The following is a 56,508-nucleotide window of genomic DNA, read 5'->3' on the forward strand; positions in this document are numbered from 1 at the left end:
CGCGCTCTCAAACGGGCTGGACGCGGCCGAGGTGATGAAGGCGTTCATGCCGATCAGCAGCAGCGGCGCTGTTTCACCCAACGCCTGCGCAAGGCCGATGATGGTGCCGGTCAGGATGCCGGGCGCGGCCAGCGGCAGGACGTGGTGAAAGATCATCTGCTGTTTCGACGCGCCGATGCCCAGGGCGGCTTCGCGGATCGACGGCGGCACGGCCTTGAGGGCCGCGCGCGTGGCGATGATGATGGTCGGCATGGTCATCAGGGCCAGGGTCAGGCCGCCGACGAAGGGTGCCGACCGGGGCAGGCCGAACCAGCCGATGAACACGGCCAGCGCCAGCAGACCGAACACCACCGAGGGCACCGCCGCCAGGTTGTTGATGTTCACCTCGATGAAGTCGCTCAGCTTGTTCTTGGGGGCAAACTCCTCGAGATAGATCGCCGCGCCGATCCCCAGCGGGAAGGACACCAGGAAACAGGTCAGCAGCGCCCAGAAGGACCCGACCAAAGCGCCCTTGAGGCCTGCAAGTTCGGGGAAGCGCGAGTCTGCGTTGGTGAACAGCGCCCAGTTGAACGGCTTGGAAATCGCGCCCTGCTCCTTGAGCGCGTCGAACCAGGCGATCTCGCGATCCTTCACGCGCCGGTTCTCTTCCGGGGTGTCGCGCTTGATGAGCCCCTTGTTCAGCTGGTCATAGGGGTCCGAGACCGGCACGGTCATGGTGATGGTCTGCCCGATCAGAGAGGGGTCGGCCTCGACCAGATCCCGCAGCTCGAACTGGGCGCCGTTCGACAGGATGCCTTCCACGGCTTTCCGTGTTTTCCGGTCCTCCATGTCCGCATCCGGCAGAATCGCACCCAGCGAGGCCCCGAGGGCGTCGTCGAACCCGCCGCGCGGCAGCTTCTCTTCGCGGATCTCCTCGGGGTCGACATAGACATCCAGGGTCAGATGCGTCTGCGTGAAGGCATGCCAGCCGGTCGAAAGCAGCGACGCGACAAGGATGAAGAGCATCACGAAGGCAATCGAGATCGCCCCAAGGCCGATCCATTGCAGGCGGGCCTGCTTGCGGCGGCGGCGCTTGAGCGAGGCCGCAACGATGTCCGCCGTGTTTTTCTTGCCCGAAGGGCCGGAAGGATGGGCTGTATCGGTCATGTCGGTCGCCTCAATCATAGGCTTCGCGATACTTGCGCACGATGCGCAGCGCGAAAATGTTGATCATCAGGGTGACGAGGAACAGCATCATGCCCAGGGCAAAGGCTGCCAGCGTCTTGGGGTTGTCGAAAGACGTGTCGCCGATCAGAAGCGTGACGATCTGAACGGTCACCGTGGTGACGCTGTCCAGCGGATTGATCGTCATCTTGGCGATCAGGCCCGCGGCCATCACCACGATCATGGTCTCCCCGATCGCGCGGCTCACGGCCAGCAACACGCCACCGACGATCCCGGGCAGCGCGGCCGGAAACAGAACGGTGGTCATCATTTCACCGCGCGTCGCGCCAAGCCCCAGGGCGCCATCGCGCAGCGCGCGCGGAACGGCCGACAGGGCGTCATCGGCAAAGGAGGAAATGAAGGGGATCAGCATGATCCCCATGACGCTGCCTGCCGCAAGCGCCGTGTTGGGGGCCACGTCCAGCCCGATCGACTGGCCAAAGCTGCGGATCGCGGGGGCGACGACCAGAATGGCGAAAAAGCCGTAGACCACCGTCGGAACCCCGGCGAGGATCTCGAGCAACGGCTTGACCACCGCGCGCAGCTTGCGGGGGGCGAATTCGTTGAGGTAGATGGCCGAGAACAGGCCAACGGGCACGGCCACGACCAGCGCGATCACCGTGATGACGATGGTGCCCAGGATCACCGGGATCCAGCCAAAGGCCCCTTCGGCCGCGACCTGATCCTCGCGCAGGGGGATCTGCGGCTCCCAGTTCAGGCCGAACAGGAATTCGTACAGGGGCACCCGGTCGAGGAAACGCAGGGTTTCATAGGACAGCGAGACGATGATGCCGATCGTGGTAAAGATCGCCACGGTCGAGCAAAAGATCATCAGCCCCGAGACGATACCCTCGACACCCTGCCGCGCACGGAACTCGGCGGCCACGCGCGAGCGGGCAAAACCCAGCAGCAGCAGTGAGATCACCGCCACCGAGGCGACCAGCAGCCAGCCCGCCTTGGTTTGCAGGGCGGCATGGTGCTCGGCCGCTTCGAGCTTCCAGCTTTCCGGCGTTCCGAAAACCTGCCCCCTAGAAATCGACTTGATCTCGGACAGCACCAGCTGCACACCGCCGGAATCGAGTCCCTCCAGAGCTCCGTCAGGCAGCGCCCCCATGACAAGCCTGTCGATGACGGTTCCCTGCAGCAAAAGCCACAGCAGGATGAACGTCAGAACCGGCACCAGGATGACCAGCGCCGAGAACATCCCGTGATAAGAGGCCATGGAATGAAGCCGCGAGCCACCATCACGAATGGACTTCGCCGCCATCCGGTTGATCGTGTAACCGGCGATGACGGCGACCGCGAGCAGAACGAAGGGAAGAGCTGTCATGAGCCTGCACTTTCCAAATGAAATCCCGGGCCGCCAATACGCGCCCCGGGCCTTGAGGTCCAGAAAAGACCCTTAGTTCAGGGCGTCCATCGGCTGGGCGTCCAGAACCGCGTCCTGCAGTTCGGCGCGCGCATCGTCGGACAGGGCGACGAGGCCGCGCTCGGCCAGGTAGCCATCGGGCTCCAGGGCGTCGTCCGACATGTATTCTTCGATGAACTCTTCGAGGTTCGGAATGACGCCGCGGTGCGCATTCTTGACGTAGAAATACAGCGGGCGCGAAATCGGATAGGACTTGTCTGCAATGGTTTCGGTCGACGGCTCGACGCCCTCGATCATCACGCCTTTCAGCTTGTCCAGGTTCTCGTACAGGAACGAGTAACCGAAGATGCCCATGGCGTTCGGGTCCGCCTCGAGACGCTGAACGATCAGGTTGTCGTTCTCACCGGCCTCGACGAAGGGCCCGTCGGTGCGCATGCGCGAGCAGTTTTCCTTGACCCAGGTCTTGAAGGCCTTCTTGTCCAGCTCTTCTTTCCTGGCCTTCACGAAGTCCAGTTCCTCGCAGCCTTCGTGCATGGCCAGCTCGACGAAAGCGTCGCGGGTGCCCGAGGTCGGCGGCGGGCCATAGGCCAGGATCTCGACGGCCGGCAGGTCCGGGTTGATTTCGTTCCAGGTCTTGAAGGGGTTGTCCACCCACTCGCCGTTCACTTCCACCTGGGCGCCCAGCGCCTGGTAGATTTCGCTCAGCGACAGGTCCCACTCGATGTCGTTGGCGCGCGATACCGCGATCGACAGGCCGTCATAGCCGATCAGGGCTTCGGTGATGTCGGTCACGCCGTTTTCCTGGCACAGATTGTATTCCGATGCCTTCATGGCACGCGATGCGCCGGTGATGTCGGCGAACTGTTCACCGATCCCGCCGCAGAAGATCTTCATGCCGCCGCCGGTGCCGGTGGATTCGACGATCGGCGAGGGGGCGCCGGTGTTGTTGGCGAACTGCTCGGCTACGGCCTGGGTGTAGGGGAACACGGTTGACGAACCGACGATGCGAATTTCGTCACGAGCGGCTGCGGCGGTGGCGGACACGGCCACGAAGGCCAGCGCCGACACGGAAAGCTTTGTGAAAGACATTGTCACTCCTGTTGTCGTTTCGGGCCGGAGCATGCGGCCACATGGCGGTCGCTAAACAGATTCGGTGACGCTTATGCAAAAAGTATGTGACAGTTCTGTAACGTTGTTTGTGACGATGGCTGAATTCGCGAATTGACGCGAAAAAATCCGCTCCGCAGGGCGGTGCGGATGGCGCGGGCCTGCCAGAGCGCGGCTTCACTCCCGGTCTGGTTTGAACGCCCGATCCTTGCCATCAGGCAAAGCGCGCCCGTGTCCGGTTGGCGAAAGCCACAAGTGACAGCATGACAGGAACCTCGACCAGCACTCCCACCACCGTGGCCAGGGCTGCTCCGGAATTCAAACCGAACAGGCTGATGGCCACCGCAACCGCCAGTTCGAAGAAGTTCGACGTGCCGATCAGGGCGCAGGGCGCCGCGATCCGGTGCGGGACCCGCAGCGCATAGGCTGCGCCGTAACCCATCGCAAAGATCCCGTAGCTCTGGATCAGGATCGGTACCGCGATCAGAACGATCACCGAAGGCTGCGCCACGATGGTCTGCCCCTGCAGCCCGAACAGGATCACCACCGTCACGATCAGGCCGATCACCGAATAGGGTTTGACCTGCGCCTTGAAGGCCTCGATCGCCGCCACGTTGCCCAGTCGGCGCCGCGTTGCCAGCCCCGCCGCCAGCGGCAGAACGATGAACAGGACGACGGAAAGCAGCAGCGTCTCCCATGGCACGGTGATATCGGTCACGCCCAGCAGGAAGGCCACGATGGGCGCGAAGGCCAGCACCATGATCAGGTCGTTCACGGTCACCTGCACCAGGGTGTAGTTTGCGTCGCCCCTCGTAAGGTGCGACCAGACGAACACCATCGCGGTGCAGGGTGCCGCCCCCAACAGGATCAGCCCGGCAACATATTGCTGCGCGTCATCGGCGGGGATGGTGTCGGCAAAAATGTATTGCAGGAACAGCACGCCCAACGCGGCCATTGTGAAGGGTTTGATCAGCCAGTTGACCGTCAGCGTGATAAGTAGCCCCCGGGGTTGACGCGCCACGTCCTTCAAAGAAGCCGGATCGACGCCCACCATCATCGGGTAGACCATCGCCCAGATCAGCACGGCCACCACGAGATTCACATGCGCGACCTCGGCCGCTGCGATGGCCTGGAACAGACCCGGAATCAGATTGCCGAGGATCACCCCCAGCACGATGGCCAGAAAGATCCAGATGGTGAGGTACCGCTCGAATATGCTCATGTTGTGTTTTCTCCCGTCAGCCTGCCGGCGCCGAAGCGGCTGAGCAGGACCATGATTGTTGCCGTTGCCAGGCACAGCGGCAGCCCGCCCAGTTGGTAGGAAAGCCCTGACAACACCGTGCCCAGAAGGCGCCCGGCCGCGTTGGCCATGTAGTAAAAGCCGACATCCATCGTCACCCGGTCTTCGTGGGTGAAGGCGAGGATCAGAAAGGAATGCAGCGAGGAGTTCACCGCGAAGAGGAACCCGAACAGCAGCAGCCCAGCAACCAGCACCACCGTCAGCCACGGCGCGGGGGCGCCTGCGGTCCACGCCATCGCGGTCAGGGCCGCCGGGACCACCGCCAGCAGGCCGGCCCAGCGCCGCGCCTCGTCGACAAGTTCGTCCAGCGGCCGCTCCCTTGCGCGCAGCAGCCTTGGCGCGAATGCCTGTACCGCGCCGTAGAGGATGATCCATACTGCCATGAACGTGCCGATCACAAAGAACGCCGCCCGGTCGCCGGCCGCGCTGCCGTCCGAAAGCACCGCGTAGAAGTAGACCGGAATGCCCACCACGAACCACACATCGCGGGCGCCGAACAGGAACACGCGGGCAAGGCTCAGCCAATTGACGTTGCGGTTCTTCGATAAGACCTCGTGGAACTTCGCGTCCTTGCGACCCTGTGGAAGGCCGGCGGGCATCCACAGGACCACCGCCGCAAGGATCGCGGCCAGAGCCACGGCCATGCCGGTGACCGACGGCACGAAGCCCACGGTTCCGAGCAGCGCCGCGCCAAGCAGGAAACCCACGCCCTTGACCGCATTCTTCGATCCGGTCAGCGCGGCGACCCAACGGAACAGGCCGTCGCCGGTCTTGGGGGCCAGCAGCTTGACGGCGGATTTGCTGCTCATCTTGGCAAGATCCTTGGCCACGCCTGAAACACCCTGCACCGCCATCACGTAAACGACGGAAAATCCGACCGCCCACCCGGGGTCGAGCCGCGCCAGCGCCACCAGCGCCGCCACCTGCAGCGCCAGCCCGGCATAGAGCGTGCGGGTCAGCCCGAACCGTGCCGCGATCCAGCCAGCCGACAGGTTGGTGACGACTCCGGCGGTCTCGTAGAGAACGAACAGATAGGCAAGCTGCACCGGCGTGAAGCCGAGCGTGTGGAAATGCAGCAGCACCAACATGCGCTGCGCGCCGTCGGTCAGCATGAACGCCCAATAGGCCGCCGTGACGGCGGCATAGGCACGCAGGCTGCTCATGTCGCTCACAACGACCCGCCGACCATCAACGCCACGTCCACCAGCCGGTGGGCATAGCCCATCTCGTTGTCATACCAGGCATAGATTTTTACCTGGGTGCCGTTCACCACCATCGTCGAAGGCGCATCTATGATCGAGGATCGCGTGTCGTTGACATAGTCCGCGCTGACCAGCGGCCGCTCTTCGTAGCCTAGGATGCCCTTGAGCGGGCCTTCGGCCGCGGCCTTGAACAGGGCGTTGACCTCCTCGGCCGTGGTGGCCCGCTCCACTTCGAACACGCAGTCGGTGAGCGAGGCGTTCAGCAGCGGCACCCGCACCGCATGGCCGTTCAGCTTGCCCTTGAGTTCCGGGTAGATCAGGGTGATCGCCGTGGCGCTGCCGGTGGTGGTCGGGATCAGCGAATTGAGCGCCGAACGGGCCCGCCGCATATCCTTGGCGGGACGGTCCACGATGGTCTGGGTGTTGGTGACATCATGGATCGTGGTCATCGACCCGTGCCGGATGCCCAGCCCCTCGTGGATGACCTTGACCACCGGCGCCAGGCAGTTGGTGGTGCAACTGGCCGCGGTGACGATGCGGTGACGGGCCGGATCAAAGATGTCGTGATTGATGCCATAGACGATATTGGCCGCGTCGCCGTCCTTGACCGGCGCCGAGACGACCACCTTTTTCACCCCGGCGGCGAAATAGGGGGCAAGCTTTGCCTCGGTCTTGAACGCACCGGTGCAGTCGATCACCACGTCAACGCCGTCCAGCGGCAGGTCCTCCAGCCGGTTTGTCCGGGTGACGGGGATGCGGGTGCCGTCGATGGTGATGCTGTCCGCGTCATGCGAAAACTCGGCCGGCCAGCGTCCGTGCGCCGTATCGAATTCCAGCAGGTGCGCATGCATCGCCGCATCGCCCACCGCATCGTTCAGGAAGGCAATCCTGGCGCCCCGTTCCAGCAGCGGGCGCAGGGCCAGCTTGCCCATCCGCCCCAGTCCGTTCACGGCATAAGTCGTCATGTGGTGGTCTCCATCATGGAAATGTCATCTACCCGTGCCTGCAACGCGACGCGGTCGAGGGTTTCGACAGGCAGCGCCGCGAAGGCGGTGATGCGCCTGCGCAGCTGGTCATAGGCCTGCTCGAATGCGCGCCGACGCTCGGCCTCGGTCCCGGTGGCCTTTGCCGGGTCGGGCACGCCCCAATGGGCGCTGATCGGCTGTCCGGCCCAGACCGGACATTCCTCGTTGGCAGCCTGATCGCAGACGGTAAAGACGAAATCCATCTCTGGCGCGTCCTCGCCCCGGAATTGGGAAACGTGCTTGGCGCGCAAGCCGGACACGTCGTGCCCCTTGGCCTTCAGCGTCTTGACGGTCAGGGGATGCAACTCGGATTGCGGTCGGGTGCCGGCGGAATAGACGTTGAACAGGTCACCGGTCTGGTGCCGAAGGATCGCTTCGGCAAAAATCGAGCGGGCGGAGTTGCCCGTGCAGGTGAAAAGCACGTTCCACTTGCGGCCTGCCTTGGCACCGGATCGGGCGGAATCCGGCTTCGCGGCGCAGATCTCCGGCCGTCCGCGACAGCAGTCCATCAACAGGAAATTCGTCATCTCGTGCACGCCGTCCCACCGCACCCGGTAGCGAAGCGAAGTTCCCGCCCGCGTCTGCGTGACCAGGCCCGCCTGCATCAGCGCCGACAGATAGGCCGAGAGCGTGTTGGCCTTCAGCCCCAGGGCCTCGGCAATCTCACCAGCGGGAACCCTGTCGGGATAGCGACGGGCAAGCAGCCGGAACGCTGCCATGCGGCCCGGATGGCCGAGAGTCGTCAAGCGGGCGAGAATCTCTTGTTCCATATTTCGCGAATAAGAGAAATAGAGGACGCGGGCAAGGCCAGTAACTTGAAAATGGGCATGTTCAGGGGGGCGAGGCCCAAACAAATCGTGCGACACACCTGATGCGCAAGCGCGTCACACCGGACCGGTTCACGCTCTTGGGGGCTGATCTGACAACAAGATGCCGGATGATCGGGGGCCGTGGGCCGCTGGGTGCGGACCGCGGCATTCGCAACGAAGATGTGAGTGGACTTGCCGCGCCCGGTTTGGAATTGTCGGGGTCCAAGGTGACAGGAGGGCCAGCCGTGCTGACCAGACGACATTTCATTGCAGGCTCGCTTGCGCTGTTCTCGCCGCCGATCGGTGGGGCGGTGATGGCATCGACCGCGTCGCAATGGGCAGCGTGGGATGCGCAGGTGACGCCTGCGAACTATGACCCGGCCACCTCGAACCCGTGGGGGCTGCATCCGCGTTTTCTGCCCCAGCGCGTCGAAACCAACCGGCCGCTGGTGCCGGGGGACATCCATGTGGATGCGGTGGCGCGCTATCTTTATTTCATCGAGGACGGTTGGACGGCGATGCGCTATGGCGTGGCGATCGCACGGGGCAACCTGTACGAATCCGGCGTCTATACCATCGGCCGCAAGGCGAAATGGCCACGCTGGACGCCGACGGCGGAGATGATCCGGCGCGATCCGCAGGATTATGCCCAGTTCGCCGATGGCATGCCGGGCGGGCCGACCAACCCGCTGGGGTCGCGGGCCTTCTACCTGTACGAGGGCAACCGCGACACCTATCTGCGCATCCATGGCACGCCTTACCCGCGCTCGATCGGCGGCCGCGCCAGTTCCGGCTGCGTGCGGATGGTGATGGCGCATATCATCGGGCTGTATGACCGGGTTTCGACCGGGGCCACGGCGCATCTCTACCCGGCCGAGCGTTACGTGACCGCGACGGGGTGAGGCGCGGCCGTCTTACTGAACGCGCGTACAGATCGGGCGGCCCTCGGTGGTGCGCAGGGGCAGATAGGTGGTCTCGACCGGACCGACGTGTCGATACCAGTAGCAGCCGTCCTCGGGCATGAGGCGCACCATGCTCAGGTCTTGCGAGGGGGCGGCCATGGCGATGACGCTGTCGGGCAGGGTTGCCGGGGTTCCCGGTTCGTCATCGCCCGCAATCGGAGCGGTGGTCGCGCAGCCCGCGACGACTGCGAGCATGGGCAGGGTCCGGAAAAATCGTGTGGTTGTCATCTGGAATCTCACTTCCTGACCTGTTCTTCGTCGCTTTCGGATACATTCGCACCCAAGTATGATGGCTGCAATTCGGTTTGTGTCGCACTGCGGGATTTCACGTCCTTGTGAGAGGAGAGACCGTTGGGCTTGCCTTGTGTCAAGCTTGCCGCCGGCTGGCTCAGCTCAAGGGGTGCAACCCGGAGGGACCGGAATCTGGCTGTGTCTTACGAGATCGGTTGTGCTACACGGTCGCAATCCAGAATCGAAAACCGCCGAAAATTCGGTGAAAACTGCAGTAGGCCCGCAGAACCGAGCTAAGTGGGCATTTTGCTAGAGTGAGGCTACGGCATTGAACAATAACGCTCAAAAAGCAGCGCGCTTGAGCGTGGCACCCATGATGGACTGGACCGACCGGCATTGTCGGTATCTGCACCGCCTGCTCAGCGGACAGGCGCTGCTCTACACGGAAATGGTCACTTCGCCCGCCCTAGTGCGCGGCGGGGCGCTGCATCTGCTCGAGTTCAGCCCCGAAGAACACCCCGTGGCGCTGCAACTGGGCGGCTCGGACCCCGAGGAGCTTGCGCAGGCCGCGCGGCTGGGGGCCGAGGCGGGTTATGACGAGATCAACCTCAACTGCGGATGCCCGTCCGACCGGGTGCAATCGGGCACCTTCGGCGCCGTTCTGATGAAAGAACCCCAGAGGGTGGCCGACTGCGTGGCCGCGATGCGCGAGGCGGTCGATGTCGACGTGACCGTGAAATGCCGCATCGGCGTCGATGAGCAGGACCCCGAACAGGTCCTGCCCGACTTCCTCGAAAAGATCCGCGCGGCCGGGTGCGAAAGGGTGACGATCCATGCGCGCAAGGCGTGGCTTCAGGGGCTGAGCCCCAAGGAAAACCGGGATATTCCCCCGCTGGATTATGACCTGGTGCACCGGATGAAACAGGCGTTCCCGGACATGCACATCTCGATCAACGGCGGCATCGCCTCTCTGGCCGAGGCCAAGGCGCATCTCGACGCGGGGCTGGACGGGGTGATGATCGGGCGGGCGGCCTATCACCAGCCCGCGGATATCCTCTGTGCCGCCGACCCCGAGATTTTCGGCGTCGGCGCGGTCACCGACCCGGTCGAGGTCGTCCACCAGATGCTGCCCTATATCGAACGCCATCTTGCCGGTGGCGGGCGTCTGCATCAGATCACCCGGCACATGCTTGGCCTGTTCGCGGGCCGTCCGGGGGCGCGCGGCTGGCGCCGGGCCCTGTCCGAAGGCGCCGTGCGCAAGGGTGCCGGGCCGGAACTCGTGCTCGAGGCGCTGGCCTGTGTCGCGCCTATGGAAAGGCCCGCCGAGGTGGGTTAAGCAGGCCTGGGGCGAAATCGGGAGAGAGACATGCCGGATACGATGCTGCTGGCCCAGATGCTGGGCCTTTTGCTTGTGATCGGCGCTTTTGCCGGCGTTCTGGCCGGACTTCTGGGCGTCGGTGGCGGCATCGTCCTGGTGCCCGCGTTCTTCTACGCATTCCAGACGCTTGGCTATGGCGGCCCGCAGCTGATGCAGATGTGCCTCGCCACTTCGCTGGCGACCATCGTCGTGACCTCGGTCCGCTCGGTTCTCAGCCACAACCGCAAGGGCGCGGTCGACTGGGAGATCCTGCGCAGCTGGGGGCCGGGGATCGTCGTCGGCGCGATCATCGGCGTGACGGTCGCCTCGGCCCTGCGCTCCGAGGCGTTGCAGGCCCTGTTCGGCATCCTGGGCATGGTGATCGGCGCTTACCTGGGCTTTGGCCGCGCGGAATGGCGGCTGGGCGACGCAATGCCCGGCGGTTTGCGCCGCGCGATCCTGTCGCCGATGGTCGGTTTTCTCTCGGTGCTGATGGGGATCGGCGGGGGCAGCTTCGGCGTGCCGCTGATGAGCCTCTACAACACGCCCATCCACCGCGCCGTGGCCACCGCGGCGGGCTTTGGCGTCATCATCGCGGTGCCCTCGGTTCTGGGCTTTCTGTTTCTCGAAGTCGCGCCCGAGCATCGCCCGCCCTTTACCATTGGGGCGGTCAACCTCGTGGCCTTCGGCATCGTCATCGCCATGACGATGATCACCGCGCCCTGGGGCGTTCGGCTGGCGCATGCGATGGACCCCAAGCCGTTGAAACGGGTCTTTGCCGTCTTTCTGACGCTGGTCGCGCTGAACATGCTGCGCAAGGCGCTGGGATGGTAGGGGAATTTTTCCAGCGGGGTTGGGTTCGGTTCCCTTTCGATCCCGTTCTGTTGGATTGGGTCGGGCACGCGCTGCCCGTCGCACGCGCCTCTGTCTCCGATCCCGCCTTTGCCAAATGGCACGACTGCGATGGCACCTGGTTCGTCGGCGTCGATGCGCTGGACAATGACCCGCAGGGCAGGGTGGGCGGCTCGGGGCCGCTGGCCGGGCAGGCCGTCGATTTCATCTCGCGCCATCTGGGCTTTCATCCGCTGCACAAGGGGCAGGTCTCGGTGGTCTGTCCCGGCTACCCCCGGCCCCGCCGGGGCGAGAGCGAGGCGGCGGCCCGGTATCGCGCCAAGCGCGACGCGGCACATGTGGACGGGCTGAAAGCCTCGGGCCCCCAACGCCGCCGCCATGTCGAGGAACCGCACGCGTGGATTCTCGGCTTGCCGCTGACCGAGACCAGCCCCGACGCCGCGCCGATGGTGGCCTGGGAAGGCAGTCACAAGATCCTCGGCTCCGCCTTCGCGCGGGCCTTGGCGGGCGTGGCACCCGAAAATATGAACAAGGTCGACGTGACCGAGATCTACCAGTCCGCCCGGAAACAAGTGTTCGACACCTGCACCCGCATCGAGATGCATGCCCGGCCGGGCGAGGCCTATCTGCTGCACCGCCACTGCCTGCACGGCGTGGCCCCTTGGGGCGAAAATGCCCAGGCCGGACCCGACGGCCGGATGATCGCCTATTTCCGCCCCTGCCTGCCGCAAGGGATAGCCGAGTGGATTGAAAGCCCATAACCTCCCCCCATATGTTTCGCAGGAGGTTTTGAGCGATGATTACGATTACGACACACATGGACGGCGCCCTGATCGAAGCTGAACTGACGGGCGAGGTCACAAGCAGAGATTACAACAACATACTGGTCCCGGCGGTCGAAAAGGCCCTGACCGAACATGACCGGATCCGTCTTCTGGTTATCATGGGGCAGGACTTTGAAGGATACGACCTCGGTGCCGCCTGGGCGGATACCAAGCTGGGGCTCGGGCACTGGCGTGGCTTCGACCGGGTTGCGGTGGTGACCGATCACCGCTGGGTGCAGACCGGCGTCCGGCTGGCCGCCCCGATCATGCCGTGCCCTGTTCAGGTCTTCGATCTCGCCGAGCTTGAAACCGCGCGACGTTGGATTCGCGAGTCGCTGGGCACCATCCACGTGATCGGTCTGGACGGCCCGTGCATTCAGGTCAAGCTGCAGGGCGAACTGGACCCCGAAGCCTATGAACGGGCCGAAGGCGATCTCGACGCCCGCATCCGCGAACGTGACGGCTTCCGCCTGCTGCTGGATCTGACCGAGTTCGAGGGCTGGCAGGGCATTTCCGCCCTCGGGGCGCATTTCGACCTCGTGCGCAATCATGTGCCGCTGCTCGAACGCGCGGCCATCGTCGGCGACAAGGAATGGCAGCGCCTGGCGCAGCGCGTCGGCAGCCGTCTTCTCAAGGTCGATACCCGGTTCTTCTCTCCCGATGAGATGGAGCAGGCAAAGGCCTGGCTGGCCGAGGGCTGAACGCCACGAGCGCGGACGGGCGCTGGTTGGCCCGGATGTGCAGCCTGAACGAAAGCTGACGGCGCGCGCGCTACCGCTCCTGCATCCGCGCCGCGCGTCCGCCGCGCCGCTTGGCGAGGCGCGGTTTGCGCGACGGCAGGTCCGCCATGATCTCGGCGCGTTCGGAAGCGTCCATCCTGGACCAGCGGCTGATCTCGTCAATGGTGCGGTAGCAGCCGGTGCAGATGCGCTCGGTCGGGTGCACGACGCAGATCTGGACACAAGGGCTTTCGACCTCGTCCCGTTTCCAAACCACGTTCGTCATGAGCAGTCTCCGGCCCGTTACAAAAAGCGCAGACGATCCAGCGCCCCTTGCAGGATATAGCCCGCCGCGACGTGATCGATAACCTCCCCGCGACGTTTTCGTGTCGTATCCGCCTCGAGAAGTGCCTTTTCTGCCGCAACCGTGCTGAGGCGTTCGTCCCAGAATCCGATCGGCAGATCGGTCAGCCGCGACAGGTTCCGGGCAAAAGCGCGGGTCGATTGGCAGCGCGGCCCCTCGGTGCCATCCATGTTTTTGGGCAGGCCCAACAGGATGCCGCCGATCTCGCGGTCGGCGGCGATCTCCAGCAGTCGCGCGGCGTCCAGCGTGAACTTCTTGCGCCGCACCGTCTCCAGCGGACTTGCCACGCCGCGCATCCGGTCCGAGACGGCCACCCCGATGGTCTTGTCCCCCAGGTCCAGCCCCATCAGCGCCGACATCGGCGCAAGGGCCGCGGCGAAATCCTCGAACGAGTCGTGGATCATTGCGTCAGCCCGGCCTGTCGGGCCGCGTTGCCGATCAGTTCCAGCGCCTCGGTGTTTCCGGCGAATACCGCTTCGGCCTCGGCAAGGATCGCCGTCGCCCGCTCGGTTTCGCCTAGAACGCCCAGCGCGTTGATCAGGCGGGCCCATTCCTCGGCCGAGCCGCCCTCGGCCGCCAGCCGTTCGGCCAGACCATCGACCATGCCACGGATCATCTGTTCGCGATCTTCGGCGCTCATGTCTCCGGCAGCGGCCATGTCGGCGGCGCTCGGCCCGGCCATCGGCGCGCCCTGCGACGCTGGCGGGCGATAGTCCACGCCTGCGCGATAGGCGAGCTCCTCGATCTGGTCGAGAATCGCGTCCGCCAGCGGCGAACCGGCAGGGGCCATCCGCAGGGTTTCCTCCAGCAGTTCAAAGGCCTGATCCGGCCGCCCGATCTGCGCCAGCATCTGCCCCCGGTAATACCGCGCCAGCAGGTTTGCCGGATCCAGCGCCAGCGCCTTGTCCAGCATCTCTTCCGCCTCGGGTGAGACATAGCCGCCGGCGGCCAGTATCAGCAGGCTGGCCATCTCCGAATAGTCCTTGGAGGAGACATCGTCGCCCGACAGCTCGATCACCCGCTGCATGGCCTCATAGGCAGCCTTGTAGTTGCCGACATTGGCCTCGTGCTGCGCCAGCAGCAGATGCCCCTGCAGGTCGTCGGGCCGCCCGGCCACGGTCTCGCGCAGCTTGACCAGCAGGTTTGCATAATTCTCGTCGATATCCGGCTCGGGCGCCGCCGGCATGCGTGCCTCGGCAGCCGCCTGATCGGGGCGCTCCGCGTGGTTCTTCTCGGCCATTTCGACGCGCATGGACAAGGGCAGGTCGAAATATCCGGGCGCGCCCAGCTGCTGATACAGATAGAACGAGCCCCCCACCATCACGGCGGCGGCCACGGCCATGACACCCAGCGTCACGCCGCGGGAGGGGCCTCCGCCCTTGCGCTCCTGCTGCAATTGCGCGTCGGCGGCCAGGATACGGCGCGAGATTTCGGTCCGGGCGCGCTCGGCATCGGCCTCGGCGATCACGCCGCGCGCAAGGTCGCGGTCCACGCCGGCCAGCTGCTCGCGATAGACCCGCAGGTCATAGGCGGCCGCAGGCTCGCCGCCGCGGCGGCCCCGCAGCATCGTGAGGCCAAGAACCGCTGCGACAACCAGCGCCATGAGGGAAACAAGGATCCAGAACGACATGTGCTCTCCTGAGTGTTGCCCCCATCTAGTCCTCTACGGCGGCCGAAAAAAGGGGCAAATGGCCGCTTAGGGCCACCATGTCGCAATAGTGCTCTATTGCGGCGCAGTACGGCGGGGGTAAACTTTCGCCGCGCGGCATACCTGCGACCAATCACGAACCGGATCGGATTCGCTCATGAAACACTATTCAGCCTTTGCCGTGGCGCGTGAGGCGCTGCGTTATCACACCGGATGGGAGCGCGCATGGCGGTCCCCGGAGCCCAAGAAACGCTATGACGTGGTCATCGTCGGCGCCGGCGGGCATGGCCTGGCGACCGCCTATTACCTGGGCAAGAACTATGGCATCCAGAACGTCGCCGTGATCGAAAAGGGCTGGCTGGGGGGCGGCAATACCGGCCGCAACACCACCATCATCCGCTCGAACTACCTGCAGGATCCCTCGGCCGCGATCTATGAAAAGGCGCGCGCACTCTACGAGGATCTCAGCCAGGAACTGAACTACAACCTGATGTTCAGCCCGCGCGGCGTGATGATGCTGGCCCAGACCCAGCACGAGGTGCGCGGCTACAAGCGCACGGCGCACGCCAACGCGCTGCAAGGCGTCAAGACCGAGTGGATCACCCCCGAGCGCGTCAAGGAACTGGTGCCGATCATCAACCTGCACGGGCCCCGATACCCGGTTCTGGGCGCGCTCTGGCAGGAACGCGGCGGCACCGCGCGCCACGATGCCGTGGCCTGGGGCTATGCCCGTGCCTGTTCGAACATGGGCATGGACATCATCCAGAAATGCGAAGTCACCGGCGTCCGCCGGGAAAACGGCCGCGTCACCGGGGTCGAGACCACCAAGGGCGCCATCGAGTGCGACAAGCTGGGCATCGTGGTGGCGGGGCACTCGGGTCAGCTGGCCGAGATGGCGGGCTTCCGTCTGCCGGTCGAGTCGCTGGCGCTGCAGGCGCTGGTGTCCGAGCCGATCAAGCCCTGCATGGACGTGGTGGTGATGGCCAACACGGTGCATGGCTACATGTCGCAATCCGACAAGGGCGAGATGGTGATCGGCGGCGGCACCGACGGGTTCAACAACTACACCCAGCGCGGTTCGTTCCACCATATCGAGGAAACCGTCCGCGCCCTGGTCGAGACCTTCCCGATGATCTCGCGCCTCAAGATGCTGCGGCAGTGGGGCGGAATCGTGGACATGACCGGCGACCGCTCGCCCATCCTGTCGAAAACGCCGCTTCAGGGCTGCTTCATCAACTGCGGATGGGGAACGGGGGGCTTCAAGTCGATCCCCGGCTCGGGCTGGGGCATGGCACAGCTGATGGCCACCGGCCATTCGCCGCTGACCGAGGCGTTCTCGCTGGACCGATTCAAGGAAGGCCGGTTCATCGACGAAAGCGTCGCCGCAGGGGTGGCGCACTAGGGTCCGGAAACCCGGACCTGCCTGTGCCACAAATCAAGTTTCAGGCTGGCCGACCCGCCAGCCTACCGCCGAAAGGATGAACATATGCTGATCCTGAATTGCCCCTATTGCGGCGTCGACGCCGAAGAAACGGAACTGACCGCCGGCGGCGAAGCGCACATCAAACGCCATGGCCCCGGCTCGTCGGATGACGAGTTCCATGACTATCTGTTCATGCGCGAGAACCCCAAGGGGGTGCATTTCGAACGCTGGCGCCACAGCAACGGCTGCGGCAAGTGGTTCCATGCGGCGCGCTGCACAGCCACGCTCGAGGTCTTCGGCACCTATTCCGCCCAGACCACCGAGCCGCCGAAAGAGATCCGCGAGGCCATCTCGGCCAAGCGTCCCGGCTGGAAGTGGAGAGAGTTCGAATGATCCGCTTCGCCATCCGTAATACCGCCTGCGAAAGGTCCGCAACATGAGCACCCGTCTCGCAAATCAAGGCCGGCTGATCGACCGGTCGAAACAGGTCACCTTCACCTTCAACGGCAAGACGATGCAGGGCTATGAGGGCGACACGCTCGCCTCGGCGCTGCTGGCCAACGACCAGATGATGGTGGGGCGTTCCTTCAAGTATCACCGTCCGCGCGGCATCGTCGCCAGCGGCGCCGAAGAGCCCAACGCGCTCGTCGGCCTGGGCGAGGGCAGCCGGTTCGAGCCGAACCAGCGCACCACCACGACCGAGCTGTTCGATGGCCTCAAGGCCGAGTCGCAGAACCACTGGCCCAGCCTGGAGCATGACATCGGCGTGGTGAACAACTACGTCGCGCGTTTCCTGCCGTCGGGCTTCTACTACAAGACGTTCATCCATCCCAAGCCGTTCTGGAAGCACGTCTACGAGCCGATCATCCGCCAGTCGGCGGGTCTGGGCAAGGCGCCCGACAAGGAAACCCGCGACGCCGACACCTACGAACATTTCTACGCCTTCGTGGATGTTCTGGTCATCGGCGGCGGCGTGGCCGGTCTGCAGGCGGCCAAGGTGGCGGCCAAGTCCGGCGCCAAGGTCATGCTGATCGAGCAGACCGCCCATTGGGGCGGACGCGCCCCCGTGGATGGCGGCACCATCGACGGCGAGCCTGTGGATAAGTTCGTGGAACAAACTGTTTCCGAATTGGAAGCAATGGACAACGTCACCCTGCGCCTGCGCTGCATGGGGGCAGGGGTCTATGACCACGGCTATGCCCTTGGTTACGAGCGTATTTCCGACCACACGCCGGGCGCGCAGGGGCCGCGGCACCGCCTGTGGCGCATCCGCGCCAAGCAGATCGTGACCGCGACCGGCGCGATCGAGCGTCCGCTGTCCTTCGCAGGCAACGACGTGCCCGGCGTGATGCTGGCCTCGGCCATGCGCGACTATGTCGTGAACTGGGGCGTGACCCCGGGCGAGCGCGTCATCGTCGCCACCAACAACGACGACGCCTATCGCACCGCGATCACGCTCAAAAAGGCCGGCGTCGACGTTCTGCGCATTCTAGACGCACGCGACTCGGCCGGTCCGCTGGCCGACGAGGCGCGCGGCCTGGGCATCCGCGTCGATCCCGGCAAGGCCATCGCCAAGGTCAAGGGCGGCAAGCGCGTCAAGAAAGTGGCGATCTGCAATCAGAACGGTATCGGCGGCGCGCGCGAAGAGGTCGAATGCGATGCGGTCGCCATGTCGGGCGGCTGGTCGCCGGTGGTGCACCTGTGGTCCCATTGCGGCGGCAAGCTGATCTGGGACGAGGCCAACGCGCATTTCCGCCCCGATCCCGACCGTCCGCCACTGGGCGCCAACGGCGAAGGCTTCGTCGTGGCGGCCGGCTCGGCCAATGGCCCGCTGTCGCTGGGCGATGTCCTTACCGATGCACAGGCGGCCGGCGCGGCCGCGGCCAAGGGTGCGGGCTTCAAGGCCAAGGCCGGAAAGGCGCCGGTCGGCGAGACGACGGCCGAGGCGCCGATGGAGGCCGTCTGGCTGATGCCCGCCAATGCCGAGGTGCAGTTGCGCATGAAATCCTGGCTGGACTTCCAGAACGACGTGAAGGTATCCGACGTCCAGCTCGCCGCGCGCGAAGGCTATGAAAGCGTCGAGCATACCAAGCGCTATACCACGCTGGGCATGGCGACCGATCAGGGTAAACTCAGCAACATCAACGGATTGGCGATCCTTGCCGACTCGCTTGATGCCGAGATCCCCAAGGTCGGCACCACCACCTTCCGCCCGCCCTACACCCCGATCTCGATGGGGGCCATCGCGGGCGAGGCGCGGGGCGAGGTGTTCCAGCCGATCCGCCGCACGCCGATGCATGACTGGCATGACCGCTCCGGCGCCGACTGGGAGCCGGTGGGCCAGTGGCGGCGCCCCTACGCCTATGTGCGCCCCGGGGAAACCGTGCATGACGCCGTGAACCGCGAGGTCAAGAATACCCGCGAGAACCTCGGCCTGCTGGATGCCTCGACGCTGGGCAAGCTGATCGTCAAGGGGCCGGACGCGGGCAAGTTCCTGGACATGATGTACACCAACATGATGTCCACGCTGAAGGTCGGCAAATGCCGCTATGGCCTGATGTGCTCGGAGAACGGCTTCCTCATCGACGACGGCGTCGTCGCCCGCATCGACGAGGACACCTGGCTGTGCCACACAACCACCGGCGGAGCCGAGCGCATCCACGCCCATATGGAGGAATGGCTGCAGACCGAGTGGTGGGACTGGAAGGTCTATGTCGCCAATGTGACCGAACAATATGCGCAGGTCGCCGTGGTCGGCCCCAACGCCCGCAAGGTGCTGGAGAAGCTGGGCGGCATGGATGTCAGCCGTGAGGCGCTGCCCTTCATGGAGTGGCGCGACGGTCAGATCGGCGGCTTCGATTGCCGGGCCTACCGCATCTCGTTCTCGGGCGAGCTGTCCTATGAGATCGCGGTGCCCGCCAGCCAGGGGCAGGCCTTCTGGGATGCCCTGATGGAGGCCGGGAAAGAGTTCGGCGTGATGCCCTATGGCACGGAATGTCTGCACATTCTGCGGGCCGAGAAGGGCTTCATCATGATCGGGGACGAGACCGACGGCACCGTGATCCCGCAGGACCTGGGGCTGCACTGGGCGATCTCGAAGAAGAAAGAGGATTTCCTGGGCAAGCGCGCGCAGGAACGCTCTCACATGACCGACCCGGACCGCTGGAAACTGGTGGGTCTCGAGACTGTGGATGGTTCCGTTCTGCCCGACGGCGCCTATGCGGTGGGCGAGGGCGTGAACGCCAACGGACAGCGCAACATGATCGGGCGCGTGACCTCGACCTACTACTCGGCCAACCTGGGCCGGGGCATCGCCATGGGTCTGGTCAAGCACGGCCCCGACCGCATGGGCGAGGTGATCGAGTTCCCGGGCACCGATGGCAAAATCTACAAGGCAAAGATCGTGGACCCTGTGTTCTACGACAAGGACGGGGAGAAGCAGAATGTCTGAACCCATCAGCGCACTGAACCACGCAAGTTATGACGGCATCGCCCGGATCGAGGAATGTGGCCTGCAGGGGATGATTACCCTGCGCGGCGACCTGTCCGGCAAGGTCGTGATCAAGGCGGTCAAGGACGCTACCGGCCAGAAGATGCCCGGCCAGCGCGAGGCGCATGTCGATGGCGAAACCGGCGTCTGCTGGATGTCGCCGGACGAGTTGCTGGTGCTTGTTCCTTACGCCGAGGTCGAGGCGAAACTGGCGGCCATGAAGGACGCGCTGGGCGGCGTTCATGCCCTGGCGGTCAACGTCTCGGACGCGCGCGCGGTATTCCGGGTTTCCGGCGCCTCGGCCCGCGAGGTGCTGGCCAAGGTGGCGCCCGTGGATCTGTCGCGGGATGCGTTCCAGCCCGGCCAGATCCGCCGCTCGCGGCTGGCGCAGGTGGCCGGCGCCTTCTGGATGGATGGCGAGGACGATTTCCGCGTGGTCTGCTTCCGCTCGGCGGCGGATTACGTCTTCAAGCTGCTCAAGGTGGCGGCGCAGCCCGGCAGCGAAGTCGGCGTTTACTGACCGAGGCGGCGGGGGCTCTGCCCCCGTCGCGCTTTGCGCGTCTCCCCCGGAGTATTTTCGAAAAGATGAAGTTTCCGGTCAGCCGGTGAACAGGAAGCTGCGAAAGCGGTCCTGTGCATCCGTGGCCGTGAGGTCGGCGGGGTGGCCGGTCTCGTCGAGGCAGGCGCCGTAGAAGGACAGGGCTTCGGCAAGGCGGGCCATGGCCGCGTCGCGATCTTCGGTGGGTAGAAACGGCGCGTGGGTGGACAGGTAGAGCGCGGGGCGGTGTTTGCGCAGCCAGTCGATCAACGTGGGCAGCACGGCAAACTCCGCGCCTTCGATATCCATCTTGACCAGCGACACGCCCGAAAGGTCGGTGGCAGAGGCGAACTGGTCCCAGGCGATGGTCAGGGCGTCGGTTCCGTGCGCGCCGTCATGCAGCAGAGAACTGGTGGAATCGCCCGGTTCTCCGCGCATCGAGGCCATGCGGGCCACGCCGAACCGGTCGGACAGCGCCACGCCAAAGGCGGAGACGTTTCGGATGTCGTTCAGATCGAGGTTCCAGGCCAGGTGGCGATAGGCGGTCGGGTCGGGCTCGAAACACCAGACATGGCGCGCCTTGCGGGCGCCGTAGAGAACGGTCGGGCCGATCCATGCGCCGATGTCCAGATAGTCGCGGTCGGGTGAAAGGTGGCGGTCGAGCACGGCGAATGTCTCGGGTTCCCAGTCGCCGGCCGAGGCCTTGCGCCAGAATTTCGAATGATAGGGGTCGAGCCGGAAGGTTTCGCCATTCAACTGACCCGCGTAATATCCGCGGGCGCGGTAGAACATCTTGCGCGTTTTGGTCAGCATCGCCCTGCCTCCGGGTTCATTGTTTTGTCCTGTCGGCCCTTGACCTCAACGGGCTGTCAAAGCATGTAAACGTGGGAATGCAACACATATTTTGACAGGGGGCCAAGATGGCTTTTGAACTTCCAGACCTTCCTTATGCACATGACGCGCTGGCATCCAAGGGCATGTCGGCCGAAACGCTGGAATATCACCACGACCTGCACCACAAGGCCTATGTCGACAACGGCAACAAGCTGATCGCCGGCACCGAGTGGGACGGCAAGTCGCTGGAAGAGATCATCGTCGGCACCTACCAGGCCGGCGCGGTGGCCCAGAACGGCATCTTCAACAACATCAGCCAGCTGTGGAACCACAACCAGTTCTGGGAAATGATGGGGCCGGGCGAGTCCAAGATGCCGGGCGAACTGGAAAAGGCCCTGGTCGAGAACTTCGGCTCGGTTGACGAGTTCAAGTCGCAATTCGCCGCCGCCGGTGCGGGGCAGTTCGGCTCGGGCTGGGCATGGCTGGTCAAGAACCCGGACGGCTCGCTGGCCGTCACCAAGACCGAGAACGGCGTGAACCCGCTGTGCTTTGGTCAGACCGCGCTGCTGGGCTGCGACGTGTGGGAGCATTCGTATTACATCGACTTCCGCAACAAGCGCCCCGCTTACCTGGACAACTTCCTCAACAACCTGGTGAACTGGGAAAACGTCGCCTCGCGCATGTGATCCCTTCGGGGTTTCCCGATACCGACCCCGTGCCGCAAGGCGCGGGGTTTTTCTTTGGCCGCCGTGACAGGTGGCGGCTTGCCAATCGCCGTCCGCAGGGGCATCACGGTGCGGACAGGGGGCGAGGGCCGCATCATGAAGGACGCCACGAAGGGCATTTTGGCAATGGTGGGCGCCTGTACCATCTGGGGCCTGTCGCCGCTGTTCTACAAGATGCTGGCCCATGTGCCGCCGCCCGAGGTTCTGTCGCACCGGACGCTGTGGTCGGTGATCTTTTTCGCCGGCGTTCTGGCGTTTCAACGTCGGCTGGGCGAGCTGGGGACGGCCTTTCGGGGGCGCAGGCAGGTCGGGGTGATCGCGCTGGCCGCGGCGATGATCTCGGTCAACTGGTTCATCTTCATCCTGTCGATCCAGATCGGGCGCGCGACCGAGGCGTCGCTGGGCTATTACATCTTTCCCCTGATGACGGTTCTGGTCGGCTGGATGTGGTTCGGCGAGCGGCTGGGGGCGGCGCAATGGGGTGCGGTTGCGCTGGCGGCGGTGGCCGTTCTGGTGCTGACCATCGGCCTGGGCGTGGCGCCGTGGATCTCGCTGGTGCTGGCCACCAGCTTCGCCATCTACGGCGCGCTCAAGAAGGGGCTGGCACTGGGGCCGGTGGTGTCAGTGACCTGCGAGATCCTGATCTTCCTGCCCTTCTGGCTGATCCTGCTGGGCTGGTATCACGCGACCGGGCAGGGCCATTTCGGCACCGGCTGGCTGACCAGCCTGCTGCTGATCCTGTCAGGACCTCTGACCGCGATGCCGCTGATCCTGTTCAGCTATGCGGCGCGGCGGGTGCGGCTGTCGACCGTGGGGGTGCTGCAATACATCAACCCGACGCTGCAGTTCTTCTGCGCGGTGCTGGCATTCGGCGAGCCCTTCACCCTGTGGCACCAGATCGCCTTTGGCCTGATCTGGACTGCTGTGGCGATCTTTTCGGCGGCGGCGCTGTCTCAGGACAGGGCGGCGCGCAGGGCCTCGACCGCGGCATTGGGGGTCTCGGCCCAGGTCACGAACGCGCCCAGCGACGGGTCGGCAAAGCCCTGAGAGATCACCTGCTCCAACAACGCCCTGAGCGTGTCCCAGTAGCCATCGACATTCAGAACGATGATCGGCTTGTCATGCAGGCCCAGCTGGCGCCATGTCAGCGCCTCGAACAGTTCGTCCAGCGAACCGGGGCCGCCGGGCAGCACCACGACCGCGTCGGCATTCATGATCATGACCTTCTTGCGCTCGTGCATGGTCTCGGTGATGACGTAGTGGGTCAGGTCGGTCTTGCCCACTTCGCGGCGCACCAGGTGCACGGGGATGACGCCAAAGGTCACGCCACCCGCCGCCTGTGCCGCGCGCGCGACCTCGCCCATCAGGCCCACGTCGCCGGCGCCATAGACCAGCCGCCAGCCTTCATTGGCCAGCAGGGTGCCGAATTGCCTGGCGGCCTCGGCATAGACTGGATTAGCGCCATTGCGTGACCCGCAATACACACAGACGGATTTCTGAGACATGAAAAGGGCTTTCCGGGGTTGTGTCAGGACTTTTGACCCGTGATAGCCGGATTGATAGATTGTCTCAACCACGCGGTTGAAAAGCCCGCCATCAGAGCAGGGCGCAGACGCGGACTGAAAGGAACGGAATGGCTGCCAAGTCGGGAAGCGAAGGCTTCGGTGCATTTGCCCTGGGAATGGGCGCGGGCGGACTCGTGCTTGCGGGTCTGGTGGCGCTCTACATGATGGGGGTTTTCGAGGAAGAACCAGAGACCTCTTCGGCCCCGGTGGATCAGGCGGCGGCACCCGAAGATGAGACCGCGGTTCAAGAGCAGGCGACAGCCGAGGCGCCGGCCCCGAAACAGGATGAGCCCGCCGCGGAAACCGTCGTCGAGGAGCAGACGGCCGCCTCCGAACCGGCGCCGCAGGAACAGACTGCGGAACAGACCGCATCCGCAGACGCGCCGACAGAGGACCCCGCAGCCGAAGAGGCTGCCACCGAAGATCCGGCCGACCAGACCGGCAGCGCGAATGAGGCCGAACAAGCCGCCCCCGCGCCGGAACTCGATCAGATCTTCGTCGAGGCGGACGGAACCGCGCTGCTGTCGGGCAGCGCCGCGCCGGGCAGCGCCATCCGCGTTCTGCTGGACGGCGCCGAGATCCACGCCTTTACCGTTGGCAGCGACGGCCAGTTCGCCGAATTCGTGACGCTGCCCTTCAGCGCCAACGCGCGGGGTCTTGTTCTGGAAACCGGAGAGGGCGGGCAGGTCACCCGTTCCGATGACTACCTGATTGCGGCTCTGCCCGAGCCGGAAGTGCAGGAAGAACAGGTCGCAAGCGCCGAGGCCGAAACCGCGCCGGGCGACGAACCCGCCACCGGGGAACCCGCCGAACCGGCGCAGCCCGCGTCCGAGGCGGAAACGGCGGCGGCAACCGGAACCGAGGATCAGCAAGCCGCCGAGCCCGCCCAAGAGCAGGCCGCGCAGGCCGAGGAAACGGCCGGAGGTGACACCGGAACCCAGGAGACGGGCGACCAGGTCGCCGTTCTGCGCTCGGGCGAGAACGGGGTCGAGCTTGTGCAGTCGCCGGAGCAGCAGGAAGAAACCCCGCAAGAGCAGGTCGCGCTCGACACGATCGGCTATTCCGACAGCGGCGAGGTGCAACTGACCGGGCGCGCCAAGGACGGCGCGGTGGTGCGGCTCTACCTCAACAACCGTCTGGTCATGGACCTGACCTCGGACGAGCAGGGCAAATGGCGCGGCGAGATCGAGGGGGTCGATCCCGGAATCTACACTCTGCGGCTTGACGTGGTGGACGAGCAGGGCGAAGTCGTGAGCCGCCTCGAGACGCCGTTCAAACGCGAACCTGTCGAGCTTCTGGTGCCGCAAGAGCAGGCGACTGATACCGAAACGGCAGAGGCCCAGCCCGTGATCCGCTCGGTCACGGTGCAGAAGGGCGATACCCTCTGGGCCATCTCGCGCGAGCGCTATGGCGACGGCATCCTCTACGTGAAGGTGTTCGAGGCCAACCGCGACTCGATCCGCGATCCCGACCTGATCTATCCCGGACAGGTGTTCACCATCCCGGAATGACGCCTTGCCTTTGGCCGCTTTCCGGGCCAAGGGTTGTCCCTGACCGCAGGCAAGGCAGGTAATGAGACGTTTGGCCCCTTTGCATTCCGATGACATGCCGCCCGAGGACGAACGTCGCTCGGGCTGGCGCACCATACGCAGGGTGGCCCCGTATCTGTGGCCCAGGGACGAGCCGTGGGTGAAACGGCGCGTGGTGCTGGCGATGGCGATGCTGGTGCTGGCCAAGGTGATCGCGGTCTATACGCCGATCCTGTACAAGGGCGCGGTGGACAGCCTTGCGGGCGAGGGGGTGCCGCCGCTGGCGCTGGGCGCGGTGGGCCTGACCGTGGCCTATGGCATGGCGCGGATGATGACCGTGGGCTTCCAGCAACTGCGCGACGCGCTGTTCGCGCCGGTGGGGCAGCGGGCGCTCAGGGCGCTGGCGCTGGAAACCTTCCAGCACATCCACCGCATGTCGATGCGCTATCACATCACCCGCCGCACCGGCGGCCTCAGCCGGATCATCGAGCGCGGCGTGAAGGGCGTGGAGTTCCTGCTGCGCTTCCTGCTGTTCTCGATCGGGCCGCTGATCCTCGAACTGCTGCTGGTCGCGGTCATCCTGATGTGGCTGTTCGACGTGTGGTATCTGGTGGTCGTGGCCGTCACCATCGCGCTTTACATCTGGTTCACCTTCGCGGTCACCGAATGGCGCGTGAAGCTGCGGCGCGAGATGAACGACCAGGATACCGAGGCCAACCAGCGTGCCATCGACAGCCTGCTGAACTTCGAAACCGTCAAGTATTTCAACGCCGAACAACGCGAAGCTGAACGCTATGACGTCTCGATGCGGGCCTATGCCAAGGCGGCGCTCAAGACATCCTATTCGCTGGCCTTCCTGAACTTCGGCCAGTCCTTCCTGATCACCTGCGGCCTGATCGGGGTGATGGTCCTGGCCGCGCTCGGGGTGCAGAACGGCACGCTGACCGTGGGCGATTTCGTCATGGTCAACGCCTACATGATCCAGATCACCGTGCCGCTGAACTTCCTCGGCACCGTCTATCGCGAGATCCGGCAGGCGCTGGTGGACATGGGGCAGATGTTCAACCTGCTGGAACAGCCGCCCGAAGTGACCGACAAGCCCGGCGCGCCGGATCTGGTGGTCACGGGCGGCGAGGTCACGCTCGAGGATGTGCATTTCGGATACGAGCCCGGGCGCGAGATCCTCAAGGGCGTGTCCCTGACCGTTCCGGCGGGCCAGACCGTCGCCATCGTCGGCGCGACCGGTTCCGGCAAGTCCACCATCGGGCGGCTGCTGTTCCGCTTCTACGACGTAACCGGCGGCGCGCTGAAGATCGACGGGCAGGACGTGCGCGACGTCACCCAGACCAGCCTGCACGCAGCCATCGGCGTGGTGCCGCAGGACACGGTGCTGTTCAACGACACGATCCGCTACAACATCGCCTATGGCCGCGAGGGCGCCACCCAGGCCGAGGTCGAAGAGGCCGCCCGCGCGGCCCAGATCCACGACTTCATCGCCTCGCTGCCCGAGGGCTACGACACCAGGGTCGGCGAACGCGGTCTCAAGCTCTCGGGCGGCGAAAAGCAGCGGGTCGGCATCGCCCGGACCCTGCTCAAGAACCCGCCGATCCTGCTGCTGGACGAGGCCACCTCGGCGCTGGACACCGAGACCGAGCAGGAGATCAAGGACGCGCTGGCGCGGGCGGGCGAGGGGCGCACCGTGATCACCATCGCCCACCGCCTCAGCACCATTGCCGAGGCCGACCAGATCGTGGTGCTGGAACGCGGCGAGATCGTCGAACAGGGCACCCACGAAGAGCTTCTGGCCCGCGGCGGGCGCTACGCCCAGCTCTGGAGCCGTCAGCAGGCCGACGCCGAGGCCGCCTGAGGCCGGCTTATCGTCTTGTTGCGGCTGAGGATTTGGGTCTAGGTTGAACACGGGCGTGGCCTGCGGAGTGCTTGGATGTTCAGATTTCTGCGTTTTCTTTTACTGTTGGCGGTCTTGCTGGTTGTTGCCAGTTTCGGATTCCAGCTGCTGTATCCGGTGCCGTCGAACGGCACGACCGCCACCTCGACCGCGCTGCCGCCGACCGAGGAGACGACGCTGGGCCGCATCGTTCTGCCTCTGGCCGCCGAAAATCCGGGGCTTTCGGGCATCAGCAAGCTGCAGGATGGGCACAACGCCTTTGCCGCCCGCATCCAGCTTGCGGATCTGGCCGAGCAGAGCATCGACGCCCGCTACTACATCTGGCAGAAGGACGTGACCGGCCTGTTGCTGCTGGACGCGCTCAAACGCGCCGCCGACCGGGGCGTCAAGGTCCGGCTGCTGCTGGATGACAACGGCACCCCCGATCTGGACCCGGAACTGGCCGAGATGGACGCCCACCCCAACATCGAGGTGCGCCTGTTCAACCCGTTCATCCTGCGCAAGCCGCGCATGCTGTCCTATGTGCTGGACTTCCGCAGGCTGAACCGGCGCATGCACAACAAGAGCTTCACGGTGGATGGTGTCGCGACCATCATCGGTGGTCGCAATATCGGCGACATCTACTTTTCGCGCGATCTCGGGGTGAATTATTTCGATCTCGACGTGGTCGCGCTGGGCGACGCGGCACGGGATGTGTCGGCGGATTTCGACCTCTACTGGGCCAGCCCGTCTTCCGTTCCTGCCTCGCTGGTGCTGCCCGAGCAACCTGCCGATGGCAGCCATCTCGAGACCTCGGTGTCACAGGCGCTCGCCGCGCCCGGCGACGACCTTTATGCACAGGCGGTGCGCGAACTGCCGCTCAGGGACGAATTGCTGGACAACGCCCGCGCCTTCGAATGGGTCGAGGTGGATCTGGTCAGCGACGACCCGGCAAAGGGGCTGGGCAAGGCGTCGGAACAGGACTTCATGATGTCGCGCCTCATCCGCCTGATCCAGCGCCCGGAAAAAGAGATCATGCTTGTGTCGGCCTATTTCGTTCCGGGGGATCGCCTGACGGATGTTCTGGCGAACTGGGCCCGCGACGGCGTCCGTGTCGCCACGTTGACCAACGCTCAGGAATCGACGGATGTTCTGCCGGTTCATTCAGGCTACCTGAAATATCGCAAAGAGCTGCTGGAAGCCGGCGTCGAGCTTTACGAGCTCAAGTCGGATCAGGACAAACCCGATCTTCTGGAACAGTTCGGTCTGGTCGGCTCCAAGAACACCAGCCTGCACGCCAAGACCTTCGTCATCGACCGGCAATACCTGTTCGTCGGCTCCTTCAACTTCGATCCCCGTTCGGCCGCGCTGAATACCGAGATGGGGTTCCTGATCCGCAGCCCCGCCCTGGCCCAGGATATCATGGGCGGCTTCGATCGAAATCTGGCTGCGCGCGCCTACCGGGTCGATATGGACGAGAGTGGCGCCCTGATCTGGCACGAGACCCTGCCTGATGGCGGCGAGCGGCTGTACACCGAGGAACCGAAAACCAGCGGCCTGAGCCGGACGCTGGTCCAGGTCATGGGCTGGTTTCCGATCCAGTGGCTGCTGTGATCATTCGGCCGCGCGCAGGGGCTTGTCCGGGGGCGGGGTGTCGGCCTCGTCGCCCTCGGCCGCTTCCTCTTCCGCCGGTTCGCTGCGCGGGAACGCGTCATCGGTCCAGATGATCTCGGTCCCATGCAGGTTGCGCACGGTGCGTCCCAGCGCCATGTCCTGGGCGATGCGGCTTGAACGGCCCGCGGTGAGGCTGGCCAGCAGCTTGCCGATCCAGATCACGTAGGTCGAGAACCACACCCGCAGCGCCAGGAACGAAGGCGTCACGACCAGCGTCAGCACCGTCGCGATGCCAAGCCCGAACACCACCGCCGTGGCCAGCTGTTTCCACCACAGCGCGGTGGGGCTGTCGATGGAATAGCCGCCATTGATGAAATCCAGCGACAGGCCGAACATCATCGGCGTCAGGCCCGCCATCGTCGTCAGCGTGGTCAGCAGCACCGGCCGGATGCGCGCCTCGGCGGTGCGCACGATCGCCTCGATCCGCGGCATGTATTCGCTGTATTCCTGGTAGGTGTCGATCAGCACGATGTTGTTGTTCACCACGATCCCGGCCAAAGCCACGATGCCGGTGCCGGTCATGATGATCGAGAACGGCTGGTTCATCACCATCATCCCGATCAGCACGCCGGTGGTCGACAGGACCACCGCCAGCAGCACCAGAACCGAGTTGTAGAACGAGTTGAACTGCGCCAGCAGGATCACGAACATCAGCCCCAGCGCGCCGACAAAGGCCTTGGAGAGGAATTCCTGGCTTTCGGCCTGATCCTCCTGATCGCCGGTCCATTCCCAGCTGACGCTGGCGGGCAGGGGATCAGAGTTCAGCCATTCGGTCAGAACCGCGATGCGCTCGTTCGGGTTGACAGGGGCGAAACGCGCCTCGCCCGAAGCGATCTCCGCGCGGATCTCGTCAACGCCCGCGCCTGCGGTCAGTTGAACCAGCTCGAACTGCTTGCCATCGCCGCGTTCGAGGATCTCGCCCGCTGGGCTGACCCCTTCGGGCACCGCCCTGACGATGGCCAGCCGCTCCTCGCTGCCATCCCCGGCCGTCATGACGACCTTGGTCAGCCCGGCCTCGACATCCGCCTTGATGTCATAAAACCGCTCCTGATCGACGCGGCTGATCTTGGCCAGCTTCTTGACGGGCTGCCGGGTCACGAAATTCGACAGCGGCACCAGGCCGTCCCTGGTGCGCACCTTCAGCGTGTCCAGCGTCGAAAGCACCCGGTCCTCCTCGGGCAGGCGCACGCGGATCTCGATTTCCTCGTCATTGCTCTCGGGGCGCATCTCGCCCAGCAGGATGCCGCGCGTCACCAGTTGCACCATCGCACCCACCGTGGCCACGTCGGCGCCGAACCGGCCCGCCTTGGCCACGTCCACGTCGATCTGCCAGTCGATGCCGGGCAGGGGCAGGCTGTCCTCGATCTTGATCAGACCCGGGGTCTCTTCGAACTTCGCCCGCGCCGCCTCGGTGGCTGCGGTAAGATCGCCCCAATCATCCCCCCGGATGCGCAGGTGAACCGGCTTGGCCGACGCCGGTCCTCGGCCCAGCACCTCGATCTCGACCTCGAAACCCGGCAGCTTCGCCAGTTCCGCGCCCAGCTGCTCGATCACCGCGTCGCCGTCATACTCGGGCGCGACCACCTCGCGCGAGAACCTTCCCCCGGCAACCGGCTCCGATACCCTCGGGCGATCCTCCCACGGGATGATCTCGAACTGGACCCGCCCGACCGTGTCGGCCGGCGCCTGCGAGCCGCCGGTGTTCTGCCGCAGCCCGCCTTCGCCCGCAAAGGCAAAGACATTGCTGATAGCGGGGTGTGAACTGATGACCTCTTCGGCGGCGCGCACCATCGCGTCCTTCTCGGCCAGCGACAGGTTGCCCCGCGCCCGCACATAGGCGGTGGCCTGTTCCGGCTCGCTTTCGACAAAGAACTCAACGCCCAGGGATTTCTCGGGGAAGATGACGAAGGCCACCTGGTAGACCGCGAAGAACACCGCAAAGATCGACACGATCGGCATGATCGGGTTGCCCGCGATGAACTTGATGACGTGGCCGAACAGCGTGTGTTCCTTGGCGGTATGGATCTGCTCGCGCCGGAACTCGACCCGCGCGGCGCCCAGGGTGATCGACCCGGCAAAAGCCCCGAACAGGAAGATGAACACACCCAGGGCCGTGCCGCCGAGCGCGCCTTCGGGCAGCAGGTAATACGGGTTCAAAAGCTGCATCGCGCCCAGAAAGATCATGTAGAGCGCCGGCGGCACCAGCGCCGCGCGCAGCCACCACGGCGTCCGCGCCCGCAGCCAGTCCGAGGCGCGGTTGAAGATCCGGCTCAGCCGCCCCGAAACGCCGCCCATGACCGGCAGATAGATCAGCGCCACCACCAGCGAGGCCGACAGCACGAAGATCAGCGTGACCGGCAGCATCCCCATGAACTCGCCCGGAATGCCGGGCCAGAACAGCATCGGCAGAAAGGCGCAGAGCGTCGTCGCGGTCGAGGACACGATGGGCCAGAACATGCGGTGGGCGGCCTCGACATAGGCGTGCATCGGGCCGACGCCCTCCTTGATGCGCTTGTCGGCATATTCCACCACCACGATCGCGCCATCGACCAGCATCCCCACGGCAAGGATCAGGCCGAACATCACGATGTTCGAGATGCTGACCCCCATCATCGCCAGAAAGGCAAAGCACAGCAGGAACGACGTCGGGATGGCAAAGCCCACCAGCAGCGCCGCGCGCGAGCCCAGCGAGGCCAGGACCACGATCATCACCAGCGCGATCGCCGTCAGAACCGAACCTTCGAGCTGGCGGACCATCGAGCCGACGATGCGGCTCTGGTCGTTCGACGTGCCCACCTCGACGGCGGCCCGCATCTCGGGGGGCCATTTCTTCTGCGCCTCGGCGACCGTCTGCTTCACGGTCTCGACCGTGTCGATCAGGTTGAAGCCCTTGCGCTTGACCACCTGCAGGGCGATCGTCGGCTCGCCATCGAACCGCGCGGTGCCCTTGCGGTCTTCGAAAGTATAGTTGATCTGGGCCAATTCCCCCAGCGTCACCACCCGGTCGCCGTTTACCTTGACGGGCAGGTCATAGACGTCTTTCGCCGTCTTGAAGGACGAAGGGATCTTGACCGAGAACGTGCCCTGTTCGGTCTCGACCTCGCCCGCCGCGATCAACTGGTTGTTGTTCTGCACCACGTTGATCAGTTCGGCGGCGGTGACGTTGTAGGCCTCCAGCCGCAGCGGGTCGATCACGACCTCCAGCATTTCGTCCCGGTTGCCGGCGATCCCGGCCTCCAGCACCGAATCCAGCGCCTCCAGATCGTCCTGCAAGTCCTTGGCGATGCGGGCCATCGTCCGTTCCGGCACTTCGCCGGTCAGGTTGACGATGACGATCGGGAATTCCGAGAAGTTGAACTCGCTCAGGGTGTATTGCTCGGCCCCGTCGGGGAAACTGGCCTGTGCGGTGTTCATCGCGTCGCGCACATCGGCGGTGATGGCGGTCTTGTCCCAGCCGAATTCGAACTCCAGCGCGATGCCCGCATAATTCTCGGCCGCGGTCGCGGTCATCTTCTTGAGCCCGTCCAGATCGGCCAGCTCGGTCTCCATCGGCTTGATCAGCAGGTTCTCGCTGTCTTCCGCCGAGATGCCGGGGAATTGCACCGATACGAATAGGGCCGGCACCTCGATGTCCGGCTCACCTTCCTTGGGCAGGCTGACATAGGCATAGCCGCCCACGACCAGCGAAATCGCGATGAAGGCCAGGATCATGCGGGCCCGTTCGGCGGCCCAGTCGATGACGCGTGTCATTTCGAGGCCTCGCGATAGGTGGGCTCGACCGCCACGCCCTTGGTGACGAATTCCTGGCCGACCACGATCACATCGACCGTTTCGGGCAGATCGCCGACCCAGACGCCATCCGGCGCGTCGCGCAGCAGGCGCACGGGCATGAAATCGACGATGTTGCCGTCTCCGACCACGCGGACGCCCAACTGCCCCTCGTTGTTCAACGTCAGCGCCGATTGCGGCAGCAGATGCGCCTTGGCGCCCTCGGCCGAGATCGCGATGTTCGCGGTCTGACCGTCGCGGATCGCCAGGTCGGGGTTCGGCACGGTGATCTCCACCTCGAAGGTGCGCGTCGTCTCGTCGGCCGAGCGGCTGACGAAGGTCACCTGCCCCTGGATCTGCTGCCCGGTCACCAGCTGCGCAAAGGCAGGCGCGCCGACCTTGACGCGGTTGACCTCGGCCTCGGGCACGAAGCCGACCAGCTTGATCGGGTCCAGCTGGATCACGGTGGCGCACAGGCTGCCGGATTCGCGTTGCAGCAGGCTGCCCAGTTCGGCGGTGTCGCTCTCCAGCAGGCCGTCAAAGGGCGCCTCGATGGTCAGGCGGTCCATCTCGCGCTGGGCGGCTGCGACGGCGGCCTCGGCGGCTTCGATTCCCGCGTGGGTCGCCTGCAGACCGGCCTCGGCCGATTTGACACCGGCCTCGGCCGAGCGCAGCGCCGCCTCGGTCGCTATGCGATTGGTTTCAGACGTATATCCTGTTTCCGACAGTTTCTGAGCGGCGGTATACCTGATCCGGGCCTCGGCCAGCCGGGCATGCGCCTCTTCCAGCTTGGCCTCGGCTTCGGGCAGTCGGCTCTCGGCCTCGATCTGACGCGCTTGGGCTTCGGCCAGCGCGGCCGGGCGGGTGCCGGGGTCAAGCTCGCACAGCACCTCGCCCGCCTTGACGAAGGCGCCCTTGCGCTTCGGTTCGGAGATCACCGTCGAAGAGGTTTCCGTTTTCACCTGGACCTGCCGGTTCGCCTTGGTCTCGCCGCGCAGCACGACCGCGCTGTCGATCTCGCGCGCGGCCGAGCGCATCGCGACCACCCCCACGGCTTTTGATGCGGCCTCGGCACCCTTGTCCGAGGCTTCCGCCGCGGCGTCCGTGTCCTGTTCTGCGGCCGCGTCATATTTTGCAAAAGCAAGCAGCGCCTCGCGCTCGAATACAAGCAAATACATCGCTATCGTCACCAGAACCGCGGTGATGAAGGGAACCAGTCGCATCCCGTTCCTTTCTCAAGAATGTTTTTCGCGCCAATCGAGTTGCGCACAGGCAATCAAATGGGGCGGCACCTCTGCATTGTCTACTCTAAACTGACCGGTTCAGATTATTTTTTTTCCCATAAGGGTGCAAGCACGGGAAAATGTGCCCTACGGGGCACTTGGCTTGTCGCATGGGGCGGGGTATGACTGGCGCGCATCGATACAAACAGAGCCCGGGGGCAGGGATGAGCGACGTTGACAGTTTCATCGAAGAGGTGACCGAAGAGGTCCGCCGTGACCGGCTGTATAAGACGCTGCGACGCTGGGGCTGGATCGGCATTCTTGCGGTCATCATCATCGTCGGCGGCGCGGCCTTCAACGAATACCGCAAGGCCAAGGCGGTTTCCGAGGCCCAGGAGTTGGGTGACCAGATCATCGCCGCCCTGGCCGCGGATGACCCGGCCGGACGGGCCGCCGGTCTTGCGAAAATCGAGGCCAAGTCGGCAGGCGGCGACGCCGTTGTTCAATTTCTTCTGTCGACGGCCCAGTCCAACTCGGACTCGACCGAAGCTGCGGTCGAAGGGCTCAACCGGATCGCGACCACAAGCGAGCTGCCCGAGATCTACCGCCACATAGCGACGTTCAAGAGCCTGCTGCTGCAAACCGAAACCCTGCCTGTCACAGATCGCCGCCAGCAGTTCGAGGCGCTGGCCGCCCCCGGCGCACCGCTGCGCCTGCTGGCCGAAGAGCAGCTGGCCCTGATCGAGGTCGAAGAGGGCGATGTCGAAGCTGCCGTGATCCGTCTCGAAGGTATCCGGCAGGACGCCGAGGTCAGCGTGGACTTGCAACAACGCGCAACTCAGTTGATTGTGGCGCTGGGCGGTGACCCCGCACCCGTCATCAGACAGCAGGGCTGAGCCCGGCTCAGGCAGACGGCAATCAGACGACAGGCGAGTTCAAACGATGGTAACAAAGACTTTTTCCCGCCGTGGGCTGCCCTTGATGGCTTTGGCGCTTGTCACCCTGACTGCCTGCACCGAACCCGAGGAAATCCTGCCCGGCCCGCGTGAAGACATCCGGCCCACCGCTGACAGCGCGACCGCCGAGGCGATCGGTTCCAAGCCGATCAGCGTGCCCGCGCAAAAGGCGAACGCAAGCTGGGAACAGGGGCCGGGCACGCCGGCCTTCCGTACCGCCAACGCGGCGCTACGCGCCAACCCGCAACGTATCTGGTCGGTCTCGATCGGGGCCGGCGACTCGCGCAAGCGGCGCATCACGGCCGACCCGGTGGTGGCCGGCGGGCTGATCTATACCCTCGATGCCGGGGCGATCGTCACGGCCGTGTCTCCCCAGGGCGGCGTGGTCTGGCAGACCGACCTGATCCCGCCCGGCGAAGGCGAGAAACACGCCACCGGCGGCGGCATGGCCTATTCGGGCGGCGTTCTCTACGTGTCGTCGGGCTTTGGCCGCCTGACCGCGCTTGACGCCCGCACCGGCGCGGTGCGATGGCAGCAGAAGCTGAACGCCACCGGCAGCGGCATGCCGACCATCCGCGATGGCCTGCTGTATCTGGTGGCCGGCGATCAGACCGGCTGGGCGATCAACACAAAGGACGGGCGCGTCGCCTGGCAGGTCGAGGGCACACCGAGCGTCGGCAACGTGCTTGGCGCCCCGGCGCCTGCGCTGACCTCGGACCTTGTGATCTTCGCCTTCGGCTCGGGTGACATCACGGCAAGCTTCCGCCGCGGAGGCCTGCGGCGCTGGAATGCCGCCGTGTCGGGCGGCCGCAAGGGCCGCGCGGCGGCGCAGATCGTTGACGTGACGGGCGGCCCGGTGATTTCGGGTAGCACGCTCTTTGTCGGCAACCATTCCGGGCGCACCGTGGCGTTCCGCGCCGAATCCGGTGAACGGATCTGGACCGCAAGCGAAGGTGCGCTGGGCTCTGTCTGGCCGGTGGGGGATAGTGTCTTTCTGATCAGCGACCGCAGCCAGCTGATCCGGCTCAACGCGGCGGATGGCTCGGTGATCTGGGCCAGGGATCTGCCCGGCTTCGTCAAGGACAAGCCCAGAAAACGCGGCCCGGTCTTTGCCCACTACGGCCCGATCATGGCTGGCGGGCGCATCGTGGTGGCCTCGAATGACGGCTACCTTCGGTTCTTCAACCCGGTCGATGGCACACTGTTGCACCGCGTCGAGGTGCCCGGCGGCGCCACCACCGCGCCCGTCGTGGCGGGCCAGACGCTCTATGTGGTTTCGACCAAGGGCCAACTGCACGCTTTCCGTTGACGGCCAGACGCGCTATAGGGCGCGTCTGAGTCTAGAAAGTTGAGTGACATGTCCCTGACCCTCGCCATCGTGGGGCGCCCGAATGTGGGCAAATCCACCCTGTTCAACCGCCTTGTCGGCAAACGTCTTGCGCTGGTCGATGACCAGCCCGGCGTCACGCGCGATCTGCGCGAAGGCGAGGGGCGGCTGGGCGACCTGCGGTTCACCGTGATCGACACGGCGGGGCTCGAGGATGCCACCGACGACAGCCTGCAGGGCCGGATGCGCCGCCTGACCGAGCGGGCGGTGGACATGGCCGATGTCTGCCTGTTCATGATCGACGCGCGCACAGGCGTCACCCCCACCGATGAAATGTTCGCCGACATCCTGCGCAAACGCTCCAAGCACGTGATCCTGGCCGCCAACAAGGCCGAGGGCGCGGCTGCCGATGCCGGCGTGCTCGAGGCCTACGGCCTGGGGCTGGGAGAGCCGATCCGCCTGTCGGGCGAGCATGGCGAGGGCATGACCGATCTGTATGCCGCGCTTATGCCCCTCGCCGACGAGATGGCCGACAAGGCCGCCGAGGACGCGCCCGAAACCGACGTGGACCTGCCCGAAGGGGCCGAGGACCAGGGCGAAACCCCGGCGATCACCTCGGCAAAGCCGCTGCAGGTGGCCGTGGTCGGCCGCCCGAACGCGGGCAAATCCACCCTCATCAACAAGATCCTCGGCGAAGACCGCCTGCTGACCGGCCCCGAGGCCGGCATCACCCGCGACGCGATCAGCCTGCGCATCGACTGGAACGGCACGCCCATGCGCATCTTCGACACTGCGGGCATGCGCAAGAAGGCCAAGGTCCAGGAAAAGCTGGAAAAGCTCTCGGTCTCGGACGGCCTGCGCGCGGTGAAATTCGCCGAAGTGGTCGTGGTTCTGCTCGATGCCGCCATCCCCTTCGAACAGCAGGACCTGCGCATCGCCGACCTGGCCGAGCGCGAGGGCCGCGCGGTGGTGGTCGCGGTCAACAAGTGGGACGTCGAAGAGCACAAGCAGGAAAAGCTGCGCGAACTCAAAGAGGCCTTCGAACGCCTGCTGCCGCAACTGCGCGGCGCGCCGCTGGTGACGGTGTCGGCCAAGACGGGCAGGGGGCTCGACCGCCTGCACGACGCGATCCTGCGCGCCTATGACGTGTGGAACCGCCGCGTGCCGACCGCCGCGCTGAACCGCTGGCTGACCGGCATGCTGGAACAGCACCCGCCGCCGGCGCCGCAGGGCCGCCGGATCAAGCTGCGCTACATGACCCAGGCCAAGACCCGGCCGCCGGGATTCGTGGTCATGTGCTCGCACCCCGACAAGATGCCGGCCAGCTACACGCGCTACCTGGTCAACGGGCTGCGCGACGATTTCGACATGCCCGGCACGCCGATCCGGCTGACCCTGCGCGGGCAGGGCGACAAGAACCCCTACAAGGGCCGGCGCAAGAAAAACGCGGGCGCCCTGGCCAAGCACCTCAAGGGCCGGTCCTAACCGCGCCAATTCGCAGCATTTTCGCAGGCGGGGCGTGACAACGCCCCGCGCTTGGCGTTAGCATCTGCCTGCGCAACCGATTTTTCGCGTCCTGAATTTCGACGACACCTTTGACCGGGCCATGTGGGGAGCGGGCAGCATATGGATCTGAGGGCTTATACGAGGCAATACGCGGTTCAGAACAACTGGCGCGCCGCGTTCAGCTATTTCGGGACATTCGCGGTCTATTTCGCGTCCCTGTCCCTTGCGATCATCCACGTGGACAAATGGTATGTCCTGATCCCCGCGGGCATCGTCTTTGCCTTCTGCGCCGTGCGCCTTTACGTGCTGCAGCACGACTGCGGGCACCATTCGCTGTTCGAAACCCGCCAGCAGAACGAACTGGCCGGGCATGTCCTGTCGCCCTTCACCTTCGCGCCTTTCGAAGTGATGAAACAGAACCACAACCTGCACCACGCGGGCGTCGGCAACCTGGAACAGCGCGAAACCGGCGAGATTCACACCATGACGCTGCGCGAATGGAACGAGGCCGACTTCTGGACGCGCCTGTTCTACCGCCTCTACCGCAACCCGTTCATCCTGGTGCCGGTCGGGGCGCTGTTTACCTATTTCATCCGCTACCGCTGGCCCAAGAACAGCACCCGCTTCGGCGTCAAGGGCGTGCTTCTGCACAACCTGTCGATCGTGGTCTGGCTGGGCCTGCTCTATCTCGTCGCCGGCAGCACAGGCATCTGGGTCTGGCTCGCCTTTTCATTCCTCGGCGGCATGATCGGCGTGTTCCTAGTGTATCTGCAGCATAATTTCGAGGACACCTACTGGGACAGGCGCCCCGATCTCGATCCGCAACTGGCCGCGTTGCAGGGGTCGTCGGCGCTGGATTTCGGCTGGTGGTTCGACGCGGCCGTGGCCTGCATCACGCTGCACGACATCCACCATTTCAACGCCCGTATCCCCTCGTATCGGCTGCGGGCCTGCCACTACAATCTGCCGCCGGAATACGCCCCGAGGCGCATCAAGTTCCCCGAGGCGCTGGCGGCGCTGAATCTCAAGCTGTGGGACGAGGACGCCAAGCGCCTCGTTCCCTTCCCAAAGAAAGAACGGCGCGCAGGCGTGGCCCAGGCCGGGTGACGGCAACGCATCGCCGTGGTGAATGCCGCGCCGGTCGCAATCGCCGGTGGTGGCAAGAAAGGGGTGACGAATGAAACCGGTTTCGGATGTGCGCGGCGTCGGAAAGGCGCTTGGCGAGGCACTGGTTGCCAAGGGCTACAAGACGGCGGGTGATCTGGCCAGGGCCTCAGCCGAGCAGCTGATGCAGGTGCCCCGCATCGGGGCGGCGCGTGCGCCCTTGCTGATCGCGGCCGCGAAAGAGCTGGCTTTGCCAAGCCCGACGGCCGCTCCCAAGGCCAAGGCGGTGCGGCGCAAACCGGCTGTCGCCCAAGCCCCGGTAGAGGCGGCTCCCGAAACTCCAGAGGACAGCAAGGCCAGCGCCGGGCAACAGGCCAAGAAAGAAGCCGCGGCCCGGAAAAAGGCCAAGGCAAAGGCCAAGGCCGAAAAGGCGGCCCGCAAGAAAGAGGAAATGGAGGCCAAGTTCAAGAAGGCCAAGGAAAAGGTCAAATCCAAGTCCAAGAAGTCCAAGAAGAAAGACAAGAAAGAGGACAAGGACAAGGACAAGAAGAAAGAGAAGAAGTCCAAGAAGGACAAGAAGGACAAGAAAAAGGCGAAGAAGTAAGCCTCCTTCGCCCGTGTCCTGCACCAGCCGGCGCCGGGGTCCCGGCCGCCGGTTTTCTTATGCCAGCGTGCCGTCCAGCTGCAGGGTCAGCTTGCCACCCAGATAGGGCGACAGGGCCTCGGGCAGGGTGACGGTGCCGTCCTCGTTCTGGCCGTTTTCCAGAACGGCGATCAGGCAGCGCCCCACGGCCAGCCCCGAGCCGTTCAGCGTGTGCAGGTATTCCGGCTTGCCGCCGCCCTCGGGGCGGAAACGCGCGTTCATCCGGCGGGCCTGGAAATCGCCGCAGGTCGAGACCGAGCTGATTTCGCGATAGGTGTTCTGCCCCGGCAGCCAGGCCTCGATGTCATAGGTGCGGCGCGCGCCGAAGCCCATGTCGCCGGTACACAGGATCACGGTGCGATAGGGCACGCCCAGCTTTTCCAAGATGCCCTCGGCGCAGCGCAGCATGCGCTTTTGTTCCTCGTCCGACTTGTCGGGATGCGTGACCGAGACCATCTCGACCTTCTCGAACTGGTGCTGGCGCAGCATCCCGCGCGTGTCCTTGCCCGCCGATCCGGCCTCGGACCGGAAGCACAGCGAATGCGCGGTGTAGCGGCGCGGCAGATAGCTTTCCTCGACGATGGTGTCATTGACGATATTGGTCAGCGAAACTTCGGAGGTCGGGATCAGCCACCACCCTTCGCGGGTCTGATAGCTGTCCTCGCCGAACTTGGGCAGCTGCCCGGTGCCGAACATCATCTCGGACAGCACCAGAACCGGGCCGTTGACCTCGGTCAGGCCGTTTTCCTCGGTATGGGTGTCCAGCATGAACTGGGCCAGCGCGCGGTGGATCTTGGCCACGCCACCCGACAGCAGCACGAAGCGCGAGCCCGACAGCTTGGCCGCGGTTTCGAAATCCATACCGTTTTTCACGGCCTCGATCTCGAAATGCTCCTTGGGGGCAAAGCCGAACGCGCGCGGCGTGCCCCAGCGGCTGACCTCGACATTGTCATTCTCGTCCGCGCCCTCCGGCACGTCCTCGGCGGGCAGGTTGGGGATGCGCGACAGCTTGTCGGACAGCATGGCGTCCAGATCCTTGGCCTCGTTCTGCATCCGCGCGATCTCGGCCTTTTTCTCGGCCACCAGCGCGCGCAGGCGCTGGAACTCGGCCTCGTCACCGCGCGCCTTGGCGGCGCCCACCTCTTTGCTGGCCTTGTTCTGTTCGGCCTGCGCCGTTTCGGCCGCCAGGATCTTGGCCCGGCGGGCTTCGTCCAGCCGCAGCAGATCGGACGACACCGGCGCCTCGCCCCGGCGAGCGAGCGCGGCGTCGAAGGCAGCAGGGTTTTCGCGAATGGCGCGGATGTCATGCATGGTTCAGATCCTTGGCAAATGAATCACTCCGCCCGCTTATGCACCATCTGGCGCGCAGGGTGTAGCACCCGAATTGCCTTAGCTGTCGGTGTCTTCGCGCGCGTCATGGGCCAGATGGCCATCCCATGGCACCGCGGGAATCTTGGGTTCGGGCGGATCGGCCATGTAGGACGGGGTCATGATCTGCACGCCGTTTTCGTTGAACACGGCCACGATGTTGCGGTGCAGATCCGAGCGTATCCTGGGGATCGAATTGCCGCGGGTGGTATAGGCGTTGATCTGGTAGTTGATGGCATAGTCGGCCAGCGCGGTCCACAAAACGAACGGGGCCGGGCGGGCCTTGAGCCCCTTGGTGCGCCGCGCCGCCTCGATCAGCATCGCCTCGACCTTTTCGGGCGGCTCCTCATAGCCGATCCCGACCGTGGTGTGCACCAGAAGGCCGTTGCCGTCGGTCGGTTTCGAGAAATTGATCACGTCCGAGTTCATCAGTTGCGCGTTCGGGATCGAGATCAACTCGTTCTTGATGGATTTCAGGTGGGTTTCCATCAGCTTGATCTGCACCACGTCACCGATATGTTCCCCGATCTGGATCCGGTCCCCGACCGAGGTCGAACGGCGGTATATCACGAACAGCCCGGCCAGCATGTTGCTGACTACCGAATTTGCGCCCAGCGACAGCATGGCGCCGACCAGGATCGTAAGTCCTTGAAATGCGGCTGAATCCGAACCCGGGATGTAGGGGACAGCAAATACCAACGCTATCAGGATCACGATGACTCTGGCGATGTTGAAGGTCGGGTTGACCCAGTGTTTCTCGAAATCCCCTATGTCGAAGGTGCCGGCTTCGACCGCGTCAAAGAAAACACGCAACCCCTTGATGACATAGAATGCCACCCACGAGATCAACGCGAGCATGATCAGGTTGGGGATATAGCTGATGATACCCTTGAAAATCAGAAGGACGGGTTCGGTCAAATAGGTCAGAAGCAGCTGCGCCAGATAACGGGACTCGGCAAAGGCCAGCAGAACGAAGGACAGGTAGTAGTAGAACCCGAGGAAGAAGATGACGAGGAGAACAAAGTTCAGGCCATATCGGATCAGGGCGGCAATGGCCTCGGCTTGCACGCTTTTGGCGGTGGCCTCTTCGACGTCCTTCAAATAGCGCCGAACAAAGACCAAGGTGCGCCGCCTGATGCGGCGGTGAAGCCATAGTATGATGACAACGAAAGCGACAAATCCCAAGGTCCACGCAGCGGCCTCGATGGCGCCGGAAACTCGGGCCTCTTCGGTTCTGTTCGCGCGATAGGCGACGATGGCTTCGCGGATGGCGTCCCCGTGCAGCAGGCTGAGAACCGCCAGGTCCATCTGCTCGAGTTCGGCGTCGGCGTCCGTGACGATGGTCACCAACACGCCGTCCGCAAGGATGCGCGTTCCAAGCTCCGATTCCTCAAACGTGATTTCGACATCTTTTGCGTCCGAGGATTCGGCGACCTCGATGATCGCGTTCTGAATACTTTCGGCGCGTTCCGGAGCAGGTAGCGCGCTGGAACCGCGGATGTGAAACAGCGTGTCCCCGTCCACGATGACCGGAGCCTTGAAGGTTTCGCTCAAGGCTTCTTCAGTTTCGGGCGCCTCGCCGCTCGTCTCCTGCGCCTGGGCAGGCGCGGAAACTGCCCATGCCAAGGCAGTGACAGACAAAAAAAGAACCAATAGATGGAATGGTTTGAAGAAATGCCGCATCCGTTCCCCCTTGAATTGACTATATCCAAGTCGAGCGGCCTTCCTAGGTCATATCTGCAACGCATCGCATCATCTTGGCCTTTCGTGACACCTTTGTCCCGAGGTGAGTGCAGGCCTTCGCTTGCAAAGGATCATTTCAAGGCATAGTTTCCCGGCAAATTCGCGGCGATACGTCCGCGTTCCCAAGAAATAAAAAGGAATATCCCATGGAAGGTGGCGCAATCGCCCAGTTTCTCCCGCTGATCCTGATCTTTGCGATCATGTATTTCCTTCTGATCCGCCCGCAGCAGAAGAAGATGAAAGAGCATCAGGCCATGGTCGAGGCACTGCGCCGGGGCGATCAGGTCGTCACCCAGGGCGGTCTCATCGGCAAGGTCGCCAAGGTCAAGGAAGACGGTGAACTCGAGGTCGAGATCGCCGAGGGCGTCAAGGTTCGCGTGGTCAAGTCGACCATCGCCCAGGTTCTGAACAAGACCGAACCGGCGAAGTGATTTCGTCGCATAAATCCTTGAAAAGGCAGGGTAATGCTGCAAATTGACACCTGGAAGCGGGTTCTGATCTGGTTGGTCTGCGTGGCTGGCTTGCTGATGGCCCTGCCAAACGCGTTCTACACCCGCGTCGAACAATCCAACGATGCCGAGGCCGCGATCGAGCTGGGCAATGACACCCCCGAGATGCAGGCGCTGGCCGCCCAATGGCCCAGTTGGATGCCTTCCTCGCTGGTCAACCTGGGCCTGGACCTGAGAGGTGGCGCGCATCTGCTCGCCGAGGTTCAGGTCGAAGACGTCTACGAATCCCGGATGGAGGCGATGTGGCCGGAAATCCGCGACGCCCTGCGGGGCGAGCGCGCAACCGTCGGCACCATCCGCAGACAGCCTTCGGCACCCGACGAGATTCGCATCAAGATCAGCCAACCCGAAGGCATGGCCCGTGCGCTCGAGGTCGTGCGCGGCCTGTCGCGTCCGATTCAGACCCTGACCGGTGCTGGCGCCTCGGATATCGAGGTTCGCGCCGAGGGCGACGAGATCATCGTGCAACTGTCCGAAGCCGAGAAACTGGCCTCCGACGACCGCACGGTCCGGCAGGCGCTGGAAATCGTGCGCCGGCGGATCGACGAGGTCGGCACGCGCGAGCCGACGATCCAGCGGCAGGGGGCCGACCGCATCCTGATCCAGGTGCCGGGTATCGGCAGCGCCTCGGAGCTGAAGGAAATCATCGGCACCACCGCGCAGCTGACCTTCAACCCGGTCGTGTCGCGCGGCACCGACCCGGATGCCCCTGTAGGCGTGGGCGAAAAGGTGATCCCCTCGCTGGACGAAGAGGGCGTCTATTACACCATCGAGGCCGCCCCGGTCGTGACCGGCGAGGAACTGGTGGACGCGCAGCCGTCCTTTGACCAGAACGGCCGCCCGGCGGTGAATTTCCGCTTCAACACCTCCGGCGCGCGCAAGTTCGGCGACTACACCCGTGACAACATTGGCGCCCCCTTCGCCATCGTTCTGGATGACGAGGTGATCTCGGCCCCGGTGATCCAGAGCCACATTCCCGGCGGTTCGGGCATCATCACCGGGCGTTTCACCGTCGAGGAAAGCACCAACCTGGCCGTGCTGCTGCGCGCAGGCGCGCTGCCTGCGGGTCTGGAGTTCCTCGAAGAGCGCACCATCGGCCCGGAATTGGGCCAGGACAGCATCGACGCAGGCAAGGTGGCCACCATCGTCGCCTTCGTCGCCGTGCTGACCTTCATGGCGCTCAGCTATGGCCTGTTCGGGATCTTCGCCAACATCGCGCTGCTCATCAATGTGGGTCTCATCTTTGGCCTGCTGTCGATGATCGGAGCCACCCTGACGCTGCCGGGCATCGCCGGGATCGTGCTGACGGTCGGCATGGCGGTTGACGCCAATGTTCTGATCTTCGAGCGCATCCGCGAGGAATTGAAAACCGCCAAGGGGCCGTCGCGGGCCATCGAGCTTGGCTATGAAAAGGCGCTTTCGGCCATCCTTGACGCCAACATCACGACCTTCATCACGGCCGTGATCCTGTTCGCGATGGGGTCGGGGCCGGTTCGCGGCTTTGCGATCACCCTGGGTCTGGGCCTCATCACCTCGGTCTTTACCGCGATCTTCGTGACGCGGCTGATGATCGTGATGTGGTTCGAACGCCGCCGCCCGAAAACGATCGAGGTTTGACATGCGATTGAAACTTATTCCACAGGAAACCTCTTTCGATTTCTTCAGCCGGTGGAAGATCTGGCTGGGTATCTCGGGTCTGATGATGGTGGTGGCCTTCACCTCGTTCCTGCTGCAGGGCCTGAATTTCGGCATCGATTTCCGGGGCGGCACCACGATCCGCACCGAAAGCGCACAGGCGATCGACGTGGGCGCTTACCGTGACGCGATCGCGCCTCTGGATCTGGGTGATGTGACCATCACCGAGATCTTCGACCCGACCTTTGGCCCGGATGAAAACGTGGCCATGATCCGCATTCAGGCACAGGAAGACGCCGAGGCGGTGACCGCGGACGTCATTGACAACGTGCATGACGCGCTGCGCGGCGTCGATCCGGATATCAAGATTGTCTCGGTGGAATCGGTCGGCCCGAAAGTGTCGGGTGAGTTGATCCAGACCGCCGTGATTGCAGTCGTTCTGGCGATATGTGCGGTGCTGGTCTATATCTGGCTGCGCTTCGAGTGGCAGTTCGCGCTAGGCGCCGTGGCTGCGCTGGTACATGACGTGATTTTGACCATCGGGATCTTCTCCGAGCTTCAGATTCGCTTCGACCTGGCGATCATCGCGGCCCTTCTGACCATCGTCGGCTATTCGCTGAACGATACCGTGGTCGTGTTCGACCGGGTGCGCGAGAACCTGCGGAAATACAAGAAGAAGGACCTGAAAGAGGTTCTGAACATCTCGATCAATGAAACCCTCAGCCGCACGGTGATGACCTCGGTCACGACCCTGCTGGCGCTTGTTTCGCTCTATGTGCTGGGCGGCGACGTTATCCGCGGCTTCGTCTTCGCGATGATCTGGGGCGTGATCGTGGGAACCTATTCTTCGGTCTTCGTGGCCTCGACCATCCTGCTGTGGCTGGGGGTCAAGCGCGACTGGTCGAAACCTTCGAACACGGCGGGCAACCAGTTCGCCAACATCGATGCCTGACGCCCTGCTGCAGGCCCTGGCGACGCCGGGCCTTGGCTGGATGATGTTCACGATCGGAGCCGCGGGCCTTGTCCGCGGCTTCACCGGTTTCGGCACCGCGATGATCTTCGTCCCCGTCGGCAGCCAGTTTCTGCCGATCCCGGACGTTGTTTTCCTCATGGCGGCGACCGGCATCTTTTCGACCGCGGCGCTGGCCCCGCAGGCCTGGCGCCAATGCGACAAGGCAGAGGTCTCGACCCTCGCGCTGGCGGCGGCCCTGACGGTGCCGGTCGGCCTGTGGGTAATGTCTCAGCTCGAGGCCGTCACATTGCGCTGGATCGCCAGCGGCGTCATCGGCCTGACCCTGACTGCGGTGATCACAGGCTGGCGCTGGCATGGGCGGCTCGGGCTGCGGGGGCGGCTGGCCATCGGAGGCAGCGCGGGCACGATCGGCGGCATGACCGGGCTGACCGGGCCGGTGGTGATCGTGTTCTACCTGGCCAATGCGCGCGACGTGCGCACGGTGCGGGCCAACACCATCATCTTTCTGGCGATGCTCGACATCGTGATCGTGGCCAATATCCTGCTGGGCGGGTTGGCTGGCCCCTCGACGCTGTGGCTGGTGGTCCTGCTCTCGATCCCCTATCTTGTCACCACACTGGTCGGCAAGGCGCTGTTCGATCCGTCGCTGGAAAGGCTCTACCGGATCGCCTCTTACGCGGTGATTGCCACGGCCGTGATCTCGGGCCTGCCGATACTGGAGTGAAGGAAAGCCGATATGCGCCTCAATGAAATGACATTCTCCGATGCACAGCCGGTTGACGGCTACGGCCCAGGTTTCTTCCGCATCGGCGGCGAAATCCATCAAGGAGCGGTCCTGACCGGCACTTTCGGGACACGGCCCTGGGGCGGATACGAGGACTCGGCACCGCTTCTGGAACTGGCTCTCGACATTGACGTGCTCTTCATCGGAACCGGCAAGGACATGGCGCACATCCCTGCAGACCTTCGATCGGCACTCGAAGGTGCCGGCTTGGGTGTCGAGATCATGAACTCTCCCGCAGCCTGCCGCACCTACAACGTGCTGCTCTCCGAGGGCCGCCGCATCGCGCTGGCCCTCCTCCCGGTCTGACGCATCCCTTCATCTGGCTGCAAATATCCCGGGGAGTGTGAGGGGCTGGCCCCTCACTCTTGTGCTCTCCACCGACGCCCTGCGGCAAATCCGGCCTTTTTCCCCTTGCAGCAATCAGATAAGCGGGTCTCATGACACTGACCGTTACCAACCTCGCCATCACCCGCGGCGGCGTGCCCGTGCTCGAGGGGATCAACTTTGCGCTCGAGCCTGGGAAAGCCCTGATCCTGCGCGGCCCGAACGGAATCGGCAAGACGACGCTTCTGCGCACGCTGGCGGGGCTGCAGCCGCCGCTGGCCGGCGTGATCGACGGGGCCGAGGATACGGTGGCCTATGCGGGCCATTCCGACGGGCTGAAACCGACCCTGACCGTGGTCGAGAACCTGCGGTTCTGGGCCTCGGTGTTCGGCGCTGCGGACATCCAGAGCGCTCTGGACGCCTATGGCCTGAACGAACTGGCCGATCGGCAGGCCGGGAACCTTTCGGCGGGCCAGAAACGGCGGCTGGGCCTGTCGCGGCTGCTCGTCACGGGGCGGCCGATCTGGATGCTGGACGAACCGACGGTATCGCTCGACCGCAACGCGGTAGCCATGTTCGCCGATGCGGTGCGCGGGCATCTGGGGCAGGGCGGGTCGGCCCTGATCGCCACCCATATCGACCTTGGCCTGGACGGAGAGGTTCTGGACGTGGGCCCCTACAAGGCCAAGCCGAAACCCATCGACGATTTTGACGGAGGCTTCCTGTGATCGCCCTGCTCAAGCGCGACCTGACCCTGGCCTTCCGCGCGGGCGGAGGCTTTGGTCTGGGGCTTGCATTTTTCCTGATCGTCACGGTGCTGGTGCCGTTCTCGGTCGGGCCGCAATCCTCGCTGCTGTCCACCATTGCCCCAGGCGTGTTGTGGCTGGGGGCGCTGCTGGCCTGCCTGCTGTCGCTCGACCGACTGCTGGCGCTGGATTGGGAGGACGGCTCGCTCGACCTGCTCGCCACCGCTCCGCTGCCGCTGGAATCGGTGGTGACGATCAAGGCGCTGGCGCACTGGATCACCACCGGCCTGCCGCTGGTGCTGGCCGCGCCCGTGTTGGGCGTGCTGCTGAATCTGCCGGTGCCCGGGTTCTTCTGGCTCGTCGTGTCGCTGGCGCTCGGCACCCCGGCGCTAAGCGTCATCGGCACCTTCGGCGCGGCCCTGACCGTGGGGCTCAAGCGGGGCGGGCTGCTGCTGTCGCTTTTGGTTCTGCCGCTCTACGTGCCCACGCTGATCTTCGGCGCCGAGGTGGCCCGTCGCGGCGCGACAGGGATGGAGACCGCCACGCCTCTGCTGATGCTGGCCGGGATCACCGCCGCAACCATCGCCCTGCTGCCTTTTGCCAGCGCCGCGGTTCTCCGCGTCAATCTACGTTGACCAATGTCAATTGAGAACTGCCCCGAGTCGGACTAGATAAGCGCCATGTCGATAGCATCCAAAGCCAACGCCCTCTGGGAATACGCCAACCCCAAGAAGTTCCTCACCACGACCGAGCGCGTGCTGCCGTTCTTCTGGATCAGTTCCGCCGTCTTTATCGTGGTCGGCCTGGTCTGGGGGTTCTTCTTCACGCCTGACGACTACAAGCAAGGGTCCACGGTCAAGATCATCTACCTGCATGTGCCTTCGGCGCTCATGGCCATCAATTGCTGGATCATGATGCTGGCGACCTCGCTGGTCTGGCTGGTGCGCCGTCACCATGTCAGCGCGCTTGCCGCCCGCGCCGCGGCGCCGGTGGGGATCGTGATGACGCTGATCGCGCTGGCGACCGGGGCCATCTGGGGGCAACCGATGTGGGGCACCTGGTGGGCCTGGGATCCGCGCCTGACCTCGTTCCTGATCCTGTTTCTGTTCTACCTCGGCTACGTCGCCCTGTGGGAGGCGATCGAGGACCCGGATACCGCGGCCGACCTGACCTCGGTCCTGTGCCTGGTCGGTTCCGTCTTTGCCTTCCTCAGCCGCTACGCGGTCAATTTCTGGAACCAGGGCCTGCACCAGGGTGCCTCGGTCATGCGGGTTGGCGCGGTCACCGGCACCGATACCGAGGAAAAGGTCAGCAATATCTTCTTCTTCCCGCTGCTCGTCTGCATCATCGGCTTCGTGCTGCTGTTCATCGCGCTGGTGTTCTATCGCACTGGAACCGAGATCAGGGCGCGGCGGATCAAGGCGCTGATCGCGCGTGAAAGGGTGAACGGATGATGCCCGATCTGGGAAAATACGCGGATACGGTTCTGTCGGCCTATGCGGCGTCGCTGTTTTTGCTGGTTGCGCTGGTGGTCCTGAGCATCCTGCGCGGCCGCAAGGTGCGGGCCGAAATGGAAAAGGTCGAAAAGAGGATGTCGCGCAATGGCTAAGGTCTCGCCTCTGATGATCGCGCCGCCGCTGATTTTCGGCGCCTTCGTGTTGTTGGCGGCCTTCGGCATGATGCGCGAGAACAAGGAGGAGCTGCCGACCGCGCTTGCGGGCAGGGATGCGCCGCCCGTTGATCTGGTGCAACTGGGCGACAAGCCGCTCTGGTCGGACGAGACCTTGGGCGATGGTGAGATCAAGCTGGTCAACTTCTGGGCCAGCTGGTGCGCGCCTTGTCGGGTCGAGCACCCGAACCTCGAAGCCCTGAAGGAAGAGGGGATCACGATCCTGGGCGCGAACTACAAGGATGACCCCGGGAATGCCCTGGCCTTTCTGCAAGAGCTTGGGGACCCATACGAGGCCGTCGGGGCCTCGGCGAGGAACATGAACATCGACTGGGGCGTTTACGGCGTTCCCGAGACTTTCCTGATCGACGGCGAGGGCAAGGTCATTCTGCGGATCGCGGGTCCGCTGACGCAGCGGGAACTGACCAACCGCCTGCGTCCGGCGATGGAGGCGGCAGCGGCGAAGTAAAGCCGATTTGTTCCGCAGCGCGAACAAGGCGCCTGAAATTTTTCCAAGGCGGAAACAAAAAGCCCCGGCATCTGCCGGGGCTTTTCTTTTCTGATGTGGTGCGGGTTAGGACTCTTTCGCCAGGTTCCGCAGCACGTAGTGCAGCACGCCACCGTTCTCGATGTATTCGATCTCGGGCGCGGTATCGATACGGCACCTGAGCGTGATGGTCTTCGCGGTTCCGTCTGCGTAGGTGATGGTGCAGGGCACCTCCTGCAGCGGCTGGATGGTGTCCAGACCGTGGATCGAGACGGTTTCATCACCCTTCAGGCCCAGCGTCTTGCGGTTGTCGCCGCCGGTGAACTCGAACGGGATGACACCCATGCCGACCAGGTTCGAGCGGTGGATGCGCTCGAAGCTTTCGGCGATCACGGCCTTGACGCCCAGCAGTGCGGTGCCCTTGGCAGCCCAGTCACGCGACGAGCCCGCGCCATACTGTTCGCCGCCGAAGACGACCAGAGGGGTGCCCTGTTCCTGATAGGCCATCGAGGCTTCGTAGATCGAGGTCTGTTCGCCATCGGGGCCCTTGGTATAGCCGCCTTCGACGCCGTCCAGCATCTCGTTCTTGATGCGGATGTTGGCAAAGGTGCCGCGCATCATGATCTCGTGGTTGCCGCGGCGCGAGCCATACGAGTTGAACTCGCGCGGCTGTACCTGACGCTCCAGCAGGTATTTGCCGGCCGGCGAGGACGCGGCGAACGAACCTGCGGGCGAGATGTGGTCGGTGGTGACCATGTCGCCCAGGATCGCCAGAACCTTGGCGCCCTCGATGTTCGAGATCGTGCCCGGCTCGGGGCTCATGTTCTGGAAGTAGGGCGGGTTCTGGATATAGGTCGAGCTTGCCGGCCAGTCATAGGTTTCCGCATCGGTGGTCTCGACCGCCTGCCACTTCTCGTCGCCCTTGAACACGTCGGCGTACTTCTTGAGGAACGCCGCGCGGGTCACGGTCTTGTCGACGAGCTCGGCGATTTCCTGGTTGGTCGGCCAGATGTCCTTGAGGTAGACCGGTTTGCCGTCCTTCGAAGTGCCCAGCGGTTCGCTCGTCAGGTCGATGTTCATGTCGCCGGCCAGCGCATAGGCCACGACCAGCGGCGGCGAGGCCAGGTAGTTGGCGCGCACGTCCGGCGAGATCCGGCCCTCGAAGTTCCGGTTGCCCGACAGGACCGACGTCGCGATCAGGTCGTTGTCGTTGATGGCCTTCGAGATCTCGGGCTGCAGCGGACCCGAGTTGCCGATGCAGGTGGTGCAGCCATAGCCGACCAGGTTGAAGCCGATGGCGTCTAGATCGTCCTGCAGGCCGGCGGCCTCGAGATACTCGGTCACCACCTGCGAACCGGGGGCCAGCGACGTCTTGACCCAAGGCTTGCGGTTCAGACCCAGCTCGCGCGCCTTGCGCGCCACCAGACCGGCACCGATCAGAACGTAGGGGTTCGAGGTGTTGGTGCACGAGGTGATCGACGCGATCACGACGGAACCGTCGCGGATTTCGTAGTCTTCGCCTTCGACCTTTGCGGTCTTGTGCAGGTTCACCGGCTTGGTCGCCACGGGACCTTCATCGGCCATGTCCTTGGCGCCGTTCGAGATGTCGATCCCGCGGTATTCCGCCACCACCTTTTCAAAGGCCGAGGATGCGCCGGTCAGCGGCAGGTAGTCTTGCGGGCGCTTCGGGCCCGAGATCGCCGGCACGATGGTGCCCATGTCGAGTTCCAGCGTCGAGCTGTAGATCGGCGCGTAGTCCGCGCCGCGCCAGAAGCCGTTTTCCTTGGCGTAGGCTTCGACCAGGGCGATGCGGTCCTCTTCACGGCCGGTCTGACGCAGGTAGCGCAGGGTTTCTTCGTCGATCGGGAAGAAGCCACATGTCGCCCCGTATTCCGGCGCCATGTTGGCGATGGTCGCGCGGTCGGGCAGCGGCAGGTGATCCAGACCCTCGCCGTAGAATTCGACGAACTTGCCTACAACGCCATGCTTGCGCAGCATTTCGACGACCTTCAGCACCAGGTCGGTGGCGGTAGTGCCCTCGACCATCTGGCCGGTCAGCTTGAAGCCGACGACCTCGGGGATCAGCATCGAGATCGGCTGACCCAGCATCGCGGCCTCGGCCTCGATCCCGCCGACGCCCCAGCCCAGAACGGCCATGCCGTTGACCATGGTGGTGTGGCTGTCGGTGCCGACCAGCGTGTCGGGATAGGCGACCTCTTCACCGTTCTGGTCGGTGTCGGTCCAGACGGTCTGGGCCAGGTATTCCAGGTTCACCTGGTGGCAGATGCCGGTGCCCGGCGGCACCACGCGGAAGTTGTTGAACGCGCTCTGGCCCCATTTCAGGAACTGGTAGCGCTCCATGTTGCGTTCATATTCGCGGTCCACGTTCATCTGGAACGCGCGTGGGTTGCCGAACTCGTCGATCATGACCGAGTGGTCGATGACCAGGTCAACCGGGTTCAGCGGGTTGATCTTCTGGGCGTCGCCACCAAGGTTCTTGATGCCGTCGCGCATTGCCGCCAGGTCCACCACGGCGGGAACGCCGGTGAAGTCCTGCATCAGCACGCGGGCGGGGCGATAGGCAATCTCGCGCGGGTTCTTGCCGCCGTTTGCGCCCCATTCGGCAAAGGCCTTGATGTCATCGACCGACACCGAGAAGCCGCCGTCTTCGAAGCGCAGCATGTTTTCCAGCACCACCTTGAGGGCCGCGGGAAGTTTCGAGAAATCGCCCAGTCCGGCCTCTTGCGCGGCGGGGATCGAGTAATAGGAAATGGACTTGCCGTTCACGCTGAGCGTCTTGCGTGTCTTGGCGGTATCCTGTCCAACTTTGATGGGCATCTATGGCCTCCCTCTCAAATGGCGTGGATTTCGGGATTCGCTGGTGGCTATCTGCATCACCAAGGCCAATGGTTCAAGGTGCAAGAGAGGGGGTGCGGCAATTTTTGTATACCATTGCACACATAATTTTCGACCTTGGCGCCCCAAGTCTCAAGAAACCTTGATTGGTTATTGAGTGATTGCGGATATAAACCGGGTAAAGCTGGAATGTTTTGGTAACGGTCATGTTGAAGTTTGCGGCGGCGGCAATTCTGGTATCGCTGGTTACGGCAGCCCCCGCGGATGCCGAGGATCATCCGGTCGTGGTCGAACTTTTCACCTCGCAGGGGTGTTCTTCCTGTCCTCCCGCCGACGAACTGATGCGCGATCTGTCCCAAAGGGATGACGTGATCGGGTTGGCCCTGCACGTGGATTACTGGGATTACATCGGCTGGAAGGACCTGTTTGCAAAACCGGCGCATACTCAGCGCCAGAAAGCCTATGCCCGGGAAGGTGGCCGGGCGATGATCTATACCCCGCAGATGATCGTCAACGGCCAGGCGGATGTGGCGGGCTCGGATGGGCTCGAAGTGATGGGGTTGATTGCCGAATACCACTCGGCCGCCCAAGTGGCGACGGTCGTGGCCGAGCGAAGCGGAAGCGAACTGGGGGTGAAAGTCACACCGCTGGATTTGTCAGGCGACGAAACCTACGAAGTGCAGTTGGTCCAGTATTCCCCGCTTCGGCATGCTGCAATCGAACGGGGTGAACTGGCGGGACAAGAGTTCAACTATGCCAATGTCGTGGAAAGCTGGCAGGTTCTGGGGCAATGGGACGGAACGACCACGGCAACCTTCACGGCGACGCTCGACCCGGCCCTGTCTGCGGCCGTTCTGGTTCAACGCGCCGGGCAGGGGCCGATCGTCGCGGCAACGCGGGCGGACTGATCAGGGCATGTCCTCGGGCTGAACGCCCAGCCCGTTCCAGGCTTTCCAGCGGCGGTGAATCCAGAACCACTGGCCCATGTGCTGGCGGACGACTTTTTCCAGGTCGTCGTTCAGATACTGTGTCATGGTCTCGGGATCGGTATGCGGCACGGGCTCGTGCACCACGATGTCGAAATCCACGCCATTGGGACGGCGCACCGCGTAGCAGGGCAGCATGACCGCGCCATACTTGATCGCCAGTTCCGCGTTCAGCACCGAGGTCACGGCAGGCTTGCCGAAAAAGGTCAGTTCCTCTCCGCCATGCGCGTGCAGGTCGGACACGATGGCGATATGCCCGTTTCGCTTCAGCGAGCGGACCATCTCCATCATGCCGCGGCGGCCTTGCTCGAACATGGGTTCGCCGGTCTTGTGGAAGGCCGCGACATATGCGTCGTTGAAATACGGGTTGGCCATGCGGCGATAGAGACATCCGAGCGGAATGCCGCTGCGCTCTTGCAGCGCGATCCGGATGGCAAGGTAGTGGCCGAAATGCGCAGAGATCACCATGACCGGCCTTCCTTCCTTGCAGGCGGCGTCATAGGCGGGGATGCCGGGCCCCATGATCCTGGCGCGCTTTTGCCTTTCCACGAATTCTTCGGGCGAGAAATGCTCCATGATCGCGCGGCCGGCATTGTCGCAAACCTGGCGGCTGATCTTTTCCGCCTCTTCCTCGGAGAGGTCCGGACAGGTCAGTTTCAGGTTTTTCAGCACCCGCTTGCGGAAGCCGACGAGTGGGGCCAGCGCCTGAGCCAGCTTTCCTGTCGCCGCAATCCGGCGCTCGTAGGGCAACAGGCGTATGCTTCCGATGAAGCCGCGGAGAAACAGACTGGAGATGTAGTATTTTCCCAACTCAAAACGATTGAGTTCCGATTTTTCGACGGGCATTGCGTGGTCTCACCGGCGTTGCGTTTCGCGGTGCCAGACATACAGACCCGCTCCGGCGATCACAAGCGTGCCGCAGATCGTCCATATGTCGGGAAATTCGGCGTAGAACAGGGCGCTCCACAAGGCGGCGAACCCCAGTCCGCTATAGGCATAGGGCGCCAGCATCGATGCCTCGCCCGCGCTGAATGCCCGGATCAGCAGCATCTGCCCCATCGTGCCGAAACCTGCCACCAGAAGGATCAGGACCCAGCCGGAGGATTCGGGGGCCTGCCATTGTGCCGGGGCCAACAGTGTCAGCAGGATCGTTCCGACCAGCCCGGTATAAAACAGCGAGGTCCAGGGGTCTTCGTCCGGGCCGACGCGGCGGGTGAGCAGCGCGTAGGCCGAATAGCAGATGGCGGCGCCCACAGGGTAGAGGGCGGCCACCTGGAATACGCCCGATCCGGGGCGGATGATGATGACGGCGCCGAGAACTGCCAGGGCAATTCCGATGATGCGGCGCGGGCCAAGGGATTCACCCAGAAACAGCGCCGCACCGAGGGTGATCATCACCGGGTTCAGCGACATGAGCGCGGTGGCGTCGGTCAGCGGGATGCGGCTGATGCCGGTGAAGAAGAACCCGGTCGCCCCCAACAACAGGAGCGAGCGCAGGAACTGAAGCAGCGGATAGCGCGTTCGCACGACTTGGTGCAGCCGGGGCAGAACCAGCAGGAGCACGACCATCATCTGCCCGGCGTATCGGACCCACAGCGCGGACAGCACGCCGATCTGCGGCGCAAGCGCCTTGACCGTCGCATCCATGAGGGAAAAGCAGAGAATCGCGAGCACCATGAACAGGATGGGTCGGCTGGCACTTGCGCTCATGCGGAGCGTCCGATGCATGGGAAAAGGGTTGAAACGAATGCCATGCCCGTTGATAGGCCGGTTTCTCGGCGCCTGTCGACTGGAAAAGGCGCGCCATCATTCGTTGGTTGACACCTGGCTGTCTTCGTCCAAAGGGATCAACGTGATGCCACCTTCGCTTTCCAGAGTTCGGATCGTGCCGACGATTTCTGCCATCGCCTGTTCCGCCTCGGCCTGTTTCACCTTGCCGCGTTCGCCCATCTCTTCGCGCAGGGTATCCGCCATGCGCGACGACGTATTGGACAACAGGAAATCGACGGCTGCTTGGTCACCCTCGGTCGAAGCGCCGGCAAGCGCGGTGGTCAACGTCGCCTGATCTACGCCGCGCAGGATGGCAGGGACATCGCGTGGCTGTATGCGCCGGGGGATATGTTCAAAGGTAAAGATTGCCCGGCGCACTTCCGAGGCGAAGTCCGTGTCCTCTTCGTCCAGCGCGCTGAGCAGCCCGTCGCGCGTCGCGGCCGGGGAGTGGTTCAGAATGGCCCCGACACGCTCGCCCGGTGCATCCTTGAAGGCTAGATCGGGTTTCCTGTCCAACTGAGCGGCCAATGCCCAGCCGATCCGGTCCACGGTCTCGGGCGTGACGTGCGCCGTGCGGGACATCGCAAGCGTGATGCGCCGCGCCTCGGGGCCAGGTAAATGCCCCAAGAGTTCAGCGGCCTTGGCCGTGTCGAGTTTCGAGAGCATCACCGCCGCCACCTCGGTGCTTTCGGCCTGAGCAACAGCGGCCAGTTCCCCGGCGTCGAGCGCGCGCAGACGCTGCCACGGATCGCCCGATTGCCGCACCCCGGCCTCTTTCCGCAGACGCGCGGCAGTGGACGGGCCGATCCGCCCCGCCACTGCATCCAGCGCCCCGGCCAGACCGTGCGGGAATGACAGGCCGACGCCATCCAGCGCCTCGGTGAATTCCTGCGCGACCGTGGCCAGCGTGACGCGATCGACAAGCCCCATCCGCCCCATCTGGAGCGTGAGTTTTTCCTGCAAATCCTCAGGCAGTTCCTCGAGCGGGATATCGGCGCCTTCGTTCAGCAGCAGGCGCACGACGATGGCGGCCTTTTCCCGCCCGGAAAGCACGCGCGGGACGATCCGCTGGTCCTGAGTGTCCGAAGAAAACCCGGCGCCGGCGACGGGCGCGCCGGGTTCAATCTGCATCAGCGTCTGTTCGTTCTGCATCTGCCTGCGTTGCCAATGGTTCGTGGTCTTGCAGACAAGTTATGCCAAGGGCCGTAAAGAAACCCTGAACCTCAGTAGTTGTAGGTCAGTCCCGTCCGGATCGCCTGACGCAGGGAAGTTTCGGCCCAGCTGCCCTGTCCGCCGCGCGCCACGATCTCGCGCCACTGCGCAATGGCCTGATCCGTCTTGCCATCAGCGACAAACCCCTGGCCCATGTAGCTGCGGGCGAGGATGTTGTCCGGGTTGGCCGTGATCGCTTTTTCATAAAAGACGTTGGCCAGTTCCAACTCACCCATCTTGCGATAGGTGAACCCCCAATAGGTCAGAACCCGGTCGTCGTTCTG

The 56,508-nt window shown here is 64.3% G+C and carries 52 protein-coding genes (2 of these 52 running past the window's edge); 30 read left to right on the plus strand and 22 right to left on the minus strand.

The features are described 5' to 3' along the window. The 7 genes from pstA to AVO45_RS09235 all read right to left on the minus strand — a co-directional run. Positions 1-1,146 carry the 5' portion of a phosphate ABC transporter permease PstA gene (gene pstA, locus AVO45_RS09205; RefSeq protein WP_068346716.1) on the minus strand. It extends 156 nt beyond the left edge of the window, so only the first 1,146 of its 1,302 coding nucleotides appear in the window; it begins with the start codon at positions 1,144-1,146; its stop codon lies off the left edge, out of view. Between the two features lie 10 nt (positions 1,147-1,156). Next, positions 1,157-2,533, minus strand: a complete 1,377-nt coding sequence (pstC, locus tag AVO45_RS09210) for a phosphate ABC transporter permease subunit PstC (RefSeq protein ID WP_068346165.1) — start codon at positions 2,531-2,533, stop codon at positions 1,157-1,159. Between the two features lie 72 nt (positions 2,534-2,605). Beyond that, positions 2,606-3,661, minus strand: coding sequence for a PstS family phosphate ABC transporter substrate-binding protein (locus AVO45_RS09215; protein WP_068346167.1), 1,056 nt, complete (start codon positions 3,659-3,661; stop codon positions 2,606-2,608). 232 nt (positions 3,662-3,893) lie between these two features. Then, entirely contained in the window at positions 3,894-4,901 is a 1,008-nt protein-coding gene (gene arsB, locus AVO45_RS09220; RefSeq protein WP_068346169.1) for an ACR3 family arsenite efflux transporter, read from the minus strand. Then, positions 4,898-6,142, minus strand: coding sequence for an organoarsenical effux MFS transporter ArsJ (gene arsJ, locus AVO45_RS09225; RefSeq protein ID WP_068346171.1), 1,245 nt, complete (start codon positions 6,140-6,142; stop codon positions 4,898-4,900). The genes arsB and arsJ overlap by 4 nt, the downstream gene beginning before the upstream one ends. 5 nt (positions 6,143-6,147) lie before the next feature. Continuing rightward, the gene (locus AVO45_RS09230) at positions 6,148-7,146 is read right to left on the minus strand and encodes an ArsJ-associated glyceraldehyde-3-phosphate dehydrogenase (RefSeq protein WP_068346173.1); all 999 of its coding nucleotides are present in this window, start codon (positions 7,144-7,146) and stop codon (positions 6,148-6,150) included. Continuing rightward, positions 7,143-7,976, minus strand: a complete 834-nt coding sequence (locus tag AVO45_RS09235; protein WP_068346175.1) for an arsenate reductase/protein-tyrosine-phosphatase family protein — start codon at positions 7,974-7,976, stop codon at positions 7,143-7,145. Before AVO45_RS09235 ends, AVO45_RS09230 begins: the two co-directional genes overlap by 4 nt. Before the next feature lie 284 nt (positions 7,977-8,260). On the opposite strand from AVO45_RS09235, the gene AVO45_RS09240 reads away from it, so the two are divergent. Continuing rightward, a complete protein-coding gene (locus tag AVO45_RS09240; protein ID WP_068346718.1) occupies positions 8,261-8,917 on the plus strand; it encodes a L,D-transpeptidase in 657 nt (218 codons plus the stop codon). Between the two features lie 12 nt (positions 8,918-8,929). Here the strand turns inward: AVO45_RS09240 and AVO45_RS09245 are convergent, their stop codons facing one another. Further along, positions 8,930-9,172 (minus strand): hypothetical protein, encoded by a 243-nt coding sequence (locus AVO45_RS09245; protein WP_205627874.1) that lies wholly within the window; start codon positions 9,170-9,172, stop codon positions 8,930-8,932. A 364-nt stretch (positions 9,173-9,536) separates the two neighbouring features. Between AVO45_RS09245 and dusA the strand changes: the two genes are divergently transcribed. From dusA to AVO45_RS09265, 4 genes are read left to right on the plus strand one after another with little or no spacing between them, the layout of a single operon-like run. Next, positions 9,537-10,544: a tRNA dihydrouridine(20/20a) synthase DusA gene (dusA, locus tag AVO45_RS09250; RefSeq protein WP_082688730.1), complete on the plus strand. Its 1,008-nt coding sequence runs from the start codon at positions 9,537-9,539 to the stop codon at positions 10,542-10,544. A gap of 30 nt (positions 10,545-10,574) precedes the next feature. Beyond that, on the plus strand, positions 10,575-11,399 hold the full coding sequence (locus AVO45_RS09255; RefSeq protein WP_068346181.1) for a sulfite exporter TauE/SafE family protein: 825 nt from the start codon (positions 10,575-10,577) through the stop codon (positions 11,397-11,399). After that, positions 11,393-12,178 carry a hypothetical protein gene (locus tag AVO45_RS09260; protein WP_068346183.1) on the plus strand — a complete coding sequence of 262 codons (786 nt, stop codon included), beginning with the start codon at positions 11,393-11,395 and terminating at the stop codon, positions 12,176-12,178. The genes AVO45_RS09255 and AVO45_RS09260 overlap by 7 nt, the downstream gene beginning before the upstream one ends. A 35-nt stretch (positions 12,179-12,213) precedes the next feature. Further along, a complete protein-coding gene (locus tag AVO45_RS09265) occupies positions 12,214-12,942 on the plus strand; it encodes a SpoIIAA family protein (RefSeq protein WP_068346186.1) in 729 nt (242 codons plus the stop codon). Between the two features lie 70 nt (positions 12,943-13,012). Here AVO45_RS09265 and AVO45_RS09270 read toward each other — a convergent pair whose 3' ends face one another. From AVO45_RS09270 to ccmI, 3 genes are read right to left on the minus strand one after another with little or no spacing between them, the layout of a single operon-like run. After that, positions 13,013-13,246, minus strand: a complete 234-nt coding sequence (locus AVO45_RS09270; protein ID WP_068346188.1) for a DUF1289 domain-containing protein — start codon at positions 13,244-13,246, stop codon at positions 13,013-13,015. A 17-nt stretch (positions 13,247-13,263) separates the two neighbouring features. Further along, entirely contained in the window at positions 13,264-13,728 is a 465-nt protein-coding gene (ruvX, locus tag AVO45_RS09275; protein ID WP_068346190.1) for a Holliday junction resolvase RuvX, read from the minus strand. After that, positions 13,725-14,954, minus strand: coding sequence for a c-type cytochrome biogenesis protein CcmI (gene ccmI / locus AVO45_RS09280; protein ID WP_068346192.1), 1,230 nt, complete (start codon positions 14,952-14,954; stop codon positions 13,725-13,727). Before ccmI ends, ruvX begins: the two co-directional genes overlap by 4 nt. 175 nt (positions 14,955-15,129) lie before the next feature. Between ccmI and AVO45_RS09285 the strand changes: the two genes are divergently transcribed. The 4 genes from AVO45_RS09285 (at position 15,130) to AVO45_RS09300 (ending at position 20,405) form a co-directional block, all read left to right on the plus strand. Further along, a complete protein-coding gene (locus AVO45_RS09285) occupies positions 15,130-16,374 on the plus strand; it encodes a sarcosine oxidase subunit beta family protein (protein WP_068346195.1) in 1,245 nt (414 codons plus the stop codon). Positions 16,375-16,458: 84 nt separating this feature from the next. Beyond that, a complete protein-coding gene (locus AVO45_RS09290) occupies positions 16,459-16,788 on the plus strand; it encodes a sarcosine oxidase subunit delta (RefSeq protein ID WP_068346197.1) in 330 nt (109 codons plus the stop codon). Positions 16,789-16,831: 43 nt separating this feature from the next. Further along, positions 16,832-19,846: a sarcosine oxidase subunit alpha family protein gene (locus tag AVO45_RS09295; RefSeq protein ID WP_068346199.1), complete on the plus strand. Its 3,015-nt coding sequence runs from the start codon at positions 16,832-16,834 to the stop codon at positions 19,844-19,846. After that, a complete protein-coding gene (locus AVO45_RS09300; protein WP_068346200.1) occupies positions 19,839-20,405 on the plus strand; it encodes a sarcosine oxidase subunit gamma in 567 nt (188 codons plus the stop codon). The genes AVO45_RS09295 and AVO45_RS09300 overlap by 8 nt, the downstream gene beginning before the upstream one ends. Before the next feature lie 78 nt (positions 20,406-20,483). On the opposite strand, the gene AVO45_RS09305 is transcribed toward AVO45_RS09300, so the two are convergent. Beyond that, a complete protein-coding gene (locus AVO45_RS09305) occupies positions 20,484-21,236 on the minus strand; it encodes an FkbM family methyltransferase (RefSeq protein WP_068346203.1) in 753 nt (250 codons plus the stop codon). A 107-nt stretch (positions 21,237-21,343) separates the two neighbouring features. On the opposite strand from AVO45_RS09305, the gene AVO45_RS09310 reads away from it, so the two are divergent. Continuing rightward, positions 21,344-21,943: a superoxide dismutase gene (locus AVO45_RS09310; protein WP_068346205.1), complete on the plus strand. Its 600-nt coding sequence runs from the start codon at positions 21,344-21,346 to the stop codon at positions 21,941-21,943. 135 nt (positions 21,944-22,078) lie between these two features. Next, on the plus strand, positions 22,079-23,029 hold the full coding sequence (gene rarD / locus AVO45_RS09315; RefSeq protein WP_068346720.1) for an EamA family transporter RarD: 951 nt from the start codon (positions 22,079-22,081) through the stop codon (positions 23,027-23,029). On the opposite strand, the gene AVO45_RS09320 is transcribed toward rarD, so the two are convergent. Beyond that, a complete protein-coding gene (locus tag AVO45_RS09320) occupies positions 22,936-23,487 on the minus strand; it encodes an LOG family protein (RefSeq protein ID WP_068346207.1) in 552 nt (183 codons plus the stop codon). The genes rarD and AVO45_RS09320 overlap by 94 nt on opposite strands. A 128-nt stretch (positions 23,488-23,615) precedes the next feature. Here AVO45_RS09320 and AVO45_RS09325 point away from each other — a divergent pair, with 128 nt between their 5' ends. The 3 genes from AVO45_RS09325 to AVO45_RS09335 all read left to right on the plus strand — a co-directional run bounded on the left by AVO45_RS09325 (position 23,616) and on the right by AVO45_RS09335 (position 28,575). Further along, positions 23,616-25,058 carry a LysM peptidoglycan-binding domain-containing protein gene (locus AVO45_RS09325; RefSeq protein WP_068346209.1) on the plus strand — a complete coding sequence of 481 codons (1,443 nt, stop codon included), beginning with the start codon at positions 23,616-23,618 and terminating at the stop codon, positions 25,056-25,058. A gap of 61 nt (positions 25,059-25,119) precedes the next feature. Beyond that, positions 25,120-26,943: an ABCB family ABC transporter ATP-binding protein/permease gene (locus tag AVO45_RS09330; protein WP_082688731.1), complete on the plus strand. Its 1,824-nt coding sequence runs from the start codon at positions 25,120-25,122 to the stop codon at positions 26,941-26,943. Positions 26,944-27,018: 75 nt separating this feature from the next. Then, on the plus strand, positions 27,019-28,575 hold the full coding sequence (locus AVO45_RS09335) for a phospholipase D family protein (protein ID WP_068346213.1): 1,557 nt from the start codon (positions 27,019-27,021) through the stop codon (positions 28,573-28,575). Here AVO45_RS09335 and AVO45_RS09340 read toward each other — a convergent pair whose 3' ends face one another. Further along, positions 28,576-32,385 (minus strand): efflux RND transporter permease subunit, encoded by a 3,810-nt coding sequence (locus AVO45_RS09340; RefSeq protein WP_068346215.1) that lies wholly within the window; start codon positions 32,383-32,385, stop codon positions 28,576-28,578. It abuts the gene before it with no gap. Then, complete coding sequence (locus AVO45_RS09345; protein ID WP_068346218.1) at positions 32,382-33,626, minus strand: efflux RND transporter periplasmic adaptor subunit; 1,245 nt, start codon at positions 33,624-33,626, stop codon at positions 32,382-32,384. The genes AVO45_RS09340 and AVO45_RS09345 overlap by 4 nt, the downstream gene beginning before the upstream one ends. 224 nt (positions 33,627-33,850) lie before the next feature. Here AVO45_RS09345 and AVO45_RS09350 point away from each other — a divergent pair, with 224 nt between their 5' ends. The 5 genes from AVO45_RS09350 (at position 33,851) to AVO45_RS09370 (ending at position 39,123) form a co-directional block, all read left to right on the plus strand. Continuing rightward, complete coding sequence (locus tag AVO45_RS09350) at positions 33,851-34,522, plus strand: hypothetical protein (protein ID WP_068346220.1); 672 nt, start codon at positions 33,851-33,853, stop codon at positions 34,520-34,522. 85 nt (positions 34,523-34,607) lie between these two features. Further along, positions 34,608-35,891, plus strand: coding sequence for a PQQ-like beta-propeller repeat protein (locus AVO45_RS09355; protein WP_240482104.1), 1,284 nt, complete (start codon positions 34,608-34,610; stop codon positions 35,889-35,891). Positions 35,892-35,939: 48 nt separating this feature from the next. After that, positions 35,940-37,394: a ribosome biogenesis GTPase Der gene (gene der / locus AVO45_RS09360; RefSeq protein WP_068346224.1), complete on the plus strand. Its 1,455-nt coding sequence runs from the start codon at positions 35,940-35,942 to the stop codon at positions 37,392-37,394. Positions 37,395-37,535: 141 nt separating this feature from the next. Continuing rightward, a complete protein-coding gene (locus tag AVO45_RS09365) occupies positions 37,536-38,522 on the plus strand; it encodes a fatty acid desaturase (protein WP_068346226.1) in 987 nt (328 codons plus the stop codon). A gap of 70 nt (positions 38,523-38,592) precedes the next feature. Beyond that, positions 38,593-39,123: a helix-hairpin-helix domain-containing protein gene (locus tag AVO45_RS09370; RefSeq protein ID WP_068346229.1), complete on the plus strand. Its 531-nt coding sequence runs from the start codon at positions 38,593-38,595 to the stop codon at positions 39,121-39,123. A gap of 57 nt (positions 39,124-39,180) precedes the next feature. Here AVO45_RS09370 and serS read toward each other — a convergent pair whose 3' ends face one another. Further along, positions 39,181-40,473, minus strand: a complete 1,293-nt coding sequence (gene serS / locus AVO45_RS09375; RefSeq protein ID WP_068346230.1) for a serine--tRNA ligase — start codon at positions 40,471-40,473, stop codon at positions 39,181-39,183. 78 nt (positions 40,474-40,551) lie between these two features. After that, positions 40,552-42,084: a mechanosensitive ion channel family protein gene (locus AVO45_RS09380; protein ID WP_240482105.1), complete on the minus strand. Its 1,533-nt coding sequence runs from the start codon at positions 42,082-42,084 to the stop codon at positions 40,552-40,554. A gap of 335 nt (positions 42,085-42,419) precedes the next feature. On the opposite strand from AVO45_RS09380, the gene yajC reads away from it, so the two are divergent. From yajC to AVO45_RS09430, 10 genes are all read left to right on the plus strand, one after another. Beyond that, a complete protein-coding gene (yajC, locus tag AVO45_RS09385; RefSeq protein WP_068346231.1) occupies positions 42,420-42,704 on the plus strand; it encodes a preprotein translocase subunit YajC in 285 nt (94 codons plus the stop codon). Between the two features lie 33 nt (positions 42,705-42,737). Beyond that, on the plus strand, positions 42,738-44,399 hold the full coding sequence (gene secD, locus AVO45_RS09390; protein ID WP_068346234.1) for a protein translocase subunit SecD: 1,662 nt from the start codon (positions 42,738-42,740) through the stop codon (positions 44,397-44,399). A 1-nt stretch (position 44,400) separates the two neighbouring features. Continuing rightward, entirely contained in the window at positions 44,401-45,369 is a 969-nt protein-coding gene (gene secF / locus AVO45_RS09395) for a protein translocase subunit SecF (RefSeq protein WP_068346236.1), read from the plus strand. Next, the gene (locus AVO45_RS09400; protein WP_068346238.1) at positions 45,362-46,114 is read left to right on the plus strand and encodes a sulfite exporter TauE/SafE family protein; all 753 of its coding nucleotides are present in this window, start codon (positions 45,362-45,364) and stop codon (positions 46,112-46,114) included. Before secF ends, AVO45_RS09400 begins: the two co-directional genes overlap by 8 nt. Positions 46,115-46,126: 12 nt before the next feature. Further along, complete coding sequence (locus AVO45_RS09405; protein WP_068346240.1) at positions 46,127-46,480, plus strand: Mth938-like domain-containing protein; 354 nt, start codon at positions 46,127-46,129, stop codon at positions 46,478-46,480. Positions 46,481-46,611: 131 nt separating this feature from the next. Further along, complete coding sequence (ccmA, locus tag AVO45_RS09410; protein ID WP_068346242.1) at positions 46,612-47,226, plus strand: heme ABC exporter ATP-binding protein CcmA; 615 nt, start codon at positions 46,612-46,614, stop codon at positions 47,224-47,226. After that, positions 47,223-47,879, plus strand: a complete 657-nt coding sequence (gene ccmB / locus AVO45_RS09415; protein WP_068346244.1) for a heme exporter protein CcmB — start codon at positions 47,223-47,225, stop codon at positions 47,877-47,879. Before ccmA ends, ccmB begins: the two co-directional genes overlap by 4 nt. Before the next feature lie 45 nt (positions 47,880-47,924). Further along, positions 47,925-48,698 carry a heme ABC transporter permease gene (locus AVO45_RS09420; RefSeq protein ID WP_068346246.1) on the plus strand — a complete coding sequence of 258 codons (774 nt, stop codon included), beginning with the start codon at positions 47,925-47,927 and terminating at the stop codon, positions 48,696-48,698. After that, on the plus strand, positions 48,698-48,853 hold the full coding sequence (ccmD, locus tag AVO45_RS09425) for a heme exporter protein CcmD (protein WP_068346724.1): 156 nt from the start codon (positions 48,698-48,700) through the stop codon (positions 48,851-48,853). Before AVO45_RS09420 ends, ccmD begins: the two co-directional genes overlap by 1 nt. Then, positions 48,846-49,382: a DsbE family thiol:disulfide interchange protein gene (locus AVO45_RS09430; RefSeq protein ID WP_068346248.1), complete on the plus strand. Its 537-nt coding sequence runs from the start codon at positions 48,846-48,848 to the stop codon at positions 49,380-49,382. The genes ccmD and AVO45_RS09430 overlap by 8 nt, the downstream gene beginning before the upstream one ends. A gap of 105 nt (positions 49,383-49,487) precedes the next feature. Here the strand turns inward: AVO45_RS09430 and acnA are convergent, their stop codons facing one another. After that, positions 49,488-52,238, minus strand: a complete 2,751-nt coding sequence (gene acnA, locus AVO45_RS09435; RefSeq protein WP_068346250.1) for an aconitate hydratase AcnA — start codon at positions 52,236-52,238, stop codon at positions 49,488-49,490. Positions 52,239-52,462: 224 nt separating this feature from the next. On the opposite strand from acnA, the gene AVO45_RS09440 reads away from it, so the two are divergent. Continuing rightward, the gene (locus AVO45_RS09440; RefSeq protein WP_068346253.1) at positions 52,463-53,164 is read left to right on the plus strand and encodes a DUF1223 domain-containing protein; all 702 of its coding nucleotides are present in this window, start codon (positions 52,463-52,465) and stop codon (positions 53,162-53,164) included. On the opposite strand, the gene AVO45_RS09445 is transcribed toward AVO45_RS09440, so the two are convergent. From AVO45_RS09445 to AVO45_RS09460, 4 genes are all read right to left on the minus strand, one after another. Further along, complete coding sequence (locus AVO45_RS09445; RefSeq protein ID WP_068346255.1) at positions 53,165-54,088, minus strand: lysophospholipid acyltransferase family protein; 924 nt, start codon at positions 54,086-54,088, stop codon at positions 53,165-53,167. A gap of 9 nt (positions 54,089-54,097) precedes the next feature. Further along, positions 54,098-54,952: a DMT family transporter gene (locus AVO45_RS09450; protein WP_068346257.1), complete on the minus strand. Its 855-nt coding sequence runs from the start codon at positions 54,950-54,952 to the stop codon at positions 54,098-54,100. Between the two features lie 96 nt (positions 54,953-55,048). Next, on the minus strand, positions 55,049-56,164 hold the full coding sequence (locus tag AVO45_RS09455) for a flagellar motor switch protein FliG (RefSeq protein ID WP_068346259.1): 1,116 nt from the start codon (positions 56,162-56,164) through the stop codon (positions 55,049-55,051). 71 nt (positions 56,165-56,235) lie between these two features. Next, positions 56,236-56,508, minus strand: partial view of a tetratricopeptide repeat protein gene (locus tag AVO45_RS09460; protein WP_068346261.1) — the final stretch only. It continues 276 nt past the right edge of the window; only the last 273 of its 549 coding nucleotides appear in the window; its start codon lies beyond the right edge, outside the window; the stop codon is at positions 56,236-56,238.

Origin of the sequence: Ruegeria marisrubri, assembly GCF_001507595.1 — a bacterium.
Taxonomy (GTDB): Bacteria; Pseudomonadota; Alphaproteobacteria; order Rhodobacterales; family Rhodobacteraceae; genus Ruegeria; species Ruegeria marisrubri.

Excerpts from the sequence above, each read along its gene's own strand:
- secF (WP_068346236.1), top strand. The coding sequence starts at position 44,401 with ATGCGATTGAAACTTATTCCACAGGAAACCTCTTTCGATTTCTTCAGC.
- AVO45_RS09365 (WP_068346226.1), top strand. The coding sequence starts at position 37,536 with ATGGATCTGAGGGCTTATACGAGGCAATACGCGGTTCAGAACAACTGG.
- AVO45_RS09310 (WP_068346205.1), top strand. The coding sequence starts at position 21,344 with ATGGCTTTTGAACTTCCAGACCTTCCTTATGCACATGACGCGCTGGCA.
- rarD (WP_068346720.1), top strand. The coding sequence starts at position 22,079 with ATGAAGGACGCCACGAAGGGCATTTTGGCAATGGTGGGCGCCTGTACC.
- AVO45_RS09420 (WP_068346246.1), top strand. The coding sequence starts at position 47,925 with ATGTCGATAGCATCCAAAGCCAACGCCCTCTGGGAATACGCCAACCCC.
- AVO45_RS09325 (WP_068346209.1), top strand. The coding sequence starts at position 23,616 with ATGGCTGCCAAGTCGGGAAGCGAAGGCTTCGGTGCATTTGCCCTGGGA.
- AVO45_RS09305 (WP_068346203.1), bottom strand. The coding sequence starts at position 21,236 with ATGCTGACCAAAACGCGCAAGATGTTCTACCGCGCCCGCGGATATTAC.
- ccmD (WP_068346724.1), top strand. The coding sequence starts at position 48,698 with ATGCCCGATCTGGGAAAATACGCGGATACGGTTCTGTCGGCCTATGCG.
- AVO45_RS09355 (WP_240482104.1), top strand. The coding sequence starts at position 34,608 with ATGGCTTTGGCGCTTGTCACCCTGACTGCCTGCACCGAACCCGAGGAA.
- AVO45_RS09405 (WP_068346240.1), top strand. The coding sequence starts at position 46,127 with ATGCGCCTCAATGAAATGACATTCTCCGATGCACAGCCGGTTGACGGC.
- serS (WP_068346230.1), bottom strand. The coding sequence starts at position 40,473 with ATGCATGACATCCGCGCCATTCGCGAAAACCCTGCTGCCTTCGACGCC.
- AVO45_RS09245 (WP_205627874.1), bottom strand. The coding sequence starts at position 9,172 with ATGCTCGCAGTCGTCGCGGGCTGCGCGACCACCGCTCCGATTGCGGGC.
- AVO45_RS09285 (WP_068346195.1), top strand. The coding sequence starts at position 15,130 with ATGAAACACTATTCAGCCTTTGCCGTGGCGCGTGAGGCGCTGCGTTAT.
- pstC (WP_068346165.1), bottom strand. The coding sequence starts at position 2,533 with ATGACAGCTCTTCCCTTCGTTCTGCTCGCGGTCGCCGTCATCGCCGGT.
- ccmI (WP_068346192.1), bottom strand. The coding sequence starts at position 14,954 with ATGTCGTTCTGGATCCTTGTTTCCCTCATGGCGCTGGTTGTCGCAGCG.
- AVO45_RS09230 (WP_068346173.1), bottom strand. The coding sequence starts at position 7,146 with ATGACGACTTATGCCGTGAACGGACTGGGGCGGATGGGCAAGCTGGCC.
- AVO45_RS09445 (WP_068346255.1), bottom strand. The coding sequence starts at position 54,088 with ATGCCCGTCGAAAAATCGGAACTCAATCGTTTTGAGTTGGGAAAATAC.
- AVO45_RS09320 (WP_068346207.1), bottom strand. The coding sequence starts at position 23,487 with ATGTCTCAGAAATCCGTCTGTGTGTATTGCGGGTCACGCAATGGCGCT.
- arsJ (WP_068346171.1), bottom strand. The coding sequence starts at position 6,142 with ATGAGCAGCCTGCGTGCCTATGCCGCCGTCACGGCGGCCTATTGGGCG.
- AVO45_RS09270 (WP_068346188.1), bottom strand. The coding sequence starts at position 13,246 with ATGACGAACGTGGTTTGGAAACGGGACGAGGTCGAAAGCCCTTGTGTC.
- AVO45_RS09400 (WP_068346238.1), top strand. The coding sequence starts at position 45,362 with ATGCCTGACGCCCTGCTGCAGGCCCTGGCGACGCCGGGCCTTGGCTGG.
- AVO45_RS09340 (WP_068346215.1), bottom strand. The coding sequence starts at position 32,385 with ATGACACGCGTCATCGACTGGGCCGCCGAACGGGCCCGCATGATCCTG.
- ccmA (WP_068346242.1), top strand. The coding sequence starts at position 46,612 with ATGACACTGACCGTTACCAACCTCGCCATCACCCGCGGCGGCGTGCCC.
- AVO45_RS09215 (WP_068346167.1), bottom strand. The coding sequence starts at position 3,661 with ATGTCTTTCACAAAGCTTTCCGTGTCGGCGCTGGCCTTCGTGGCCGTG.
- der (WP_068346224.1), top strand. The coding sequence starts at position 35,940 with ATGTCCCTGACCCTCGCCATCGTGGGGCGCCCGAATGTGGGCAAATCC.
- acnA (WP_068346250.1), bottom strand. The coding sequence starts at position 52,238 with ATGCCCATCAAAGTTGGACAGGATACCGCCAAGACACGCAAGACGCTC.
- AVO45_RS09235 (WP_068346175.1), bottom strand. The coding sequence starts at position 7,976 with ATGGAACAAGAGATTCTCGCCCGCTTGACGACTCTCGGCCATCCGGGC.
- AVO45_RS09265 (WP_068346186.1), top strand. The coding sequence starts at position 12,214 with ATGATTACGATTACGACACACATGGACGGCGCCCTGATCGAAGCTGAA.
- AVO45_RS09260 (WP_068346183.1), top strand. The coding sequence starts at position 11,393 with ATGGTAGGGGAATTTTTCCAGCGGGGTTGGGTTCGGTTCCCTTTCGAT.
- secD (WP_068346234.1), top strand. The coding sequence starts at position 42,738 with ATGCTGCAAATTGACACCTGGAAGCGGGTTCTGATCTGGTTGGTCTGC.
- yajC (WP_068346231.1), top strand. The coding sequence starts at position 42,420 with ATGGAAGGTGGCGCAATCGCCCAGTTTCTCCCGCTGATCCTGATCTTT.
- AVO45_RS09300 (WP_068346200.1), top strand. The coding sequence starts at position 19,839 with ATGTCTGAACCCATCAGCGCACTGAACCACGCAAGTTATGACGGCATC.
- AVO45_RS09450 (WP_068346257.1), bottom strand. The coding sequence starts at position 54,952 with ATGAGCGCAAGTGCCAGCCGACCCATCCTGTTCATGGTGCTCGCGATT.
- AVO45_RS09335 (WP_068346213.1), top strand. The coding sequence starts at position 27,019 with ATGTTCAGATTTCTGCGTTTTCTTTTACTGTTGGCGGTCTTGCTGGTT.
- AVO45_RS09295 (WP_068346199.1), top strand. The coding sequence starts at position 16,832 with ATGAGCACCCGTCTCGCAAATCAAGGCCGGCTGATCGACCGGTCGAAA.
- AVO45_RS09345 (WP_068346218.1), bottom strand. The coding sequence starts at position 33,626 with ATGCGACTGGTTCCCTTCATCACCGCGGTTCTGGTGACGATAGCGATG.
- ruvX (WP_068346190.1), bottom strand. The coding sequence starts at position 13,728 with ATGATCCACGACTCGTTCGAGGATTTCGCCGCGGCCCTTGCGCCGATG.
- AVO45_RS09255 (WP_068346181.1), top strand. The coding sequence starts at position 10,575 with ATGCCGGATACGATGCTGCTGGCCCAGATGCTGGGCCTTTTGCTTGTG.
- AVO45_RS09290 (WP_068346197.1), top strand. The coding sequence starts at position 16,459 with ATGCTGATCCTGAATTGCCCCTATTGCGGCGTCGACGCCGAAGAAACG.
- AVO45_RS09455 (WP_068346259.1), bottom strand. The coding sequence starts at position 56,164 with ATGCAGAACGAACAGACGCTGATGCAGATTGAACCCGGCGCGCCCGTC.
- AVO45_RS09440 (WP_068346253.1), top strand. The coding sequence starts at position 52,463 with ATGTTGAAGTTTGCGGCGGCGGCAATTCTGGTATCGCTGGTTACGGCA.
- AVO45_RS09430 (WP_068346248.1), top strand. The coding sequence starts at position 48,846 with ATGGCTAAGGTCTCGCCTCTGATGATCGCGCCGCCGCTGATTTTCGGC.
- AVO45_RS09370 (WP_068346229.1), top strand. The coding sequence starts at position 38,593 with ATGAAACCGGTTTCGGATGTGCGCGGCGTCGGAAAGGCGCTTGGCGAG.
- AVO45_RS09330 (WP_082688731.1), top strand. The coding sequence starts at position 25,120 with ATGAGACGTTTGGCCCCTTTGCATTCCGATGACATGCCGCCCGAGGAC.
- arsB (WP_068346169.1), bottom strand. The coding sequence starts at position 4,901 with ATGAGCATATTCGAGCGGTACCTCACCATCTGGATCTTTCTGGCCATC.
- AVO45_RS09350 (WP_068346220.1), top strand. The coding sequence starts at position 33,851 with ATGAGCGACGTTGACAGTTTCATCGAAGAGGTGACCGAAGAGGTCCGC.